Raw genomic sequence first — 57,671 nt, 5'->3', positions numbered from 1 at the left:
CAAGCACTTTATTTAAATTGACTGAAACACTTTTCTTAATATCTGTTAAATTTTTCCCCGTTTGACGGCTATAAATTTGTGCTTGCATAAGATCTTTTTCTACTGTGCGTGTTACTTTTGTCGAAAAATGGAATATAGATTCTTGTTGATTAATAATCTGATCGCTAACTTGATCAGTACGTTGAGCAATGGCTGCGGATGCACTCACCGTTACCAATAGAAATGGCAAAATTGAGAAATATTGATATAATTTCATAGTAAATCCTTTAGGTTAAATTAGGTATTAATTAAATTGACGCTGTTAAATCATACTCATAATAATGTGCAGGCTTGGAGTAATTTAAGCTAAGTTAGTTCAATGGCACAACATCAAGTACTTCTGCTACATTTATCTTTCGTTCACTTATTTTCCACAGAACATTATGATTCGCTAAATGCATACCATACACTCGTAAACTCTGTTTCCCTTGTTGATAAGCAGGTCTAGGATCTTGAGCAATAACCTGACTAATAAACTCTATCGGTTGCTGAATATTAAATTTTGCAAAATGGGGGCTTGAACTCACCGCTTGCAATGCTGATTTTGAAAAAATAACCTCCAATTTTGCTGTTGGTTTGTCTTGAGCGAAACCGGAACTAGCCTCTGGCTCACTATCAGCATAAACAACATAGGGTTTAATATCCAAAATCGGCGTGCCATTCACTAAGTCAACACTCCCTAAATGCAAAAAAACTTCTCCTGAATTAGTCTCCACTTTCTCTAAAGCAACTTTAGATAATCCAATAGGATTAGGACGATGAGTTGCCCTACTTGCAAATACGCCGACCCGTTCATTTCCTCCTAAACGGGGAGGGCGAACAGTTGCATGCCAATTTCTCTCTGGTACTTTATCAAATTGGAAAATCAACCAAATATGACTAAATTGATCCAATCCTCTCACCGCATCAGCATTATTATAAGGAGGAAATAACCGTAAAATACCTTTGCCCTCTGCTACCAGATTAGGTTGTCGAGGCACGGCAAACTTCTCTCCATAAGGCGTTTCAACAATACCAATCGGATTAAAGATAATCGGCTGAATGAGGTTTTGCATAAATTTGAGGTTTTTCCATAAAAGATCAAAAATATTCTGCTTATTGTGTAATAATATGCACAGCTTTAAAAGTAAAACTATATAAAAATGGGTAAATCTATTGATATGAAAAAATCTTCTGCTTGCTCCGTTTGGTTAAGTACAGCTCGCCCAAGAACGCTTCCTCTTGCTTTAGCATCTGTTTTAGTTGGCTCAGCCTTAGCTGGTTGGGTGGGTAAATTTGACGGAATAACAACATTTTTGGCGTTATTAACCACTTTACTACTGCAAATTTTGTCCAATTTTGCAAACGATTATGGTGATCACGTTAAGGGTTCGGATACAGCGCAACGCATTGGACCATTACGAGCAATTCAACAAGGTCAAATTACGGGTAGTCAGTTAAAAACGGCATTGATTGTACTTGCCATATTAAGTTTAATTTCTGGTGCCATTTTGGTTGGCTATGCTTACCAAAGTTGGCAAGATCTGGTTGCTTTCACTATTCTGGGTATTTTAGCTATTGTAGCTGCAATTACTTATACTGTAGGGAAAAAACCTTATGGTTACATGGGGTTGGGTGATGCGTCTGTGCTTATTTTCTTCGGGTTTCTTGCTGTGGGTGGTACATTCTACTTACAAGCACACTCTCTACCTACGCAGATTTTACTACCTGCATTAGGGTGTGGCTTGCTCGCAGTTGCAGTACTCAATATCAACAACTTGAGAGATATCTATCAAGATAAAGCTGCTGGGAAAAATACCTTAATTGTGCGTATTGGTCGAGATAATGGACGCATCTATCACATAATCTTACTCAGTTTGGCTTTACTCTCTTATCTACTATTTGTTGCATTGCACTTTGACCATATTTACAACTATTTGTTTTTATTAACGACACCAATCTTTGTTAAACAAGGAAAAATTGTTTATAAACATAAAGAGCCAACAGAGCTTCGCCCATTCTTGGGACAAATGGCAGCTTTGGCTTTACTGACTAATTTATTCTTTGGATTGGGTATTTCCCTCTAAGCAAATATTGCAAAATAAACAGAAAAAAAGACCGCTTGTATCCCACAATACAAGCGGTCTTTTCCGATATACAACTAATATTTATACACTAAACGAAGAACCACACCCACATGTAGAACTTGCATTAGGATTGTTCACAATAAAACGTGAACCTTCTAAGCCTTCAATATAATCTACAGTACCACCAATTAAATACTGTAAACTCATTGGATCCACTACTAATCCTACATTTTGATTTTCAATCGTTAAATCGCCGTCATTCACTTGCTCATCAAAAGTAAATCCATACTGGAAGCCACTACAGCCTCCCCCCGTAATATACACTCTTAGACGTAAATTGGGGTTATCTTCCCCTTCAATTAGGCTTTTGACCTTATTGGCTGCCGCATCGGTAAAGATAATCGGCACATTTATATCACTCATCATATACACCTATTTATACTAAAAACTAAAGTTAATTTGGCTATTATGTAACAAGTATTACGTTCAAGCAAGAATTTGATGTAGGACAAAATTTGAATCATTTTGTTTTTAATAAAGATTCCTTATTTACTTCTAGAACTTTGCTACAATATTAAAAATTTCTTTTAAGAGGTCTGTTATGCGTACAATTTTTATCACAGGTGGTGCTGGATTTATTGGCTCAGCAGTTATTCGCTATATTTTGCAGAATACCAATGATAATGTAGTAAATATTGATAAATTAACCTATGCAGGAAATTTAGCCTCTTTAGAAAGTATTCAGCGCCATGCAAACTATCATTTTGAACAGGTAGATATCTGCGATCGTAAAAAAATTTCCCAACTGTTTAAGCAATATCAACCTGATGCCATTATGCATCTTGCAGCAGAAAGTCACGTCGATCGCTCTATTGATAAGCCAAGTGACTTTATTCATACCAACATTATTGGCACCTACACATTACTCGAAGTGAGCCGAGAATATTACACTCAACTTCCACCAGAAAAGAAATCACAATTTCGTTTCCATCATATTTCTACCGATGAAGTATTTGGCGATCTCTCGGATTCTGCAAAATTATTCACGGAACAGACCGCTTACTCACCTAGTAGCCCTTACTCTGCATCAAAAGCGGCGAGTGATCATTTAGTTCAAGCATGGGGAAGAACTTACGATCTACCAGTTATTATCAGTAATTGCTCTAATAATTATGGTCCATTTCAATTCCCAGAAAAATTGATTCCATTGATAATGATTAATGCTCTTCATGGCAAGAATTTACCTATTTATGGCAAAGGTGATCAAATTCGGGATTGGTTATTTGTGGAAGATCACGCAAAAGCACTCTATCTTGTTTTAATGCAAGGTAAAATTGGAGAACACTATAATATTGGTGGATGGAATGAAAAAACCAATATAGAGGTGGTACAAACTATTTGTCAGTTACTCAATATTGCAAAAAAAGAGAATAAACTGACCGCTTATTCAGCTTACATCAAAGATATAGAAGATTTTAGTTCATTGATTCAATTTGTAGCTGACCGACCTGGGCATGATAAGCGTTATGCCATTGATGCCTCAAAAATACAAAGAGAATTAGGCTGGCAACCTGAAGAAACCTTTGAAACAGGTTTAGCAAAAACGATAAACTGGTATTTAGAAAATTCACATTGGTGGCAACCAATTTTAGAACAACGTTATGCAGGACAACGCTTGGGAGTAACAACCTTATGAAAGGGATAATATTAGCCGGCGGCTCAGGTTCTCGCCTTTATCCGATAACTCGAGGTACGTCCAAACAGCTATTGCCTGTTTATGATAAACCGATGATCTATTATCCACTTTCTGTGTTAATGCTTGCGGGTATTCGAGATATTCTAATTATCACCACTCCCGAAGATCAGGACAACTTTAGACGTTTATTAGGGGAAGGCGAAGATTTTGGCATTCATATTCAATATGCTGTACAGCCACAACCAACAGGTATTGTTGAAGCTTTTATCATCGGTGAACAATTTATTGCTGGTGATAATGTTTGTTTAGTCTTAGGCGACAATATCTTTTATGGTCAAGCATTTACCCCAATGTTACAAAATGCGGTAACACGAGAAGGTGCGACTATTTTCTGCTATCAAGTCAAAGATCCTGAACGATTTGGAGTGGTAGAATTTGATCAACAATTTAAAGCGCTATCCATTGAAGAAAAACCTCAGATTCCTAAATCTAACTGGGCAGTAACAGGACTTTATTTTTACGATCACCGAGTGGTTGAATTAGCTAAACAGATTACACCATCAGCACGTGGAGAATTAGAAATTACAGCTTTAAATCAAAAATATCTTGAATTAGGTTTACTCAATGTTCAACTGCTTGGGAGAGGATTTGCTTGGCTAGATACAGGTACTCATGAGAGCTTACACGAGGCAGCTTCTTTTGTTAAAGCCATTGAACACGTGCAAAATTTACAAATTGCTTGTTTAGAAGAAATTGCATGGCGAAATGGATGGCTTAATGATGCTCAAATTGAGAAATTAGGGCATGCAATGGCAAAAACGGATTATGGGCAATATTTGCTACGGCTAGTAAATGCGAATAAATAAGCATTCTGCTACTTTACTTGCTCGATTCTCTAGGGTAGAATAACGCACCTTTTTTAGTTCTATGCTGCCGCCGATTGTGCAGCTTAATTTAAACAATATATATCCTGAGGTGATGGCATATGCCAGTAATTAAAGTTCGTGAAAATGAATCATTTGACGTTGCATTACGTCGTTTCAAACGCTCTTGCGAAAAAGCAGGAATCTTAGCTGAAGTTCGTGCTCGTGAATTCTATGAAAAACCAGCAGCTGTTCGTAAACGTGAAAAAGCATCTTTAGCTAAACGTCATGCGAAACGTAATGCTCGTGAAAACGCACGTAATACTCGTTTATACTAATTAACGTTTTTCGTTTTTTAGTCGAAGCCGTGAAACCGAATGGAATCACGGTTTCCTCGTTTATACAGATCTATTATTTTCAAGCGGTCAGTTTGTTTCTTTATTTTGCAAAAATAACGACTTAAGGTTCTTATAATTAAGAGTCTTACAGTAAAGGAGATATCTAATGAAAGGTTCTATACCTCGCTCATTTATTGATGATCTCGTTGCACGTACAGACATCGTTGATTTAATCAATAGTCGAGTCAAATTGAAAAAAGCAGGTAGAGATTATCAAGCCTGTTGTCCATTTCACCATGAAAAAACTCCTTCATTTACCGTAAGCCAGACTAAGCAATTTTACCACTGTTTTGGATGTGGAGCCCATGGTAATGCGATCAGTTTTTTAATGGAATATGACAAATTAGAATTCCCAGAAGCTATCGAAGAACTGGCAGCATTGCATAATTTAGAAATTCCACGTGAAACAAATTCACATAGAGATAGCATACCTAAAGTTAGTCTTAAAACACGTCGAACCCTGTATGAGTTACTTGATGAAATTGCTAGATTCTATCAACAAAATCTACAACGAAGTGAAGAAAGTCAACAATATTTAGCACAACGTGGACTCTCACCAGAAATTATCCAACGCTTTGAAATTGGTTTTGTCCCTAATACGATGGATACTGTGTTACGTAAATTTGGCACAAATAAAGAAGAAATTCAAAAGTTACTCGATACGGGAATGTTATCGCAAAATGACCGAGGAAATACCTATGATCGTTTTCGTAATCGTATTATGTTTCCTATTCGAGATAAACGAGGTCGTGTGATTGCCTTTGGTGGTCGAGTAATGGGTGATGAAAAGCCTAAATATTTAAACTCACCTGAATCAGCAACTTACCATAAAGGTAATGAACTATACGGCTTATACCAAGTGCTACAACATAATGAATCGCCTGACTCTCTACTCGTTGTTGAAGGCTATATGGATGTGGTGGCATTGGCACAATATGATGTCAATAATGCAGTTGCATCTCTAGGTACAGCAACAACAAGTGAACAAATTCAACAAATGTTCCGTTGCACCGAGCAAATTATTTGTTGCTATGATGGCGACAGAGCTGGGAGAGAGGCTGCATGGCGAGCCTTGGAAAACGCACTTCCTCATTTATATGATGGGCGACAATTAAAATTTATTTTCTTACCTGATGGTGAAGATCCTGATTCTTTTGTACGCCAGCAAGGTAAAGCAGGATTTGAGCAATACTTGACTCAAGCGATGACATTAAGTGATTTTCTCTTTCAATCTCTTTTAGCTGAAGTAGATCTCTCCACTAAAGAAGGACAATCAAAATTAGCAACGCTAGCGGTTCCTCTAATCAAACAAATTCCAGGGGAAATGCTTCGGGTTTATTTACGTAATATTTTAGGACAAAAATTAGGATTGGTCGATCCTACCCAAATCGCTAATCTGCTACCAAATCAAATAAGTAATAAAACGAGTAATGTAGTACATACCCCTAAAATAGAACGCACTCCAATGCGTCTATTAATTGCTTTACTACTACAAAATCCAAATTTGGCTACTTTTGTTGATGAAGAAATTAGCCTATTTAAGAGCCTTGATGAAAAAGGGATGCCTCTTTTCTTATCTCTTGTAGAAATTTGCCATCAACATATTGGTATAACAATGGGAGGATTACTTGAGCATTTAAGGGATAATCCTCACTATAAACACCTTGAAATTTTGGCAAGTTGGCACCATCTAGTTTCTTCAGAGAATATAGAAGCAACTTTTAAAGATACCTTAGCTTTTTTCTATAATAAGTGGATTGATAAAAGTATTGAGCAATTACAAGCTAAAGATAGACAAGCAACACTCAGCAGTGAAGAAAAAGCAATATTACAAGATCTTATTAAAAATAAAAAAAGCTAAAGGTTGATTTTAACATTTTGACAAACCTACATATACTAAATAAATAGTGATATAATTCGTCACTATTTGTTCTCACAGAAATGGATAAAAATATGGAACAACAATCTCAGTTAGAAGAAGAACAACAATCTCAGTTAGAGCTTCTTATCGCACAAGGACGAGAGCAGGGCTATTTGACACTTTCAGAAGTCCATGACCATTTACCAGAAGAGCTTGTCGATGCAGATCAAATTGAAGATATCATTCAAATGATCAATGACATGGGTATCAAAGTCCTCGAAGTAGCTCCAGATGCTGATGATCTAATGCTTTCTGAAGACATTCCTGATGAAGATGTTGTAGAAGAAGCAGCGAAAGTGCTTTCTACCGTTGAATCAGAATTAGGGAGAACAACTGATCCTGTTCGCATGTACATGCGTGAAATGGGAACTGTTGATCTATTAACTCGAGAAGGTGAAATTGATATAGCTAAACGTATTGAAGAAGGGATTAACATTGTTCAATGCGCTGTTGCTGAATATCCTGAGGCACTAAGTGGTTTTATCTCACGCTATATTGAAGTCGAAGATGGTACACTCAGATTATCGGATTTGGTCACTGCTTTTGTCGATCCAAATGCTGAAGAAGAAAATGTGACAGAAGATGACATTGATGCCAATTTAGATGATGAAGAAAGTGATACGACTGTTGTAGACGTAGATGATGACGAAGATGAAGACGAAGATGATGATAGTTCCTCCGATTCTTCCGATGATAACTCTATTGATCCTGAATTAGCTCGTATAAAGTTCTATGCATTAAGAGAACAACACGAAAAAGCATTGCTAGCTATTCAAAAATATGGACGTACTCATAAAACATCAAAAGCACATATTCAAGCTTTATCTGATGTTTTCCGTGAATTCCGCCTTGTACCAAAGCAATTTGACTTGCTTGTTGATTTTATGCAACAGATGATGAAACAGGTACGTACAGAAGAAAGAAAAATCCAACGTTATGCCGTTGAGTATGCTCAAATGAAAAAATCAGATTTTATCAAAGCTTTCCAAGGGCATGAAACTTCTGATGCATGGATTGATAAAGCAATTAATGCAAAACGTAATGGCGTACCAAAATTAGCTGATTATGCTGATAATATTCGTCTCAGTATTGCAAATCTAATTAAACTAGAAGAACGTTCTGGATTAACAATTAGCCAAATTCGTGAAATTGGTGGCCGTATTTCCGAAGGTGAATTAAAAGCTCGTCGAGCAAAAAAAGAAATGGTCGAAGCTAACTTACGTTTAGTTATCTCTATTGCGAAAAAATATACGAACCGTGGTTTACAGTTCCTTGATCTTATTCAAGAAGGAAATATCGGCTTGATGAAAGCAGTAGATAAATTTGAATATCGTCGTGGATATAAATTCTCAACTTATGCGACATGGTGGATTCGTCAAGCAATCACACGTTCTATTGCTGACCAAGCAAGAACGATCCGTATTCCTGTACATATGATTGAAACGATTAATAAACTTAATCGTATTTCTCGTCAATGCTTACAAGAAATGGGACGTGATGCAACCCCAGAGGAATTAGCCGAAAAAATGGGAATGCCTGAAGATAAAATTCGTAAGGTATTAAAGATTGCTAAAGAACCAATCTCTATGGAAACCCCAGTGGGTGACGATGATGATTCACATTTAGGTGATTTCATTGAAGATGGCACATTAGAATTACCATTAGATTCTGCAACCGCAGAAAGTTTACGTTTAGCCACTAACGAAGTATTAGAAGGTTTGACTCCTCGCGAAGCAAAAGTCCTTCGTATGCGTTTCGGTATTGATATGAATACTGACCATACCTTAGAGGAAGTAGGTAAACAATTTGATGTAACACGTGAACGTATTCGTCAAATTGAAGCAAAAGCATTACGGAAACTTAGACATCCAAGCCGTTCCGAAACGTTAAGAAGTTTCTTAGATGATTAAGTTATTTCCCTCGTGAATTCACGAGGGATTTTTTTATACAAGGAAAACCCAAATGAAAAAATCATTGTTAGCGATATTAATCGCATCTGGATTCATTCTATCAGCTTGTGATGACCAAGAGTTGACTCAGAAATTAACAGATGCTGAACAAAAAATCACACAATTAGAAACAGAGTTAAAAGCTATTCAAACTGAACAGGCAACAAAAAATAGTGTAGTAGAAAATTCACAAGATGCTTTCCCAACCCTTAACGTTGAAATTACCGAACTATTTAATAAATCAGAAACCTTAAAAGTTAAAGATAATCTTTATGAGGATGAGAATGAATCTGAAGAGCAGTTTTATGACTCTCGTGTTGCCGTTTTTGCCACAACAGCAACAACTAATGTAGATTGGCTAAACAGTTTATTGTTTAAAGAAATTATCAATCATTATTCGGATGAAGAACTCAATATTGGAAATGAAATTATCACTAAAGAAAATGCTACAGAGCTATTCTCAAGTATGTATGATGATTTTGTAAATGAAGTCAAACAAGGTGGTTATTTTATTGGGTTAACTGAAGCAGAAACGACAACTTATGTAAATCAAAGAGGAAATATTGCGACGTTCACTCAACATTATGACAGCTATACGGGTGGTGCTCATGGAATGTATTATACCCGTTACCTGAATATAGATGTGAATAAAAAAGCGGTTATTCAATTAAATGATTTAGTCGAGCCAAGTAAACAACAAGAACTGAAAGACATATTATGGCAAGAGTATATGTCAATGAATGCTGGAGAAGATGGACAGATTAGTGCATTTGTTACAGATAAAAATGAATTTGAATTAAGTCCAGATTTTTATTTTACCGATGATGGCATTACCTTTGTTTACCCTGTTTATGCATTAGGACCATTTGCTGCGGGGGAAACTAAATTACATGCCTATTTTTATGATATAAATGCATTATTAAGTAAAGATTACCAACGCACCGCAAAAGACGGATTTAATGTCTATCCAGATTCAATATTTTATTAATTAATCGCTGTCCAAGAAGAGATGGGGGCAAACCTCATTTCTTCTTTTTAGCCAATCTATCAACTAAATCACCCTTTCCTAGATATTGTACTTCATCAAACTCAAAAATAGGTAAACCGAGTTTAAAGCGAATAGCCAATAACCGAATACCGAAACCTGATAAAAGCGTGGTAATTACTACAATATTTTGAGAAATACCCACTTCCAATAATCCCACATAGATACAAGTTGAGAGACAGGCAATACTTGCGTACAGTTCTTTTTGAAAAACAAGGGGAATCCTATTACATAAGAGGTCTCGCAAGACACCACCAAAAGCCCCTGTAATCACAGCCGCAATAATAGCGATTACTAAACCATATCCCATATCTAACGCAACCTGTGCGCCAATGATAGAAAAGACGATTAAGCCCAACGCATCTAACACTAAAAATATGGTTCGAAAATAACCTAAAAATGGTGCAACAAACATGGTAAAGACTGCTGCAATCGCAACAATGAGAAAATATTCAGGATGAGCCACCCAGCCCAATGGATAATGCCCAAGCAAGACATCACGGATAGATCCGCCACCAATTGCTGTTACCGAAGCAATAATAATGACACCAAACATATCCATTTTTTCTCGACCTGCAGCTAATGCTCCAGTAATGGCTTCCGCAGTAATTCCGATAATGTAGAGAACAAAAAGTAACACTCAATCTTCCTATATAAAAAAGACCGCTTGTCTTATACAAGCGGTCAGATTCTCATATTATTTTACAAATTTACCACGAATTTGCCCACACCTAATTCGTCTTCTTTTCGTGTACGCTCAATCACACTTTGTGGCGATTCTACAATGCGTAATCCCATTTCTTCTTCCGTACGAACAACATCACCACGTAAAGAATTGGTATAAACATCAGTAATTTTCACATCAACGAATTTACCAATCATATCTGGCGACCCTTGGAAATTAACAATACGGTTTGTTTCTGTACGCCCTGTTAATTCCATAATGTCTTTCTTTGAAGGACCTTCAACCAAAATACGTTGCTCAGTGCCTAACATTGCTCGGCTAAATTGCATTGCTTGGTTATTGATGCGTTGTTGTAAACGATAAAGACGTTCTTTTTTCTCATCTTCGCTTACATCATCAGGTAAATCAGATGCTGGTGTACCAGGGCGAGCAGAATAAACAAAGCTAAAGCTCATATCGAAATTAACTTGTTCGATTACTTTCATTGTTTGCTCGAAATCAGCTTCTGTTTCTCCTGGGAATCCGACGATAAAATCTGAACTGATTTGGATATCTGGACGAACTGCTCGTAATTTACGAATAATCGCTTTATATTCTAATGCCGTATGGTTACGTTTCATCATCGTTAATACACGATCTGATCCACTTTGAATTGGTAAGTGTAAGAAGCTAACTAACTCAGGTGTATCACGATAAACTTCAATAATATCATCGGTGAATTCAATCGGATGGCTGGTTGTAAAACGTAAACGGTCAATACCGTCAATCGCTGCCACTAAACGTAATAATTCCGCAAATGAGCAAATTTCTCCGTCAAATGTTTCTCCACGATACGCATTCACATTTTGACCCAATAAATTGACTTCACGTACACCTTGAGCTGCTAATTGAGCAATTTCAAATAGAATATCATCCACTGGGCGACTCACTTCTTCACCACGAGTATAAGGTACAACGCAGAATGAACAGTATTTATTACAACCTTCCATAATAGACACGAAAGCAGTCGGTCCCTCTGCTCTTGGCTCTGGCAAGCGATCGAATTTTTCAATTTCAGGGAAACTAATATCAACAATCGGCGCAGTACGATCACCACGAATACGATTAATCATTTCAGGTAAACGATGAAGTGTTTGAGGTCCAAACACAATATCAACGAATGGCGCACGATGACGAATATGCTCACCTTCTTGAGAGGCAACACAACCACCTACACCAATAACTAAATTAGGTTTATTCTTTTTAAAATTTTTCCAACGCCCAAGCTGATGAAATACTTTTTCTTGTGCTTTTTCACGTATTGAACACGTATTTAATAAAAGGACGTCTGCTTCTTCCGCATTCTCTGTTAATTCAAAGCCATGGGTACTATTCAATAAATCTGCCATCTTTGATGAGTCATACTCATTCATTTGGCAACCCCATGTTTTTATATGTAATTTTTGTGTCATAGTATAAATAGGTAATAAGGAAATCAAAGTTAAAATTAAACGTAAAATGAAATCCTTTACGTTCACAGATACGTTATTCTACTCGTTTGAATACTGGATAGCTATAAAAAACAGAAACCACGACAAAGCGTGGTTCCTTACACAATACAGATTGAATTATTTTAATAAAGTTAAAACAACACTTTCACCTTGGATCACTTCGCCAGATTCTTTATGAAGATTAGAAATTTCATCCATATTAGAAATAACGACAGGTGTAAGAATTGATTTTGCTTTAGTTTCAAGTAAGGCTAAATCAAATTTAATAATTGGATCGCCTACTTTCACTTTTTGACCTTCTTCAGCAACACGCGCAAAACCTTCGCCTTTTAACTCAACAGTATCAATACCAAAGTGAACAAATAATTCAATGCCTTCATCTGATTCAATAGAAAACGCATGATTTGTTTCAAAAATTTTACCGATAGTTCCATTTACTGGAGCTGCAATTGAATCTCCATTTGGGCGAATAGCAATACCATCACCTACAATTTTTTCTGAGAAAACAACATCTGGAACATCTTCAATATTAACAATTTCACCTGAGAGCGGGGCGTAAATTTTTACTTCTTTTGATGCCGCATCTTTTTTGCCACCAAAAAGTTTATCTAAGAAACCCATAATTCAAATCTCCATTATATTAAATGAACAAAATAATCGCATATTTTATACGAGAATTTTGTATTTGTATCTACTTATTAGTTAAGTTTTTGATAGAACTCATCAACTAATTTTTCAATATCAACAGCTGTTGGTTGTTGTAAAGCTTCCTCAGCAAGTTTTTTAGCATCTGCATAGTTGACACTACGAACTAATTTCTTAATATGAGGAACAGAAATTCCACTCATACTAAATTCATCCAAACCCATACCGAGTAGTAAGGCTGTCGCACGGCTATCGCCCGCAAGCTCACCACACATACCAGTCCATTTACCTTCTGCATGAGAAGCATCTATCACTTGTTTAATTAGGTTTAAAACTGATGGCGACATTGGGTTATACATATGCGCAATCATTTCATTACCACGATCCACCGCTAAAGTGTATTGGGTTAAATCGTTTGTACCAATACTGAAGAAATCAACTTCTTTAGCAAGATGACGAGCATTTACCGCAGCTGATGGTGTTTCGACCATCACACCTACTTGGATGTTTTCATCAAAAGCAACACTTTCTGAACGTAATTCTGCTTTTAAGGTATCAATGATGCCTTTTAACTCACGGATTTCTTCCACTGAAATAATCATTGGGAACATCACAGCAAGTTTACCAAAAGCAGATGCCCTTAATACCGCACGTAACTGGGTGTTTAGAATTTCACGGCGAGTTAAACCGATACGAACTGCACGCCATCCTAAGAATGGATTCATTTCTTTCGGGAAATTCATGTACGGTAACTCTTTATCCCCACCAATATCCATTGTTCTGAGGATAACAAGCTTACCTCCCATTGCTTCAACCACTTCTTTATAGGCTTCAAATTGCTCATCTTCACTAGGTAAAGCACTACGATCCATGAAAAGAAACTCTGTACGATACAAACCTACCCCTTCGCCACCATTACGAAGTACACCAGTCACATCACGAATGGTACCGATATTTCCAACAACCTCAATACGATGACCATCAACAGTTTCTGCAGGTAATTCTTTTAGCTTAGCTAATTCAGCTTTTTCACTTGCTTCTTTTTCTTGCTGAGCTTTAAATTTATTAATCTGTTCTTCCGAAGGATTAATATGAATCTGATTATTGGTAGCATCTAAAATGATTAAATCACCCGTTTTAACTTTTTTGGTAATATCATTTGTTCCCACAATCGCAGGCAATTCTAACGAACGAGCCATGATTGAAGTATGAGAAGTTCTACCACCAATATCAGTAATAAATCCAAGTACTTTATCTAAATTAAGCTGTGCTGTTTCTGATGGTGTTAAATCATAAGCAACTAAAATCGACTCTTCCTTGATATTGCCTAGATCAACGATATGCATATTCAATATATTACGAATCAAACGATTACCAATATCACGCATATCACCCGCACGTTCTTTCAAATATTCATCATCAATTTCAGCGAGCATTGAAGCTTGCATATTGATAATTTTATTTGTTGCCACATCCGCAGTAACAAGGTGCTCTTCAAGATAGGTTAAGATCTCTTCCTCAAGCTCTTCATCTTCTAAGATCATCAAATGACCTTCAAAAATAGCTTCTTTTTCTTCACCTAAAGTGCGTCTTGCTTTTTCTTTAATTTTGGTTAATTGTTCAACAGCCTTTTCTCTTCCTGAGAAAAATCTTGCTTTTTCTGCTTCAACTTGGTCTGGAGTGATCTTTTGAGTGTTTAAAACGATAGGCTCATCTTTCAATACAAGTGCTTTACCAAACACTACACCAGGAGAAGCTGCGATACCAGTAATCATAATTGAATCCTTGGTTGAAAATAATACATTCGTGCGAAAAGCACAAAACGACCTCATTGTAAAATAGATGAATTTTTACATTCATCTACATAACAATAAAGTCGAAAATTGGAAAAATAAAACTATTCTAATGTTGGGATAAGATCGACCAAAAAGTCCACTGCTTTTTGCTCATCTTCACCTTCAGCAGAAATTGAAATCACTGTTCCTTGAGTTAATCCCAATGTTTGTAATTTAAACAAACTTTTTGCACTCGCACTTTTACCGCCAGAAGTTACTGTAATATCTGAAGCAAACCCTTTCGCTGCTTTAACAAATTCTGCTGCTGGACGAGTATGTAAACCATTTGGAGCAACGATTGTGACATCTTTTGAGTACATAGAAAATTCCTCTTTTTAAATTATATAAATTAAATAAATGTATAGTTATACAGTACAATAGCGCCATATAAAACAAAGTAACTTTACTACAAAATGCCTTTAAATACACGATAAAAAAAATCTAACACATGATAATTTGCCCTCAAAATGGAGTTATTTTAGGCAAAACAACATAATTTTTGATTTAGATTGAAACAACAGCATAATAATTTCACCAGTTTACCCATTTCCAATACCCTATAAATTTTCATTTGCATTTATTTTTAAAATCTTGTATTTATCAACTCTTTACTACTTTCAAACACAACTTAATTTTTTCAGGAGAATAAAATGCAAAACGTCGGTTTCGTTGGATGGCGAGGAATGGTGGGTTCAGTTTTAATGGATCGTATGGTTCAAGAAAATGATTTTGCTAACATCAATCCCGTCTTTTTCACGACTTCACAAGCGGGTCAAAAAGCCCCAACATTTGCAGGTAAAGACGCAGGTGATCTTAAAAATGCCTTTGATATCGAAGAACTAAAAAAATTAGATATTATCGTTACTTGCCAAGGTGGTGATTATACCAACGAAGTTTATCCAAAATTAAAAGAAACAGGTTGGAACGGTTATTGGGTTGATGCTGCCTCTGCATTACGAATGAAAGATGATGCAATTATCGTACTCGATCCAGTAAACCAAAACGTAATTGATGAAGGATTGAAAAACGGAATCAAAACTTTCGTTGGTGGTAACTGTACAGTGAGCCTCATGTTAATGGCAATCGGCGGGTTATTCGAACGTGATTTAGTGGAATGGGTATCCGTTGCCACTTACCAAGCTGCATCAGGTGCGGGCGCGAAAAATATGCGTGAATTAGTGTCACAAATGGGATTATTAGAAAACGCAGTATCTGCTGAATTAGCGGATCCCGCATCATCTATTCTTGATATCGAACGTAAAGTGACTGCTGAAATGCGTAGCGATAACTTCCCTACTGATAATTTTGGCGCGCCACTTGCAGGTAGCTTAATCCCTTGGATTGATAAACTTTTACCAGAAACTGGACAAACCAAAGAAGAATGGAAAGGTTATGCAGAAACCAATAAGATTCTCGGCTTAAGTGATAATCCAATCGCCGTTGATGGCTTATGTGTGCGTATCGGCGCTTTACGTTGCCACAGTCAAGCCTTTACGATCAAATTGAAAAAAGATTTACCACTAGAAGAAATCGAACAAATTCTTGCAAGCCACAATGAATGGGTAAAAGTGATTCCAAATGATAAAGAAACCACATTACGTGAGCTTACACCAGCTAAAGTAACAGGCACATTAAGCGTACCAGTTGGACGTTTACGTAAATTGGCAATGGGACCTGAATATTTAGCCGCATTCACTGTAGGTGACCAATTATTATGGGGAGCAGCAGAGCCTGTTCGTCGTATTTTAGTTCAATTAGTCAAATAATAAATAATTGCCCCTATCAAGCGGTCAGAACCTTGCAAAATTTTGTAAAAATCTGACCGCTTGTTTTTTGTTCTTCTTGTTAATCCTTAATTTAATCACTAAACAGGTTATAATAGACCATTATTCTATACTCTAATTGAAGGGATTTATGACAAATCAAGAACAAACAACGTCTTCTCAAAATATTCCAACTATTGCCATTGTAGCAGGCGAAATCTCTGGAGATATTTTGGGTGAAGGTCTAATCAATGCTCTCAAAGTCCACTACCCTCATGCCAAATTTATCGGTGTTGCTGGGCCCAAAATGCTTGCTGCTGGTTGTGAATCACTATTTGATATGGAAGATATTGCAGTAATGGGTTTAGCCGAAGTGGTTAAACATCTTCCTCGCTTATTACAACGTCGCAAGCAAGTTATCAACACAATGCTCGAATTAAAGCCAGATATTTTTATCGGTATTGATGCGCCCGATTTCAATATCAGTATTGAAGAAAAATTAAAAGCCAATGGGATCAAAACAATTCATTATGTTAGCCCGTCTGTGTGGGCATGGCGGCAAAATCGAGTCCACAAAATTGCACGAGCAACGAATTTAGTCCTTGCGTTTCTTCCGTTTGAAAAAGCCTTTTATGATAAGTTTAATGTGCCTTGTCGTTTTATCGGACACACTATGGCAGATGCAATTGCATTAAAACCTAATCGTGCCGAAGCTTGTCAATTACTACAACTTGAAGAAACGCAACGCTATATGGCAATTTTAGTTGGTAGTCGCACCAGTGAAGTGGAATTTTTAGCGGAACCCTTCTTACAAACAGCACTGTTACTTAAACAACGTTATCCAGACTTACAGTTCCTAGTCCCCCTCGTCAATGATAAGCGAATTGCTCAATTTCAAGCGATTAAACAAAAAATTGCCCCTGAGCTGGAAATGATTATTTTGAAAGGGCAGGCTCGCGCCGCAATGACTATCGCTGAAGCGACGCTATTAGCCTCGGGTACTGCTGCCTTAGAAGCAATGCTATGTAAATCACCGATGGTAGTGGGCTATAAAATGAAAAATACAACCCATTGGCTCGCGAAGAAATTAGTCAAAACAGATTATATTTCTTTGCCAAATCTATTAGCAAACTCACCGCTTGTCCCTGAGTTAATTCAAGACGAATGTACACCTGAAAATTTAGCTGAAAAACTGGATGTGTATCTTTCTGACAAACCTGAGAATGTATTATTGAAAAATGAATTAAAACAATCTTTTGTTCAATTACATCAACAAATTCAATGTAATGCAGATGCTCAAGCTGCACAAGCAGTTATCGATTTATTGAGTGAATCTGAAAATCAAATTTCAGAATCGTAGAAATAAAAAAGCACCCTACAAAAACAACCTCGTAGGGTGCTACACGCCTTAGCAAACTCTCTGATTATCGAGAAACGTGATCTAATTCAACTTCTGCATCTGGCTCATGAGAAATACGATTACGTAAATCGCGACGAATAACCTCAATCGTCCAGAACCAGAAAATATGTCCAACTAATTCTGAAATATGTTCATATAAAGGCCAATCTACCACTGGTGGAGTTAAGCCCATTAAAGGGAAAGTAATGTAATGCACACACACATCAGCGATTAAACCTGCACCAATACCTTGCCAGAATTTCACTTTAGGGAAACGCTCTGCAACCACACAGTACGCAATCGCAAACACTAATGAGAATGTAATATGAGTTACACCAATCCAATCAAAACCATGATCAGCAAATGTAAACACCGCTTGTGTAGGATCAATTCCAATGTAATCACGTAAGAAAACATGAGGAGGATTTAAAAATGCACGTGAACACACTTCTAACGCTTGTGATGGATCTTGACAAGCAGCAGTAAATAAATCAAAAGGGCTACGTGGAGGGAATGGGTGTTCAGCACCCCATTTAACAAATGCCGAGATAAGACCAGCGATAATTCCAACAAACACAGCTAAACCATAACGACGACGCGCAGGGTTAGTTTGTTCAAATATATTCATACAACATCCTTAAAATAATAAATTACAACAAATTATTTAGTCTTATTTGATAACCAAAACTAGCTAACAATAAAACGATTGTATTTTGGATTCTTTGTACAAAAAATTCAAGTGGTTTTTAATAAATTTTTCCTTTAAAAACAAAATGTTATACAAAAATTACACTTGTTATTCTAGTGTGTAAAGCATGTTAAAAATGTATAAAAAAAGCTCATTCAATTTTACATATTAAAACTGAATGAGCTTGTTCAAATGAAGTATTAATTACAAATAATGACTGAGTATTATTGTTTCGTTCCACCAAAACCAATAAATGAATCTTTCAGCTCTTCTTCTGGATAAGAAGAATTCGGTGTCTGATGTAAATCACTTTCAACAAATCCAGTTATCTCTTCCGCATTCGGACCAAAAAATAATAATGAATAACTTGAAACAACGTCATCATCCACATTTTTTTCACTTCTAGCATTTGCTTTTATGCCTAGCTCACTACCACTAAAGCGATAACCATCTATGTATGCGGGGTCATTTTCATATACCGTATCTCGAATATTATCAATTTTTCCTTCAGACAAAGTTATTTTTCCATAATCTGTTAACCCAGAAATAGAGCCACTACCTAATTTAGTAGAAAAATCAACAGAATAGTCTAACATCCCTTCATCTTTCATATCAAAGGCTACGCCTGTATAACGAAAAATACCACTAGTAGGTAATTGCTTAGTATTAATCCCCGAAATGTTCAAAATCTCATAGTTATTCTCAGGGGAATTTTCATTTTTTTCCTCGCCAATAATATGTTCTTCATATTCAGCAAAACCTGATACACCTGAATATAACTGGTTATACACTCGTAGAAAACCATGACTTTCATAAGACTGCCCTTCATAGGTATAGTGTTCCAAAGTCTCCTCTTGCACTAATTTATAACGGGGAAAAAGCTCTAAAGGAATATGCTCTCTTCCAAAATCCTGATTTAAAACAATGAATTCTGTATTAGAAGTAGGTATCTCATCTGAACTTTTCCACAATGTATAAGGTGTATCAATGAACTTCTCTTTTTGAAATCTTGAAGCTAAATCCTTTGATAAATTTTTATTAGATGTATTAGGACTTTCTGAAGTACTAACATTTGAGGTTGAATTAGAAGAAGATGGAACTGTAGTTGAATCACTTGTAGTCTTTTCTTCTTTTGGCTGAGATTCTTGGGTTGTTTTATTCTTAGAAGCTGTTTGATCTGATGGCATTGTACTATTATTAATAACCTGCGACGTATCTGATGCCTGAGAACCTGAACTACCGCCACCAGAAGAACCGCAAGCAACTACACCCATTATAGCCATTGTCATTAACGATAAATGAATATTTTTCATACTATAAAACCTTTTAAGTTGGATAAAAACAGAACTTTCTGATGTTATTACTTTTTTTATCTTATTACCATTCTTTTTATTAATAATAAGCTCACCAAATAAACCCTAAAATCAACCTGTTATTTTGAATGCAAACGTTTGCTTGATACGTTATAATTAGCACCAAATTTTCTTTATTTCTTTTATGGAACAAACAATGACAGTAAAAACTTTCCGTGGATCGCCTGCTTTATCAGAATTCCGTTTAAATCAACTTACACAAAAATTTCAGCAGCACAAATTACCCGTAAAATCGGTATATGCTGAATATTTGCATTTTGCTGACTTAAACTCACCGCTTGCAACGGCACAAGAAGAAAAATTAAATGCGCTATTGCATTATGGTCCAACTCTTGCAGAACACGATCCTGTTGGTTTTTGCTTAATTGTCACCCCTCGTGTTGGTACGATTTCATCATGGTCATCAAAAGCGACTGATATTGCTCATAATTGCGGATTAAATGAAGTAAACCGTATTGAACGTGGTTTAGCTTACTATTTTGAATTTACTGCAAAACCAACGGAAGATCAGCTAGAAACATTGAAAGGCTTATTACACGACAGAATGCTTGAAACTGTGTTAGATAGCGTAGAACAAGGTAATTATTTATTTGCTCAACACGAGCCAAAACCTTTCACAACGGTTGATGTATTAAAAGGCGGACGTGAAGCCTTAGCCACTGCTAATGTGGAATTAGGTTTAGCCTTAGCAGAAGATGAAATTGATTATTTAGTTGAAAACTTTACTGCGCTAGGACGCAATCCAAACGATATCGAACTCTATATGTTCGCTCAAGCAAACTCTGAACATTGCCGCCATAAAATCTTTAATGCAGACTGGACAATCGATGGTAAACAACAAGATAAATCATTATTTAAGATGATTAAAAATACCTTCGAAAAAACACCTGATCACGTTTTATCTGCTTATAAAGATAATGCTGCCGTCATGGAAGGCTCAACTGTCGGTCGTTTCTTCCCTGATGAAGATGGACAATATCGCTATCATCAAGAAGATGCCCATATCTTAATGAAAGTTGAAACACACAACCACCCTACCGCTATTTCACCATTTCCAGGTGCTGCAACTGGTTCGGGTGGTGAAATTCGTGACGAAGGTGCAACAGGTCGTGGTGCAAAACCAAAAGCAGGTTTAACAGGTTTCTCTGTGTCTAACTTAGTGATCCCGAATTTTGAACAACCTTGGGAAAATCCACTTTCTAAACCAAATCGTATTGCCTCTGCTTTAGATATTATGATCGAAGGCCCTCTTGGTGGTGCGGCATTCAATAATGAATTTGGTCGCCCTGCGTTACTTGGTTACTTCCGTACCTATGAAGAAAAAGTGAATAGCTTTGCGGGCGAAGAAGTGCGTGGTTACCACAAACCAATTATGTTAGCGGGTGGTATTGGGAATATCCGTGCGGAACACGTGCAAAAAGGCGAGATCCCAGTCGGTGCGAAATTAATCGTACTGGGCGGTCCTGCAATGAATATCGGTTTAGGCGGTGGTGCAGCCTCTTCTATGGCATCAGGTAAATCGAAAGAAGACTTAGACTTCGCCTCTGTGCAACGTGAAAATCCAGAAATGGAACGTCGCTGTCAAGAAGTGATCGACCGTTGTTGGCAATTAGGCGATGATAACCCAATCCTCTTTATTCACGATGTGGGTGCAGGTGGTCTATCTAACGCAATGCCAGAGTTAGTACACGATGGCGATCGTGGTGGTAAATTCGATTTACGTAAAATCTTATCTGATGAAAAAGGCATGTCACCATTAGAAATTTGGTGTAATGAATCACAAGAACGCTATGTATTAGCCGTTTCACCAGAAAAATTAGATCTCTTTACGGCATTATGTGAACGTGAACGGGCGCCATTTGCTGTGATCGGTGAAGCAACAGAAGAAAAACATTTAACCTTAGCGGACGATCATTTCCACAATAACCCGATCGATTTACCGATGAATGTGTTACTTGGTAAAACGCCAAAAATGCACCGTGATGTTTCGTCAAAAACTGTCACGAACTCACCGCTTGCACAAGATGGTATTCAATTAAAAGATGCCCTTCACCGTGTATTACGTTTACCAGTTGTGGCAGAAAAAACCTTCTTAATTACTATCGGTGACCGCTCTGTTACCGCAATGGTAGCGCGTGACCAAATGGTCGGCCCTTGGCAAATTCCAGTGGCAGACTGTGCTGTAACCACAGCAAGTTTAGATACTTACCACGGTGAAGCAATGTCAATGGGCGAACGTGCTCCAGTCGCATTACTCGACTTCGGCGCCTCTGCTCGTTTAGCGGTGGCTGAATCGATCACCAATATTGCTGCAACAGATATTGGCGATATCAAACGTATTAAACTTTCTGCAAACTGGATGTCAGCGGCAGGACACGAGGGCGAAGATGCTGGCTTATATGAAGCAGTAAAAGCGGTGGGTGAAGAACTTTGCCCGACACTTGGCATTACTATTCCAGTAGGTAAAGACTCAATGTCAATGCGTACCACTTGGGAAGAAAATGGCGAACAAAAAGCGGTAACTGCACCACTTTCATTAGTTATCACCGCTTTCGCGCGTGTAGAAGATGTGCGTAAAACCGTTACTCCACAACTTCGTACAGACAAAGGAGCAACACGCTTATTATTAATCGACTTAGGCGAAGGTAAAAACCGCTTAGGTGCGACCGCATTGGCACAAGTTTACAAACAATTAGGTGATAAACCAGCGGATGTGGTGAATGTTGAAACCTTGAAAAACTTCTTTAATGCAATGCAAGCATTAGTCGCACAACAAAAATTACTCGCTTACCACGACCGTTCTGATGGTGGTTTAATCACTACCCTTGCGGAAATGGCATTTGCAGGAAATTGTGGTGTCGAAGTGGATATCAGTGCATTAGGCGATAATGATCTTGCGGTATTATTCAATGAAGAATTGGGTGCGGTAATCCAAATTGCCGACAGCGAATTTAATAATGTGCGTGAAATTCTACAAGCTCATAACTTACTTTCAGTGACTAAAGAATTAGGTGCAGTGATTGATGAAGATCGCTTTGAAATTACTCGTGGCACTCGCAAACTCTTAACAGAAAAACGTTCTGAATTGCGTGGAATTTGGGCGGAATTAACTCACCAAATGCAACGTTTACGTGATAACCCAGAATGTGCCGACCAAGAATTTGCAACTAAGAAAGATCCAAACAACAAAGGATTATCTGCACACTTAACCTACGATATTAACGAAGATATTACCGCCCCTTATATCAATAAAGGTGTAAAACCAACAGTTGCAATCTTGCGTGAACAAGGGGTAAACAGCCATTACGAAATGGCAGCCGCTTTCGACCGTGCAGGCTTTAATGCGATTGACGTGCATATGAGCGACTTAATGGCAGGCAGACAACACTTAAAAGACTTTAATGCGTTAGTGGCTTGTGGTGGATTCTCTTACGGAGATGTACTCGGTGCAGGTGGTGGCTGGGCAAAATCCATTTTATTCAACCCAATGCTACGTGATCAATTCAGCCAATTCTTCGCTAATCCAAATACATTGGCGCTTGGTGTGTGTAATGGTTGTCAAATGGTATCTAACCTTGCTGAAATTATTCCGGGTACAGAGAACTGGCCTCGTTTTGTTCGCAATAAATCAGAGCGTTTTGAAGCCCGTGTTGGTTTAGTGCGTATCAACGAAACTAACTCACATTGGTTTAAAGGTATGGCAGGCTCGCATATGCCAATCGCTGTTTCTCACGGAGAAGGTCGAGCAGAATTCAAGCGGGCAGATCAGCTTGATAATTTGCAAAAACAAAACCTCGTGATTGCACAATATATTGATAACAATCTACAACCAACGGAAGTTTACCCTGCTAACCCGAACGGTTCAGCACAAGGGATTACCGCTATCAGCAATGCTGACGGACGTGTCGCAGTCATGATGCCTCACCCAGAACGTGTATTCCGCACAGTCAGCAATTCTTGGCACCCAGAAGACTGGAGCGAAGATGGTGCTTGGATGAGATTGTTTAGAAATGCGAGAGTGGTTTTAAGATAAAATTAAATGCTATCCTAGCATAACTAAACACTAGGATAGCTATACTCAACAATGAAGCTTTCTTGAAAATTTATCATCTAGAATAGTTAACTCGATTTTTAACTATCCAAATAAATAAAGATAAGTATATAGATATTAATTAAATATGAATAATGTAATCCCTGATGAAATAACCTCACTTATAATAAATAAAGCTATTGACTCTATTTCTTATTTTCGTCAAGCACATAAAGTAAAATCTATTTTCAGTAGTTATCTAAACTCAAGATATGAAAAGCTTTCTATTATGAAAACATTACTTTATAGAAATGAGCCTGTTAAATTATCAGAATGTTATGTAAGAAACTCTGTAACATTTATAGATAATGATCGTACAGAAAATGTATTTAAAGATCATAATATAAAGGACTTCATATTAAAAAATAAAAGAGTAATATTATCTGGAACAGCTGGCATAGGGAAGTCTGTATTTTGCAAAAGCATATTTCTTGAAATGGTTAATAATGCAAATGGTATATATCCAATATTCATCGAACTAAGAGAATTAAAAAACAATGCATCTGCCACTCTTATAGAATACATATGCAATGAAATATCTTATATAAATGAAAAAATATCTAGTAGCAATTTAGAATCACTAATAAAAAAAGGAAATATATTATTTATTCTGGATGGGTTTGATGAAATAGACTTTGACATTAGAGAAAAGTATACTAGAGAAATACTAGAAATATCAAAAAAATATAGTGATATTAGAATATTAATTTCTAGTAGACCAGAAGAAATATTTCAATCATGGGAGCAATTCTATGTACTTAACATGAACGAATTAAGTAAAAAACAAGCAAAAGAACTAATTAAAAAATTAAGATATGATGAAAATTTAAAAAATAAATTTATACAAGAAATAGATAAAAAACTTTATAAAACACATAAAAGCTTTGTAGGAAATCCTTTACTATTAACTATGATGCTAATGTCATTTGAAGAATTTGCCGAAATACCACGAAAAATACATTTGTTTTATGAGCAGGCATTTCTAACATTATTTCGCAAACATGATGCGTTAAAAAGCTCATACTATAGAAAGTCAAGATCTGGCATGGATATTAATGATTTTAGAAAAGTATTAGCTTACTTTTCTATTAATACTCATATTAAAAATGAAATTACCATTCCCAAAGATAAAGCAAAAGAAATACTACATAAAGGACTTAAAAGTTTGGGAAAAGAAAATATAAAAGCGGGAGATGTATTACAAGATATAATGAGTAACTTATGCCTATTACATAATGATGGTATTAATGTTACTTTTTCTCATAGGTCATTTCAAGAATATTTTTCTGCTTTATACTTAAAAGAATTAAACAACCCTGAGAAAATATATAAGTTAATAGATAAAACTATATTATCTAATAATAGTAACATACATCGTATGCTTTATGACATGAACAGTGAATTTCTAGAGAAAAACTGGATAATACCTAAAATAAAAGAAAACAAAGCTAATATTAAAATAAATTTAAATCTATCCGAAAAGGAGTTAAAAATATTTGACATAATGACCTCCTTTTTCATAATAGAAACAAAAAGTGAAAATAAAAACATTAATCAAACCATACTATTTAACTATAAAATAACAAATATATCTCATTATAATCATACCGATTTTTACAAAGATTTATGGATGTTCCTATTTGAAAAAATAGAATTCACTAATGAAGAATCCCAATCCATTATGCTATCAGAAACCCAAATACCAAAAGAGATAAAAAAAATCACTAAAAAAATTATAGAAACATACAATATAATTAATAATAGTTATGACAAATTATCATCTAGAGTATTGCATGTCAAACTTGAATCTATAAAATCAAGACTAGACTATAATGAATATTCATTGATATTAAATTTTATTTACAAACAACTATTTATCAATAGAATAAATACTTTAGACAAGATAAAAGATTATTTAGAAATAAAACATAAAGATAAGGAAGATAATATAGATGAATTGCTAGATTATTAAATAATAATATAATTTTAGTCTTTTACTCTCTATATTTTTATAAGACATGACAAACACTCTACTCACAATACTATACTGCTTACCCGTGGTAGCAACTTTGCTACCACTGTTGCCGATTAACCATTGGACAGTTCGGATCTTTGATTTTCCGCGTTTACAAATCGCATTTCTGAATCTGATCTGCTTGGTGCTTAGCTACTTCTTTTATGTTGAGCCAACATGGTTATCTGTCATACTGCACTTACTCAATATTGGCTGTTTTGCTTATCAGCTTTGGGAGATTTCTGCTTATACTCGCTTAGCGAAAAAGCAGGTAATTCAATATCATGGTAAGCAAGATGAACGCAGTATTTCACTATTGACGACCAATGTATTAACGCCTAATCGAGAAGCCCATAAATTGTTGGCATTAATTGAAAAATGGCAACCTGATGTGGTACTCACCCTAGAAAGTGATAAATGGTGGGAAGAGCAACTGGCTCCAATCGAAAAAAGCTATACTTATACGGTAAAAATTCCATTGGATAATTTATATGGAATGCATTTATATAGCCGCTTACCATTACGCAACACCGAAGTTCGCCATTGGGTGCAAGAAGATATTCCCTCCATCTATACGGAGGCTTGTTTACCTTCTGGTGAGTGGATTCATTTCTATTGTTTGCACCCCATGCCGCCAACCCCAACTGAAAGTGCTACTTCGACCAATCGAGATGCAGAATTGCTGTTAGTGGGGCAAGAGATCAAAAACAACAATAAAGAAGTGTTAGTTTTCGGCGATTTGAATGACGTGGCATGGTCATCTACTTCTCGTTTATTCCAACGGACTAGTGGATTGCTTGATCCTCGTATCGGACGTGGCTTATTCAGTACCTTCCATGCGAAATATCCTTTTTTACGTTGGCCACTGGATCATATTTTCCATAGTAACGATTTTATGATGCGTGAAATTCGAGTATTGCCTGAAATTGGTTCCGATCACTTCCCTGTTTATGGTAGTTTCCAATTCAAGCCTGAAGCTGAAAATATTCAAGATACGCCAGATGTTGATAAGGAAGATCACAAAGAGGCAAAAGAAAGAATTGATATGGCAGATCCTGAAAAGAAAGTGATTTTTGAGAAATATTAATTTCACAAGAAAATAGCATAAAAAAATCCTCTGACAGAAAACTATCAGAGGATTTTTATTACCGTGAATTAGGGTGAATTAGGATAAATTAAGGTCGATAAATAAATTCAACACCTTCATCATCTTCTTCTGTCCATCCATCGTCATCAAGGTCATCCCAATCGTCTTCAGTAATTGGATTTTTCATCGCTTGTTGGTGATAATCATCCCACTTAAATTCGACTTCTTCGACTGGTTTATCTTCTTCCTCAATACGTGGATGGGCTTCGATAAAGTCCATAATATTGTGTAATAACTCTTGAACATTATCTCCCGTAGCAGCAGAAATAATATAGTATTCGCCTTCCCAGCCAATTTGCTCTGCAATTTCAGCAGCTCGTTTTTCTGCCTCTTCTTCGCCAATCACATCTAATTTGTTGAAAACAAGCCATTGTGGTTTATCTGCTAATTTTTCACTGTATTGATAAAGTTCAGATTCAATAATTGAAATATTATCCGCTGGGTCACTTTCATCAATCGGCATAATATCGACTAGATGAATCAATACTCGGCAACGCTCTAAATGTTTTAAGAAACGAATACCTAAGCCAGCCCCATCTGCTGCACCTTCGATTAGCCCTGGAATATCTGCAATCACAAAACTGCGATCAGAACCTGCACGAGCCACACCCAAGCTTGGTACTAACGTGGTAAATGGATAATCAGCAACTTTTGGCTTCGCTGCTGATACAGCACGAATGAAGGTCGATTTTCCTGCATTTGGTAAGCCCAACATTCCAACGTCGGCTAAAAGCATAAGCTCTAACATCAGATCACGTTTTTCACCTTGTGTCCCATTTGTTTTTTGACGTGGCGCGCGATTGACTGAGGATTTAAAGCGCGTATTGCCTAAACCATGGAATCCGCCTTTTGCAACGAGCATTTTCATGCCATGCTTGGTTAAATCGCCGATAATCTCTTGCGTATCGTTATCTATTGCTCTTGTTCCAACAGGAACACGCAATGTGATATCTTTGCCACGATGCCCTGTACAATTTGAACCACGTCCATTTTCCCCACGACCTGCCGCAAAACGTTTTTCGAAACGGTAGTCAATTAAGGTATTTAAGTTTTCATCTGCGATTAAATAAACATCACCGCCATCACCGCCATCACCACCATCAGGCCCGCCTTTTGGGATAAATTTTTCACGGCGGAAACTCACACATCCATTTCCACCATCGCCTGCTTCAATTCGAATCAGAGCTTCATCTATAAATTTCATTTTTTCTCCTGTCTGCTCAAAATATTAGATAAGCGGTAAGATCACGCTTATCTTTTGCAATTTTCGAGCAATCTATTAAATCCGTCGCATCTGACGACGGTAAATTATTTTGTGTCCTGCGGCAGCCGATAATGCACCGAGTACAACTAACCCTGCACCAATATAGCTCAACATATTTAAATCTGGCTCAGTAAAATGCTCAGGATCAATCAAATACGCTAACTCAGTAAAAATAATCGTTAAAATCGGCATTTGAGGCATTATCATACTGACTTTCGCTACTTCCCAACGATTTAACGCTTCTGCGTAACATCCATAAGCAATGATGGTATTTAAACAACAAAAAATTAAGCATCCCCATGTAAACGGCGTAAGGTTGCTCACTTGCTCCACCTCTTTAAAAGGGGTGAAAACGACGGCACACCCAATATAAATAAAGAGTAAAATTTGTTGTGAGCTAAACTCTTTTAGCATCAATTTTTGAGCGATACCATAACCTACCCAAATAAAGCTTGCTCCAAGACCCAGCAAGATCCCAAGGGCATAGCTATTCATTTCACCAAAATCACCAAAGCGATCGTTAAAGAATAGTGCTAATCCAATAAGTAGTAGGACTAATCCTAATTTTTGATGTAACCCTAAGCGTTCATTAAACAAAAAGATCCCACTTAGGATCATTGAAAAAGAGGAAAGTGGACTTAATACTTGACCTGCCGCTGCGGGAATATAATTTAACGAAAAGTTAAATAAATAAAAATTTCCCGAAAGCCCAACTATCCCTAAAATAATAAGCCAACGATAATTCTTGGTTAAAGCGGTCAGTTTAGGCAATTTTTTTGTAAAAAGTAAAATGAGGAAAATACCAATCGCGGCTGTCACAAATCGGAACCACACTATCGTTTGTGCATTCATTGCAGTCAATAAAGGCTGCAATACAACAGGCAGCGTACTCCATAGAATTACGGTTATTAATGCAAGAAAAAAACCAAGAATGGGTTGTTGTTTCATATTTTTTTACTTCTTCCAATACAAAAAACCCCGCCAATTTAGCGAGGTTTTCTTATTCTTAATTTGAAGATTACTCAGCAATGATGCTTACGTATTTACGGCTTTTTTCGCCTTTAACTTCAAATTTTACTTTACCGTCTGCAGTTGCAAATAAAGTATGATCTCTACCCATTCCTACATTTGTACCCGCGTGGAATTTAGTACCACGTTGACGAACGATAATGCTACCTGCTAAAACAGACTCGCCACCGAAACGTTTAACACCAAGGCGTTTAGCTTCAGAATCGCGACCGTTACGAGTTGAACCACCAGCTTTTTTAGTTGCCATCTACTTGATCTCCTCTGAAATTATGCTTGAATCCCAGTGATTTTCACTTCTGTGAACCACTGACGATGACCTTGTTGTTTACGGCTGTGTTTACGACGACGGAACTTAACAATCTTAACTTTATCGCCACGACCGTGAGAAACAACTTCTGCTACTACTTTACCGCCAGCAACAACTGGGGTACCAATTTTAACATCTTCACCATTAACGACCATTAACACTGAGTCAAACTCAACTTTCTCACCAGTCGCTACTTCAAGTTTCTCTAAACGAACAACTTGACCTTCGCTTACTCGGTGTTGTTTGCCGCCACTTTGGAAAACTGCGTACATATTTACTCCGCTAATCTGTGCTTTTCGCTACGCGTTTCAGCACTTTTAAATTCACATAAAATAGGTGTGCGATTTTACGCAAAAACTGCTCATAGAGCAAGTAACATTTTGAGAAAAATGAAAATTTCTCGCATTATTATAAAAGTCACACTGTATATAAAAAAGGTTGTCCGAATAAATCCATTCAGACAACCTTTATTAAACCTAAGATTACTTATTTATCGTGATGATTTTTAGTTAGCCCATTTAAATTCGCCATTAACGGCTGTGCCTAGCACTTTGAAATGGTGATCAAACACGGCTAAATTTGCGATCTTACCTGCTTTAATGGATCCTAAATGATCGTCAACATGGATCGCTTTTGCAGGATAAATCGTACACATACGAATTGCTTCTTCAAGGGAGATTCCCACATGTTGAACCACATTTTCAATAGATTCAATGATTGTTGCAGCGGATCCACCTAAGCTACCAAATTCATCAATACATTTTCCATCTTTGAATAATACTTTCTTACCTACAAAGATAAAGGAATCAATATTTGCCCCAGCTGGCGCAACAGCATCAGTCACTAGCACTAATTTTTCACCTTTTACTTTTTTCGCAAGGCGGATATTACTCCATGCAATGTGATGACCATCAGCAATAATACCTGTATATACGTCACTATCTAATACCGCACCGACTACACCCGGATCACGTCCTGAGCTGACTGGTGACATTGCATTATGTAAATGCGTTGCAAAACTTGCACCTTCTTTAAAGCGTTGCATTGCTTCTTCATAAGTCGCATTGGTGTGTCCAATAGAAACTATAATACCTGCATCAACAAATTTACTAATATGATCTGCTGTTTTATTTTCTGCGGCTAAGGTTAATTTAGTGATCACATCGCCATTTTTGCAAAGATAATCGATCATCTCATCGCTTGCTTCACGAATAAACTCTGGGCGATGTACCCCTTTTTTCTTAACGCTTAAGTAAGGTCCTTCTAAGTGTAATCCTAATGCTTGATTTTTATATTTCGCCAAATAATCACGCATTACTTGAATTGCTTGTTTCATATCTTCATCTGGTGAAGTAATAAAAGTAGGCAAATAACTTGTTGTACCTGACTTCAAGTTAGTTTCTTGCATAATTTCAAGAGTGCGTACACTGATGTCTTCATTAAACATCACGCCACCACAACCATTTAGCTGTAAATCAATAAATCCAGCAGTAAGATTTGCTCCTTTTAAATCCACAGTTGGAAGTGAAGAATCTAAGTCTTTTTCAAGTACTATTGCTTCAATTTTATCATCTTTAACAATAACAGCGTGTTGGTAAAGGACGTCATCTTCTGTATAAATAACACTGTTAGTTAACGCATAATGATTCATAATTTTCTCCTACTCCTAACGAGTCCTAACGAGCTACATTTTGCTCTAACTGTTTAAAGTATTTCACTGTTTTTACTTTAAGCTCTTGTGTAGCAGGTTCATCACATACAACTACTGCTCTTCTATGCATTTGTAACGCACTAATTGTCCACATATGATTTACTGGACCTTCAACACAAGCTTGTAGAGCTAATGCTTTGTTATAACCTGTTACTAAAATAAGCACTTCTTCCGCATCTAATAATGTACCCACACCGACTGTTAATGCGAATTTTGGCACTTGATTAACATCATTATTGAAGAAACGGGAATTTGCGATTAGCGTATCTTCCGTTAATGTTTTGATACGTGTACGTGAGCTAAGTGAAGAGGCGGGCTCATTAAATGCGATATGTCCATCAACACCTACTCCACCCATAAATAAATGAATTTTGCCATAAGAGCGAATTTTTGCTTCATAACGTTCGCATTCAGCATCAACATCATCGGTCATTCCATCAAGTAAATTAATATTCTCCGCTGGAATATCAATGTGATTAAATAAATTTTCATGCATAAATGTATGATAACTTTCAGGATGCTCTTTCGGTAAACCTAAATATTCATCCATATTGAAAGTCACAACGTGTTTAAAACTGACTTCGCCCGCTTTATGCAATCTAATTAATTCTTGATAAGTCTTTTGAGGTGTACCACCTGTTGGTAATCCTAATACAAAAGGTTTATCTGCAGTTGGTTTAAAAGCATTGATTTTATCAACAATATAACGAGCAGACCATTGACTTACTTGCTCGGCAGAATCTAAAGGAACTAAACGCATATAACCTCCTTGATAGTTATAATTTGGAATAAAACTTCAATCTTAAAATTATATAAGAAAATTCACTTCATTTGTAATGCTATTTGTCTAATTTTTGAAAAAGATCACATTTTTGTCTTATTCAACTAAAATCAATCGCGATAAAACTTGCCCTGTTACCTTTTCTTTAATAATTCGCCAATTATTAGGTAAACTCAAAGGAGGATGTTCCTTTTCTGTTTCCACATAGATCAACGCATTTTCTGCAAGCCAATTATACTTTTCTAAGCGATCCAATACTTGTGGAACAAATCCAAAATGAAACGGGGGATCCACAAAAATGATATCAAAAGGATCTTCACTATTTTTTTGTGCAAGAAATTGTAGGCTATCGGTGTGAATTACTCGCCCATTCTCTGTTTTTAGACTCACTAGATTCTTTTTTAATTGATTCGCAGCACCTACAAATTTTTCTAAGAAAGTGACCGCTTGCGCCTGACGAGACAAGGCTTCAATACCAAGTGAACCACTGCCAGCAAAGCAATCTAAACAACGAGAGTGAGGAATATCGCTCATTAACCAATTAAATAAGGTTTCTTTCATTCTATCTGTGGTTGGGCGTAATCCTTCTGCATTTAATACAGGTAATTTACGACCTCGCCATAACCCTGCAATCACACGCACTTCACCCATTGATGAATTTTGTTTAGAAATCCTTACTTTTTTCATATCAAACCACAAAAACCATTGCTAAAAAATGATAAACTATGGGGAATAGTGTATTCCATTTTTGAGTAAAATGGATTTTTAATTTAGGAGAAAAGAGCAAATGGCAGAAAATAAAAAGAAAAAAGGATTTTGGTCTTGGTTGGGCTTGGGGGAAAAAGAAGAAAAAGTAGAGGAATCAACCACTACAACAGCAGAGGAGGAACAACAAGTTCCAACCTCTCAACGAGATACAGAATTAGTTACCGAAACTGCCGAAGAATTGGCTCCTATTGATGAAAAAGATGAAAATCAAAGTAGTGCAATTACAGAAAATCAATCTGTAGAGCATATTGAATCATCCACGTCACAGCAACCTGCTGAAGAACAGATTGAAATTCTTACAGAGGAAACTACCGAATTAACTACTATTACTACACCAGAAAATGATGATGTTCACGAAGAACAAAATGAAGTGGTCGATATTCAACCTTCTGTCGAAATAGAACAATCCTCGACTGAATCTATAGAATCAACCACAGATGATGAATACCAAGAAAAACCAACCAGTGAAGGTGGATTTTTCAGCCGATTAATCAAAGGATTAATCAAAACCAAAGAAAATATTGGTTCAGGATTCCGTAATTTCTTCCGTGGTAAGAAAATTGATGATGAATTATTTGAAGAATTAGAAGAACAACTTTTAATTGCTGATTTAGGTATGCCGACAACCACAAAAATTATTAATAACCTCACTCAACATGCCTCTAAAAAGCAATTACAAGATGCTGAATTATTATATCAACAATTAAAAATTGAACTAGCAAATGTGCTTACTCCTGTTGCAGAACCATTAGTCATTACCGATAAAAAACCTTATGTCATTTTGATGGTTGGGGTAAATGGCGTAGGTAAAACAACCACGATTGGTAAGCTCGCACGTAAATTCCAAGCAGAAGGAAAATCAGTCATGTTAGCAGCTGGTGATACTTTCCGAGCTGCTGCGGTGGAACAGTTACAAGTATGGGGTGAGCGTAATCACATTCCTGTCGTGGCACAAAGCACGGGGTCAGATTCTGCCTCAGTGATTTTCGATGCAATGCAATCTGCCGCGGCAAAAGGGATTGATGTGCTAATTGCTGATACCGCAGGACGTTTACAAAATAAAAATAATTTAATGGATGAATTGAAGAAAATTGTCCGTGTTATGAAAAAATACGATGAAACTGCTCCCCATGAAATTATGTTAACCTTGGATGCAGGAACAGGACAAAATGCGATTAGCCAAGCGAAACTCTTTAATGAAGCCGTTGGACTGACTGGGATTACCCTAACTAAATTAGATGGTACAGCCAAAGGTGGTGTTATTTTTGCTATCGCTGATCAATTTAAACTCCCAATTCGTTTTATTGGTGTCGGTGAAAAAATTGAAGATTTACGTCAATTTGATGCCAATGAATTTATCGAAGCACTATTTAGTCATGAGGATGAAAAATAATGATCACATTTACCGATGTAAGTAAAGCCTATAAAGGCGGAGGAAAACCCGCATTACAAGGGATCAGCTTTCACTTACCAAAAGGTGAAATGGCATATATTACGGGACATTCAGGAGCAGGCAAAACGACTCTACTCAAACTGATTATGGGGATAGAACGTGCCAATGGTGGACAAGTTATCTTTAATGGACATGACATTACTCGTTTAGCTGAACATGAATTACCCTTCCTACGCCGTCATATTGGGATGGTACATCAAAATTATAGCTTACTCACGGATCGTTCTATTTTAGACAATGTCGCATTACCGCTAATCATCATGGGCCTAAACCGAACTACCGTAGAAAGAGAAGCAAGAATGGCTTTGGCTCGAGTAGGTCTAGAGAATAAAGCAAATTTCCGCCCTCTGCATCTATCTGGTGGAGAACAACAACGAGTAGATATTGCTCGAGCCATTGTTCATCGCCCACAGCTATTACTTGCTGATGAACCTACTGGAAATTTAGATGATAAACTTTCCTTTGAAATTTTCCGTTTATTTGAAGAATTTAATCAAACAGGTACAACTGTTTTAGTTGCTACCCATGATACGAATATTATCGCACAACGCCCTAAACCTTGTTTAGTCTTAGAAGAAGGTCACTTAAAAGGTTAAAAAATAATGCTTGATTCAATAAACACACAAACCCGTTATATTTTACGTTCGGTATGGTCAGATCTGAAACAACGTAAACTAGGCACATTTCTAACTGTTCTCGTTATTGCTGTTTCCTTAACTATTCCAACTATTAGTTATCTCCTTTGGAAAAATACCAAACAAGCTGCTGATGAATTTTATCCTGAGCCAGAATTAACGGTTTATCTCCATAAAAATTTATCAGATCATGATATAGATACGGTAGTCGATAATATTCGCCAATTTGATACGGATAAAATCGAATCTCTTGATTATATTTCACGTCAGCAAAGTCTCGAAGACTTTCAAACTTGGTCTGGCTTTGGCGAGGCATTAGAAGTATTGGATAATAACCCTCTTCCAGCAGTCGTTATTTTAAAACCCAAAAAGGGATTTACTTCCACTGACGATATGCTCACATTCCGTAATGAATTACAGCAAATAAAAGGCGTTCAAGAAGTCAGATTAGATAATGGTTGGCTGGAAAAATTAACCTCATTAACTCAACTTATTGCTCGAATTTCGATAACTTGCACCTTACTCATGTTTGTAGCGGTTTTCTTAGTGATTAGTAATAGTGTCCGTTCCGATGTCTCGAATAGTCGAGTATCTATTAATGTAATGCAGTTACTTGGAGCAACGGACTATTTTATCTCCCGCCCATTTATCTACACAGGTATGATTTATGGATTATTAGGCAGTATCTTAGCCATCATTTTCAGTTTAATGACCATAAGCTATTTCACCAGTGTCGTACGCTATGTCACTGATATGTTTACCGTCAAATTTGAATTACATGCCTTTGATTTCAGTGAAGTAGTCTTGATTATTGTTTCCACCATTTTCCTCGGTTGGTTGTCAGCACAAATTGCAACTAATCGTCATATTCAGAAAATTGGCTCAAAATACTAATGTAAAACAAGCGGTAAGATCAGGTAAAACTTTTGCATAATCTTACCGCTTTATTGTCCTTTCTTACTTAAAATCATTTCTAGCATTAGGTTTCTTTGACTGAATACTTTCATTTTTAAGCGGTAATCTTTCATCCATCTGCCAAGCATTCCAACTACCATCGTACACCGCTGTCTTTTCCCATCCTGCTAACTGAGTGATAAACCAAGCAATACTCGCTCGCCAACCTGTGCCACAATAAAAAGCTAAAAAATCATCCTTTTGAATTCCTTGCTCTTCCCACAACTGAAATATTTCATCAGGATTACGTAACGTACCATCTGGTGAAAAATAATCATTCATATTCGATGCATCCGTTCCAGCAAATCCCCAAATAGCATCCATCGGTTCACCTTTTCTTTGAATATAAGCATAGCCACTTGTTTGACCAATATACTCACGCCAAGATCGATTACTGACTAATTTAAGCCCTTGTTGTTGGAGGTAAAGAATATCTGCTGGAGTAGAAATATTGAAATGTGGATTTAAAGGTATCATCCCACCAAAATCATTCTCTTTCATTGGATAATTTACTTTTCCTTCAATCTCAAAACCTAAGGATAGCCAAGCAGAGAAATTACCATCTAATACACGAACATCCTTTACTCCTGCCCACAGCAAAACCCAAAATATGCGATAAGCCGCTAATTGATTTGTTGAATAGAGGATAATGCTTTTATCTTGCGTAATACCATTATCTAGTAGATTTTTCCTAATTTCTTCTGCCGCTAACAAATTCCATATCGGTCCAGACTCAATCCAATCTGTATTAAAATAATAAGCTGTGGGGATATGGCTTTTATAATCTTCAGAATCCTCTCGTTTTCCCCAAGATACGTGGAATAACATAAAATCTTGGTGATCATTCGTTTTGAAAATTTTATCGGTAAGTAGATGATTTAACCATTCTGCGGAAACGCTATATTGAAAATTAGGGAAACTGGCAAGCGGTTGGTTACTCTGTATATATTGTAAAAAATGGGGAAAAATTAAAACACGATACCCATATAGTAAAAGACTCTTACCTAGATCTGTTGCTCTAAATAAATCTATATCGTAAATAATTAATATTTTAGATTTATCTAAACCTTTATCATCAGCAAAAGTGACAAATTTTGATGGAGTAATATGAGGAAGCCAATCGACATTAAATTGTATCGCATTGGGAATATGTCCACCTCTCGTCACATTTTTATGTGCAAAGCCGTTATAAAATTGATTATTACGACTATCAACGAGAATATAGTTGGGATCATTTAATACCTCGAAAAAGGTATCGTAAGATATCGTTTTCATTAACATTGATTAAACCTTAATACGAATGTTGTGAAACTCAAATTTGAAAAACAAAAGGCGTACCTTACGATACGCCTATCTATGCTTAATCCATCAATGATTATTTGATGATTTTCGCTACAACGCCCGCACCTACTGTACGACCACCTTCACGAATCGCAAAACGTAAACCTTCGTCCATCGCGATCGGGTGAATTAAGCTTACTTTCATTTTGATGTTATCGCCTGGCATTACCATTTCTACACCTTCAGGTAATTCGATTGTACCTGTTACGTCTGTTGTACGGAAATAGAATTGTGGACGGTAACCTTTGAAGAATGGAGTGTGACGTCCACCTTCTTCTTTTGATAATACGTAAACTTCTGATTCAAAGTCTGTATGTGGTGTGATTGAACCTGGTTTCGCTAATACTTGACCACGTTCGATTTCTTCACGTTTTGTACCACGTAATAATGCACCTACGTTCTCACCTGCACGACCTTCGTCAAGTAATTTACGGAACATTTCCACACCTGTTACTGTTGTTTTTGTTGTATCTTTGATACCAACAATTTCAACTTCTTCACCAGTACGGATGATTCCACGTTCAACACGACCTGTTACTACTGTACCACGACCTGAAATTGAGAATACGTCTTCAATTGGTAATAAGAATGGTTTGTCGATTGCACGTTGTGGTTCTGGGATATATGAATCTAAGTAACCCGCTAATTCAACAATTTTTTCTTCCCACTCAGGCACACCGTTTAATGCTTGTAACGCTGAACCACGTACGATTGGTGTATCGTCACCTGGGAAATCATATTGAGATAGAAGTTCACGAACTTCCATTTCAACTAATTCTAATAATTCTTCATCATCAACCATATCACATTTGTTTAAGAATACGATGATGTATGGTACACCTACTTGACGTCCTAAAAGAATGTGTTCACGAGTTTGTGGCATTGGACCATCTGTTGCTGCTACTACTAAGATAGCACCATCCATTTGTGCCGCACCTGTGATCATGTTTTTAACATAGTCCGCGTGTCCCGGGCAGTCAACGTGAGCATAGTGACGAGTTTCTGTATCGTACTCAACGTGTGAAGTGTTGATGGTGATACCACGCGCTTTTTCTTCTGGCGCGTTATCAATTTGGTCGAATGCACGTGCTGCACCACCGAATTTTTTCGCTAATACAGTTGTGATTGCTGCTGTTAAAGTTGTTTTACCATGGTCAACGTGGCCGATTGTACCCACGTTAACGTGCGGTTTTGTACGTTCAAATTTTTCTTTAGACATTTTATAAAGTCCCTCTAAACAAACACGGTTACGATGGTACGTTACCACATTAACCAAATGTAGAAATAAATACTATTATGTTTACTAAAGAGAAATGAAAATAGAATAGTTACTGGTGCTGATAGGCGGATTTGAACCGCCGACCTCACCCTTACCAAGGGTGCGCTCTACCAACTGAGCTATATCAGCGCTGGAGCGGGCAGCGGGAATCGAACCCGCATCTTTAGCTTGGAAGGCTAAGGTAATAGCCATTATACGATGCCCGCTTGTTCTAAATTCGTCTTTCCCATTTAGGATTCAATTATGAGATGGTGGAGGGAGAAGGATTCGAACCTTCGAAGGCTGAGCCAACAGATTTACAGTCTGCCCCCTTTGGCCGCTCGGGAATCCCTCCACATTAATTGAATACCTGCTGACTTTGCGTTGTTAATGGTGCCGACTACCGGAATCGAACTGGTGACCTACTGATTACAAGTCAGTTGCTCTACCTACTGAGCTAAGTCGGCATTATTGCGTTGTCATAAGCAAGTGGTGCGCATTATAGGGCTTTCAGAAAAGCTTGCAAGTCTTTTTTTAAAAAAAGTTAAATTTTTAGTTTCTTTCGATTGCAAAATACGCAGAATGTTTGTTTTTTAAATATTTTTAATACTGGTAATCTGATAAAGAAGTTTATTTGGTGATTTGTACTGTATATTTGATGACATAAAAGATAAACTATTGCTATCCTTATCAAGATATTTATCGCGATGAATTTGCAAAAAACAAAAAAACTGACGCCTTTTCTTACTTTTGATCGTCAACAATGGGCTGCATTACGAAAATCTGTGCCATTAAAGCTCACTGAGCAAGATTTAAAACCACTACTCGGTTTTAATGAAGACTTATCTTTAGATGAAGTCAGCACAATTTATCTTCCCCTTGCCCGTTTAATTAATTATTACATTGATGAAAATATTAAACGTCAGCAGGTCCTACATAAATTTTTAGATATAAAGGCGCCTAAAGTGCCTTTTATCATCAGTATTGCAGGAAGCGTATCCGTTGGAAAAAGTACTTCCGCACGTATTTTACAAGCGCTTCTATCTCACTGGCCTCAAGATCGTAAAGTATCTCTGATTACAACAGATGGTTTTCTATATCCATTAAATATTTTAGAACAAAAAAACTTATTACATAAAAAAGGGTTTCCTGAGTCCTATGATATTCATCAATTAATTGCTTTTGTTTCGGACATCAAAGCAGGTAAACGACATGTAAAAGCCCCTATTTACTCTCACTTAACCTACGATATTATTCCTAATCAATTTAATGAGGTCGATCAACCAGATATCGTTATCTTAGAGGGATTAAACGTACTACAAAGTGGCATGAATAATCCGTCTAATCCTCATAATATTTTTGTTTCTGACTTTGTCGATTTTTCAATTTATGTTGATGCCGATGAATCATTATTGAAAACATGGTATATAAACCGCTTCTTAAAGTTTCGCCGAAGTGCCTTTTCAGATCCTAATTCTTATTTTAACCATTACTCAAAATTATCTGAAGAAGAGGCCATTGCTACTGCCTCTAAAATTTGGGACGAAATTAATGGGTTAAATCTTCGCAAAAATATTTTACCAAGTAGAGAAAGAGCGAATTTAATCTTAGTCAAAGGGCAACACCACGCCATTGAAACCGTAAAATTAAGAAAGAAATAATCATTAAAACAAATAATATGGCGTCAAAAGGTTTTCAATTTAAGCAATTCTTCATTGCACACGACCAATGTGCAATGAAAGTAAACACTGATAGTATTTTACTTGGGGCGATTGCAGAGATAAACAATGTTCATTCTATTTTAGATATGGGGACAGGTTCAGGATTACTTGCAATAATGCTGGCACAACGTACCGCTTGTGTTGAATTATTCCCCTCTATTACGGCCATTGAACTTGAACAAGATGCTTACTCACAAGCAACAGATAACTCAAAATTAACACCATGGCACAATAGAATATCAATCATTCATGGTGATGTAACTCAAATAGAGTTTACCCAACAATTTGATCTTATTGTGTCGAATCCGCCTTATTTTTCTGACAGTTTACCCAGTAAAACAAAAGCTCGAGGACTTGCCAGAAACATTACCCAAAACCATATTACTTGGTTATCTCAAGCAAAAAAATGGCTATCATCCAAAGGGAGAATTACATTTATTCTGCCACTTGATGCTGGACTTAAATTAATTGAGCAAGCCAAAGAAATTGGCTTATATTGTATTGAACGCTATACGATACAATCTACACCAAACAAACTTGCTAAACGGATCATTTTGACTTTCTCAAGGGTAGATAAAGTATGTGCTGATAAGCAACTCGTGATCTACCAAGAAAATCATCAATATAGCGAAGAATTTAAAGAACTTACTCAAGATTTTTATGTGAATTTTTAATCGTTCACATCACGACGATAAAATTCATAGGAGTTTAAATGGATACACAAAATATTATTCAACATTACTTAGCCGACCTTAATATCACTAAAAATATCACCACACTAGAAGATATTTCTGACTTAGCCTTAGCGCATTTAAAACGTTATTTTTTTGGTAATCCCAAAGTGTTGCTTGCCGAAGATGTTCCGATTGATCTTGAATCGGCATATAACAATATCGTTGTAAATAAAAGAGGAGGTTATTGCTTTGAACACAATAAATTGATGTATGAAGTATTAAAACACTTTGGCTTTAAAGTAACGCAACACCTAGCTCGTATATTAAATAACGATATTCCCAAAATACCAATGACCCATCGAGTCACAATCTTACATTATCAAGGTGAGAAATATTTGGTAGATGTTGGCGTTGGGTTTCGTAGTCCAAGTGTTATCATTAAATTTGATGAAAAGAATCCCTCTTCGATCGGTCACTTAAATACAGAATATCAGCTATCATACGATAATCAGGGACTATACACTCTGCAAAGAAAGGAAAAAGATCAGTACTTCAATATCTACCAATTTAATCTAATTGAAAACGTTGATGCCGATTTTGAAATGGGGAATTTTTACTGCTATAAGAATCCTAAAAGCATTTGGCGAAATCATCTGATTATGTCATGTTTCACGAATGACGCTATTCATTCATTACATAACAATGTGTATTACAGAATGTATAGCAAACACTCAGAACAAATTACAATCACAGAGGTTAATCAATTTATTGAGATTATCCAAAACGAACTGAAAGCGAATTACAGCCGAGAAGAATTAATAGAAATCTTTGAAAAGTATATTAAGCAGAAATAAAGCGAAAAATTGAATCAGCTGCCAACAATTGTTGGCAGTTTTCACTATAGAATGGGATAAGAAATATTACTCTTCTTCCTCATCTTCATCTGAGAAATCAAGTAATTCAGGAGAGAGAATGATCCCTGTGAGATCGGCATAAACATAATCTTCAGGTAAGAAACTGACACCACCAAAATTCACTGGCGTATCCACTTCACCCACCATGCTATCATCTGCACCCACTGGAATTGGTGCTAGGGCTTGAATACCGATATCTAATGTTTCTAGTACATCTAACTGACGTACGGCACCATTAACGATAATCCCTTCCCATCCATTATCTACGGCTAATTGGGCTAATTCCGCATCAATCAATGCTCGACGAACTGCACCACCGCCATCAATAAGCAGCACTCGTTCTTGACCGTCTTCTTCCAACACTTCAGCAATCAATCCATTGCTTTCAAAGCATTTTACTGTTGTGATTTTTCCATAGAAAGAAGGTCTGCCCCCAAAGCTAGAAAAAATGGGTTCGACGACATCGACTTGATCTGAATAAATATCACAAAGTTCTGAAGTATCAACACGCATCATAATGTGCTCCTATTTTTAAATTATTATAAATTAAGTTTGCCAGTATAAACTGTTGCAAAAGTTTGTTCAAATCTAACCGCTTGCTTCAGACTCCTCTTTTTTATGCCCATAATGAATATCCCATAACATTTTGGCATCAAGATTAGAAGAAGAAATCATAGTTAAAAATACCGCCGCCCCAAAATAAAAAGCCGCATCTCCTACTGAGAAGCTAATAATTTGTCCACGTTCTACTAAAGACATCATCAATGCTAATACAAATAAATCAAGCATTGACCAACGTCCAACAAAGTGAACATAGTGCAGTAGTTTCATTTGCCAGTGGATCGAATGTTTCCAGCGGAAATGAATCGCTAATAAAAGATATAAAATCACTGCAACTTTACTAAATGGCACAACAATACTTGCCACAAATACAATGCCCGCAACGGCATAACTACCCATAGAAATAAATAACAGTACACCACTCATCAATGAATCTGCGGAAGTTGAGCCCGCAAATTCCGTGGAAGAAATCGGTAAAAGGTTAGCTGGAATCATCATCACAACACCAGCCAGTAAGGTCGCCCAAACCCGTTGTAATTTAACCTTTTCTGGTACATCTAAATTACTTTCGCAACGAGGACAGCGGTGTTGCCCCTTCATATCAATAATATTGGCATCAAAGGTATAATCACATACGTGACACAACGTATAGTGAGTAGAATGGGTACAATGCTCCGGCTCTAACGCATAATATTCTGGGTAAAAATCATTCCATAACTGCTTCGGATCAATTTTAGTAAATAATAATGTTGTGAGTAATGTCACTAATAAAAATGGAATTAAATACAAGTCAAAAGAGAGCGGTGCATACTCCCTCACTTTAAAAGCCGCTACACCTAATGCGACCAAATACACATCCAACATTACCCATTGTTTTGCTTTTGTTAGGAATATAAGCGTATAGCGAGGGCGATATTCAATCCATTTTTGAAAACGTAAAGCCAATATCAGCAACACAAACGCCAACGGCATAATGACTGAACAAAATAAGATCATAAAAGCGGTATAAGGGAAACCGGAGGTTGCCATTTTCCAAGTTCCTCCCCACACCGATGCATATAAATTCACACCCAATAAATCAATGTGCATTAATGGAAAATATAAGGCGAGAGGTAAAAGGATAAGAATCGCAAATGCAATAATACTACAACGACCTAAACTCCAACGTCCACCAGAGTGTAAAACGTGATGACAATTCGGGCAACAAGCGGTCTGATTATTCAACTCTTTTGTAATACTCACTAACGTATCGCATTCAGGACAACTTTGTAGATAAATATCCGATTCTTTCATGCTATTCCTATTTACTATTGATTTAAGAGTCTCGCTACTGGAGCAAAACTTTTACGATGATAAGGTGTGACACCAAATTCCGCTAATTTCTCAAAATGTAATTTTGTCGGGTATCCTTTATGTTTGGCAAAACCATATTCAGGATAAATTTTATCTAATTCTGCCATTTCCTGATCACGTGTGACTTTTGCAATGATTGACGCCGCACTGATCTCTGCCACTAAGCTATCGCCTTTTACTACCGCTTGCGCTGGAATAGAAAATTTTGGGATACGATTACCATCAACCAATACAAAATCAGGTTGAATGTGTAATCCCGCTACCGCGCGTTCCATGGCTAACATTGTAGCGTGTAAAATATTGAGCTGATCGATTTCTTCTGGCTCTGCTCGACCTAACGACCAACTCAATGCTTTTTTCTTAATCTCTTCCGCTAAAGCGATTCGGCGTTTTTCTGATAATTTTTTGGAATCTGCCAAGCCTTCAATCGGATTATTTGGATCTAAAATTACCGCAGCAGTAACAACCGCTCCAACCAAAGGACCTCGCCCCACTTCATCAACACCTGCAATCAAATTTGCTTGGGGATAAATAAATTCCATCATTAATTTTCATCCAAAGCATAAGGAAGTGAGTAAATGCTCAGTTTTGTATCACCAATACGGAAAAGGCTATCTGGTTCAATATCACGATTTAATACAACCTGCACCCATAAGGTAGTTTCATCTTTTACAGAAGCTAAAATCGTGCCTGTGCTTTTCCAGTTTTCGCCTAGTCGCATTTCAACACTTGATGCCACTTCGGGTAAGGCAATCTCGCTCTCAATTTTACCGACAAGGGTAAACATCGCACGTTTATTTGCCCCACGATATTTCGCACGAGCAATGGTTTCTTGCCCGATATAACAGCCTTTTGTAAAAGAAATACTTTGCTCAAGGTATTGCACATTGGCCGCTTGAGGTAATAATTCAAATTGATTCGCTTTATAAAGTAACGGTACACCTTGTTGAATATCAATTAAATCCCAACGTGTCGCCTCGCCATTTGTTTCAGGGGAAACATCGCCCCAAAATATCGCACGTTTCTGCTCATCTAGGATAATGCAAGCGGTCACTTTATTGCTAAAGTTTGCAATCATCTCACCGCTTGTTGTGCCATATAATGGCGTATCCAATTCAGTAAAGGTGACTTTAGAAAATACCGCATATTTTTTTAATTGAGCCAAGGCTTCGGGTAATAAATCTTGCAGAATAATCATAAAGAATTGATCGGCAGATTGGCGATATAAACGGAATAATGCACTCATTTTACCTTTTGGGTCACAATGAGATGTGAGTGTATGCTCACCTTCTGCAAGCTTTGTTACATCACAGGTTAATTGCCCTTGCAAAAATTTCTCGGCATCTACACCCGCCACTTCAATTAAACGATATTGTGTTAGAGCCACACATAAATCAGGATTTTTGTGAGTCACTAATTGGCATTCACATCTCATTTTTACCTCTTTGATTCAAACTTAATACACAAATCATACAATGATTATGCGATAAAACCTATAAACTAACTTAAACGTTCTCTCAAATATGTTTCATAATCAGGAATCTCAATATCTACTTCTTGCCCAAATAATGTTGATGCCAATAAAAAGTTAGCCGAAGTTTGATTAATTGCCACAGGGATATTCCACACTGTCGCAATACGCATTAACGCCTTTACATCAGGATCATGTGGTGCAGCATTCATTGGATCCCAAAAGAAAATCAACATATCAATTTTTTTATCGGCAATTAATGCTCCCAACTGCTGATCGCCTCCCATTGGACCACTTAGCAAAGACTTAATTTCTAATCCCGTTTCTTTAGAGAGCAAATTACCCGTAGTCCCCGTTGCATATAACTTATGTGGTTTTAAATATTCCGCATGCTTTTGAGTCCATTCCAATAAGCTCTGTTTACAACTATCGTGAGCCACTAAAGCAATGTGTTTATGAATAGCCAGTGTGCGTTGTGTGTTTCTCATTGTTTGCCCCTTAATTTGCAAAAAATTGCTCAAATGATACCGCTTTTACATTGACTAACAAAGGGGAACAGATAAAATCAAAACAATTTCTTTATTTTTATAACAAAAAGGATTGCTGAATGAATTTATACAATATCAAACACCCAGAAGAACAGGTGAATTTTGCCCAAGCCGTACGCCAAGGGCTAGGTAAGGATCAAGGATTATTCTTCCCTGAAACGATTCCAACTTTAACCAATATTGACGAATTACTTGATTTACCACTTGTTGAACGTAGCCAAAAAATTCTTTCAGCATTAATTGGAGACGAGCTCCCAACCGAAACCTTAAACGCAATGGTAAAAAATGCGTTTACCTTCCCTGCTCCACTAGCCAAAGTAAATGATCATATCTACGCATTAGAACTTTTCCACGGACCAACATTAGCATTTAAAGACTTTGGTGGTCGCTTTATGGCACAAGCCCTTGCAGCAGTGCGTGGCGATGGAAAAATCACGATTCTAACTGCAACCTCTGGCGATACAGGTGCAGCAGTGGCTCACGCTTTTTATGGTTTAGAAAATATCAACGTCGTTATTCTTTATCCAAAAGGTAAAATCAGCCCACTTCAAGAAAAATTATTCTGTACCCTTGGTGGCAATATTCGCACAGTGGCGATCGAGTCTGATTTTGATGCTTGCCAAGCCCTTGTGAAACAAGCCTTTGATGATGAAGAATTACGCCAAGCAATCGGGCTAAACTCTGCAAATTCGATTAACATCAGCCGTTTACTTGCACAAGTTTGCTACTACTTCGAAGCAGTCGCACAATTACCAAAAGAAAAACGCAATAACGTCGTGGTTTCTGTGCCAAGTGGTAACTTCGGTAATTTAACTGCAGGATTGATTGCCAAAACTTTAGGATTACCAATCAAACGTTTTATTGCCTCAACTAATGCTAACGACACCGTGCCTCGTTACTTACGTTCTGGAAAATGGGAACCGAATGCAACCGTTGCCACCCTTTCTAACGCAATGGACGTAAGCCGACCAAACAACTGGCCTCGTGTGGAAGAGTTATTTAAACGTAATAACTGGGACTTAGCCGATCTTGGCTCTCTTGCATTAAATGATGACGAAACAGAAACTGCGCTTAAAGCGGAATATGCGGAAGGCTACTTATGTGAACCGCATGGTGCAATCGCTTACCAAGCGTTAAAAGATCAGTTACAAGCCGATGAAACAGGCATCTTCCTCTGCACCGCCCACCCAGCGAAATTTAAAGAATCGGTAGAACGTATTTTAAATATCGAGCTACCACTACCAGAGGCATTGGATAAGCACAATAAACTCCCATTACTTTCCGACACAATGGTAAATGATTTTGAGAAGTTAAGAGCGTATTTATTAGCGAAGTAATATAGGAATAAGCGGTAAGATCTTACTGATAATTTGCAGAATTTAGATCTTACCGCTACTTACATAATGACGCTTAGTAAAAATTATCGTAATATTAACTAAGACTCTAGGAATTTATTTAATCTCATATTAGGATCTAAATAAATATTATAAATTTCATCAACAATATCCGTTGTTGATTCTCTACTACCATCTACCTCAGCTAAATCATCATCACTAGCTAGATCTTTATATTTCTTATATAAGTCAGATTTAGTTTTTCCTTCTGGGATTGTTAATGGAATTAAAGAGCCATGACCTGAAAAATTTAAAGGAATAATATCTAAATTTTCCTGAGCATTTATTCTATCTGCTTCAAAAGCATCCATTCTAAATTTTTGACCATAAAATACAGTCAATCTATTATTTTTTTTAATTTTAATTTCATTAATAAAATTAAGAGACATAAATTCACGAAGCAAAAATTTATTACATGAAATATATTCAGAAAATTTTCTATAACTAGGAATTATTAAATTTTTATTAAGTGGGTAAAGAGAGATTTGAGGTGAACATGCAACAGCCTTAATTTGAACATTAGGACAATACTTTTGCAATAAATCAATTAACAAAATCACACCCACAGCACCTTTAGAACTACCTACTAGAAAAACTTTTGAATAGTTATATTTGCTTACTAAACTTCTAATATAACTTGCTATGGATTTTATAGACAAAATATAATAAGAAGCTGTTTTATCTACTAGATTTAATTTGTCACAATATGATATATCATGCTTTCTAAGGGTAAAACTATTATTTGGAGATAGGGTAATAAATAAATTTTTATGATTTTTTGGCTCAAAATTACTACTAAATAATACTTCATTATCTATTTTATTTAAGGGAAAATATTTACTATTACAGCCCTGTGTCTTTACAATATCAAATAATGTCAAATAATCAATAGCTATATAATTTTTACCAAGTATACTTTCTAAATTAACTCTTGCTTGCTCAAAATATCCTAAAGAGTATTGTATATAAGAAACTAATCTTATCTTATTAAGATCTTTATTAGCTAAAGCTATTTTTTCTATTTGAATAATTTCATCTAATGAAAGAAAAGAATATATTCTATATTTCAACAAAAGATACATAAATTTAGCTAATATTAATTCATTATTTAAATCAATGGCATCTTTATAAGAAGAAAAAGCTTTTTCTATTTCATTTTGTTCCAAGTATGATTTTGCTAGTATCTCATGTATATAATGATCATCATTTTTTAAATATAAATATTTTTTAGACAAATCAATGCATAATGAAAAAACATTTAGTTTATATGCAGAGACAGCCATCATTCTCACAACATCTTTATCTAAAATATAGTTAATATCTATTATTCTGCTCAATCTTATAATTTCTTTATAATTTCCTTTATTAAAAAGATCTCTAACAAAATCTTCTACAGTATTAATATTATTAACCATAACACCCACCATTTTTAAAATTTAAATTTATTAAAAAAAACCATACCAATCTTAGAAAAGAATTTAAAAATCATATTATCCGATTTTTTCTTACTAACTTTTAATTCTTTATTATATTCATCTCTAAATGCACCACAAAACAAAGGTTCTGAGGATATTGACATATTTTCATTCTGTTTATTCTTCAAAGAAGAATCAATCAATTCTTGAAGCACCTTATCTCTATCATGATCAAAAACAACATAATTATCAAACCAATTTATATCAACTTTTCTTCTTATTCCTGCTTTTATCTCAGAAAAACTCATTAATAATCCGCTATCTAAAAAATATTTATTAGAAAAATCCTCTCTAATTCCTAAATCTTTAATAACACCGCAAGGAATACCATAATATAACGCTTCAAAGATTACCGTAGATGAAAACGAAATACAGAAATCCATCTTATGGTAAAGACTGTCTATAGATTCGGAAGATATATACAAATTACTCGGTACAACTTTATGTTTTAAAATATCAAAATATGGATATTTATCAATATGAACAGTTATTTCTTTTGCATTAACTCTTGTTTTTATGATTATATTTTTTTCAGGATTACTTTTTGCCAATTCAATTAAATTATCTACAACATACTCTCTTTCATGATATAAATTAGGTATTCTAACCTGATCAATGAATACAATATTTTCTTCTTTATTTCTATTTCTTTCTCTCAAAAAATTTTGGTTAATATTAACTATACCATAATTTAACACTTTCAAATTATTATTATATGTTCTAGCCATTTTTTCGATTAGCTCTACATCAGCTTGATTATTTGCTATTACAATATCTGAATTTATTCTAGAAATAATGCTGTCAACTTGTCCAAATATTACACCAGGAAAAATAGAAATAAGAAGGGGTCTATGCAAATCGGTATTAGAAAAAAAATCATAATATTGAACAATAAATTTCCTAAATGAACTATTGCCCATTGATAGCATTACTATATTATATTGATCTAAAGTAGAGAAATTCAGTTCAACAATATTAAAATTAGCTATTTTCGACTCATTTAATTGGCGAAGAGATAATTGATTTTTCTTAACATTTTGAATTGCCACATCAATGCTAAAGCCTTTTAATCGACTAGCAATATTAATACCAGCCTTTAAAAAAGAATCATATGTTACAATAATTAGTATTTTTTTCATACAATATCATATTGTCTTATATATCGACTATACTACCAATAGCACTGATATTTTTAAATTTTCTCAGTATAGAAAAATGTTCATCAGCTTCTAAAAAGTACTGTGCTAAAGTTTCTTTTTTATCATTAAATAACATATCTCTTACTAGAGGATAAATTGTTATAGATTCAGTATCTGGTAAAATCTTTTTACCATAAATTAAAGTTGTTGATGTTAATGACACTATCTTTTTAGGTTTTGATACAAAAATCAATCTTTCAACTAAAAAACCATATTCATCAATAATTATTATATTATTAGATAGCCCCGCTTTCTCAACTTCAGATACTAAAGCAATTTTAAGTGATTCAGGATCTTTAGGATGCAATTTTATAAAAACCTTACCACCATATTTATTAATATAGTTCATTAATATAAAGATAAGAATATTAGCATAGGAATCTTGAGGAAATGGATATCTTTGATTTAAAAATAAAATATCTTCATTCGTCATATTATAATGAGACTGAATACTCCTTGTAAATTTATCTCCTGATATATCTTTATATATAAAAAATTCCTTACTTTCTTTAAATTTAAAAGTATTTTCTAACATATCAGGAAATGATGAATATACCTTATCAAAAATATAATTAACTCTTAACACTGGTCTGAGGCAAGATAACATAGGTAAATGTCTAATAAAAAATGCAGATCTTCTATCTAACTTTGTTAATGAATCTTTAATCATTAAATTAGCTTCTTCTCTACTACTGTATTTGTAAGTTGCTGTCCCCTCTTCTATTAGATTTACTTCAATTTTCATTTCTCTAGCTTTCTTAATAAGTAAACAATAATGCTTTTCGAAACTTAAAACAAACAATCTATGTGGTCTTATTGAGGATAACATACTACGATATGAGTTCATTATTCTAAATAAACTCTTTATATGTATTTTATTTGGAAATGAAGGTAGTTGAAGAAATGTAATTCGATTAAATAATGCTTTATTAACTTTTTTGGCAATCAGTTCGGGCATAGATCTATTTCTAACCGTATACAAAATAACCAAAACACAATTTAAGAAATTCTCTTCCTTAATTAAAGCCTCAACCTGAGCTAACTGCCCTAGATGAGATATAACAAATAAATTTTTTGTTTTTTTAAAATCTTCTAAATATTGGACTGTGAAAAATGGACTATTTTGAATAGAATTAACAGGGTTAACCCAATATGACTTTATTTTATTAAATAAACCTTTCTTCTTCATAATTGATTAATGCTCATTATTAAAACTTACTCATTCCCTTTTACAAGTTGCTCAGCCAACTGTAAATCTAACTCATTATCAATATCTATTGAGCGATGTGATGACATCAGATAAAATTTGACGTCTGGAATGAAAAAGCTTCCTATATCTAATAAACTTTTAATGTCATTAATATAAATTGCTCCATTCGCACGAAACATTTTTGGCAATTCCTGACGAGGTTTTTCAAAATCATTTAATTGATTAACAGGAACAATACGATTGCCATCTATAGAAAATGATTTATACGGATGGTGCTCACATTCACAAGCAGAAATGACAGATTTAAATAGACCTTCATTATATAAATCCATAGCAGACACTATATCTGAACTGGTACGTAGAGGACTAGTTGGTTGAAGTAACGTAGAGATCCCATCCTTAATATTCAGGGTAGTAATACAATGAACTACAGCATCTATGGTTTTGGTGTCACTCTGAGACAACTCAACAGGGCGTAATAAAGGGGTTGCCCCAAAGTTTTCAGCTTCTTCTAATATTTTTTTACCATCAGAAGTGACAATAATTTCATCAAAACAACCTGATTCTTTTGCTGCTATTACGGCTCTACCTACAAGAGATATGCCACTAACTGATCGTAAATTTTTATCCTTTATCCCTCTAGACCCCTCTCTTGCAGGAATAATTGCTATACGTTTCATTCTAAAAAGTCTCCCTCACCTCTAAATAAAAATAAAAAAATTATCACTCCAAAATATAATGGAGTAATTCTAAACTTAATTAGTAATATATACAAGGTGTCATTTTTTGATGTAGAATAGAATTATATTATATGCATCCTATATATTAATATAGGGTTTAAAACATAAACAAACCTTTCGATACTTGATTATGATGAAGAAATCTATACTTTTACTTCTTTCTACTAGCGTTTTAATATCTTGCTCTACCTTACCAACAAGTGGTCCTAGTTATAGCGAGGTTCTTAAAATAGGTGAAACTCAAAATACGCCTGAAGTTGATCTGATTAATTTGGATTTACCAACAGCCCAAAAACTCTTTCAAGAAAAATCAGAACAAAGTCTAACAGAGCTGAGTAGAACCGCACCATATACTGGAACAGTAAATGTCGGGGATGTACTTGATATTTCAATTTGGGAAGCGCCTCCTGCCATTCTCTTTGGGAGCACTCTTTCAGCTAACTCAGGTGGTAGCTCAGAGTTAACAAAATTACCAGAACAAATGGTCAATCAAAAAGGCAGAATAACTATTCCTTTTGTGGGAGATCTGTATGTTAAAGGGAAAACACCAGAAACAATTCAAAATGAGTTAACAAATCGTTTAAGCACTCTAGCCAATGAACCACAAGTTGTTGTTAGGGTTATCAAAAATAATTCAGCAAATGTATCGGTAATACGTGAAGGAAATAGCATTAGAATGCCACTGACTCCATATGGAGAACGAGTTCTAGATGCTGTTGCATCTGTTGGAGGTGTTCAAGCAGACTTACAAGATGTCACAGTACAGGTTATGAGAGGTTCCCAAGTCAAATCAGTTGCATTTGAAAAATTACTCAGTGATCCATTGCAGAATATCCCATTATACCCAGGAGATGTGATTAGTTTACTAAACAGCCCTCTAAGTTTTACTGGATTGGGTGCTTTAGGAACTAATAAAGTTGTCAGATTTTCAACTAAAGGTCTAAGTTTGGCTGAAGCAATTGGACAATTGGGTGGTCTAGTAGATAGAAGATCTGATCCAAGAAGTGTGTTTGTTTTCCGCTATATTCCTTTTAATAACTTGAGTAAATTAGATCAAAGCATATGGCGTAATCGTGGATATACAAATGGGATGAACGTTCCTACAGTCTATAATGTAAATTTACTTCAACCAACCTCATTATTTGTGCTTCAACATTTTCCAATAAAAGATAAAGATGTTGTTTATGTGTCTAATGCACCGTTAGCTGAATTCCAAAAATTTATTAGTTTAATTTTTTCGATCTCATCTCCAGTTACTAGTACAATTAACTCAGCAAATGGATTATAGGATTCTAACATGTCAAATAAAAAATCTTTTGGGTGGAAAAAGTTTAATATCTTATTTTGGATAATGGTGGTTATTCCAACCACTTTTTCCACTATTTACTTTAGTTTATTTGCTTCAGATGTTTATATCTCAGAGTCTACTTTTATCGTTAGATCGCCTAGTAATCAATCATCTCTAAGTGGTATGGGTGCCATATTGCAAAGTGTGGGATTTTCTCGCTCACAAGATGATACTTACACACTTCAGGAATATATGCGTTCTCGTAATGCTTTAGAAACACTAAAAGAAAAAATAGCGGTCAGAAGCTTTTATGAAGAAAAGGGTGACTTGTTAAGCCGATTTAATGCCTTTGGGTTCAATGGTGAAAATGAGGCATTTTACCAATATTTCATAAAACATGTCGCTGTAAACTTTGATTCAACATCGGGTATTGTTTCATTAAATATTCGTGCATTTGATGCTACGGAAGCACAACAAATCAATAGTGAATTATTAAGTCAAGGTGAAAAATTAATTAACCTCTTAAACACTCGAGCTCGGAAAGATACAATAAATTTTGCAGAGATCGCTGTCCAAGATGCAGAAAAACGAGTAAATGAATCTGCGCTTGCTTTAAGTAAATATCGAATTGAGCATAATATCTTTGATTTATCTGCACAATCTGAAATCCAATTAGCCCTAATATCTAGATTAAAAAGTGAATTAATTGGTATTCAGGGTCAAATTGTGCAACTTAGAGATCTTTCTCCTAAAAATCCTCAACTGAATACATTAAAAACTCATGAGGAAAATCTACTGAAAGAAATTGATCAGCAGGTAAATTCATTATCTGGTGGAAATAACTCTATTACCACTCAAACTGCTGAATATCAACATTTAATATTAAATAATACATTAGCTCAACAGCAACTCACTGCGGCAATGACATCATTACAAAATGCAAGAAGTGAAGCTGACCGCCAGCAGTTGTATCTTGAGGTTATAGATAAACCAAGCAGACCTGATTTAGCATTAGAGCCATACAGAATCTACAATATTATCGCAACATTAATTATAGGCTTGATGCTGTATGGTATTTTTAGTCTATTGATAGCAAGTATTAGAGAGCATAAAAATTAATGCAGTACGGAGATCAAACTAGCTTTCGTCAGTCACTAGTTATTCAAATAAGAGTTATTGGTGCATTATTGATGAGAGAAATTATTACAAGATATGGACGTAATAATATTGGTTTTTTGTGGTTGTTTGTTGAACCACTCATGCTAACGCTAATCGTATCTATGGTTTGGTCATTTCTCAGAGTTGATAAATTTTCCACTTTAAATATCATTGCCTTCATTATTACAGGCTATCCAATAGCAATGATGTGGAGAAACGCTTCTCGTAGAACGATTGGTGCAATATCAGGAAATATTAGCTTACTTTACCATAGAAATGTACGCGTACTTGATACTATTTTTGCAAGGATCTTACTCGAAATTTCTGGTGCAACTGTTGCTCAAATCATTATCTCTGCATTATTCGTACTTACTGGCTTGATCGACTTTCCTCACGATATTTTTTATATGTTATTAGCTTGGCTTTTGATGTCTCTATTTGCTACAGGATTAGGATTAATTATTTGCTCTATTGCCTTCTATTTTGAACCATTTGGTAAAATTTGGGGTACCATGAGTTTTATGATGTTGCCTCTCTCTGGTGCTTTTTTCTTTGTTAATTCATTACCTCCTCAAGTAAGGGAATACCTAATATGGGTTCCTATGATCAATGGAACAGAAATGTTTCGTCATGGTTATTTTGGAGATTCGGTCATAACCTATGAAAATGTCAATTTTTTAATTCTAAGCGATATTGTACTCCTATTTGTAGGGCTAATTCTGGTAAGAAATTTTAGTAAAGGAATTGAACCAAGATGATTAATGTACAGAATGTTAGTAAAAAATATCATACACGTAATGGTTGGAAAACAGTTCTACACGATATTAATTTTAAACTCAATAAAGGCGAAAAAATTGGGATTTTAGGACGTAATGGTGCGGGAAAATCTACGTTAATACGCTTAATTAGCGGCGTAGAGCCACCAACCACTGGTAGAATTGAAAGAAGTATGAGTATATCTTGGCCTTTAGCCTTCTCTGGCGCATTTCAAGGTAGCCTGACAGGTATGGATAATTTGCGTTTTATATGTCGCCTATATAATGCAGATATCGACTATGTTAAATCTTTTACTGAAGATTTCTCTGAATTAGGAGACTACTTGTATGAACCGATCAAAAAATACTCTTCGGGGATGAAAGCTCGTTTAGCCTTTGCTCTCTCTCTATCTGTAGAATTTGATTGTTATCTGATTGATGAGGTTATTGCGGTAGGCGATTCGCGTTTCTCAAAGAAATGTAAGTATGAATTATTTGAGAAGCGCAAAGACCGCTCTATTATTTTAGTATCTCATAGTCCAGCTTCAGTAAAAGAATATTGTGATAACGCTATGGTTCTTGATAATGGATATATGCATCAATTTGATACTATTGATGATGCATATACATATTACAATAACCAAAAATAAAAAATCTTCTCATTTATACTTCGTTATTATATGGATAACGTAAGATAACCTTACTATAGAAATTTCCATTTAAATGTGTTTTATGTAAGTGATAATTTCTATAAGCTAAAAAAAGATCATTATCTGGTCTTTGTGAGTTATTCCAAAATGTATTTAGTGTGCCTTGATAAGTCAATCCATCAAAATCATAATTAGCTCTTCCCAATACTTTTACAGGTAAATTATGGACTAATGCAGACAAACCACTTGTGCTATTAATACATACCATTCCTTTTCCTTGTCTTAACAAAACAGGTAATGGAAGATCGTGCACATAGAATACTCGACCCTTTAAATTAGGATATGTATTAATATTTTCCTGAATTACCGTACCATAATCAGTAAATCCTCTATCCATTGGATGATGTTTAATAATTAAATTCATATCATGAGGTGCATATCGGCTAAAAGAGGCTAATACTTCATTAATGAATTCTGATACGCCATTATAGTCACAATGAACCATTACTTGGCTATCATCATAAACCTGAAGAGGTACAATAAAAAACTCACCAAATTTTCCTCGCTGAATTTTTTTAGAAAAGCAATTGTCTTTAAAGTAATAATATACTCTACGAATTGCAGAAAGCATCCACAGTTTTAGATAATATCTACCAGACAAATAGCGATGGTGTTTATAATGAGGATATTTATCTCTATTTCTAATACACTTCCAATAATATTGAATCGCAACCTTAGCAACAGGTATAAACCCTTGTTTCACTTTTTGAGGCTCACCAATTGGCGGTAGGTTATAAAATTGCTGAAAAAATGCTTTTTCTTTTGGTATTTTAGAGAAAGCATTCACTCCAAATTTTTCTAAAGTCACATAATCAGGACGAAAATAACCTTCTTCAAAAACCCAAAAGAACATATTAAGTTCTTTAGTCAGTGATTTGGCAATTTTATGATAAGGACGATTATCACCAAAGCATATTATTGTATCTATCTTATTATCATTAACAAATTTAACAAGATAATCCTTAAAATTTTCAAATTTATCATGATAACTATAAGTATTACTTAAGTTATTAGGATAAAAATACTCATCACCCACATTAAAATTAATTTTAAAAACTTGTTTATTATATTCAGTAAGCCATTTAGATAATTGAGTAAAAAAATCACCCACTGGTCCTTGTAATAATAGAATACGTTCTGAATATTCAACAATCTCATCTAAATTATGACTAATCATATATTAACTATAATACCTTTATAAGCTGTTTTAACTTTCCATATTGTTTAGCAAACCAATTACGGTATAAGCCATTGGTTAACAACATCCTTTTTTGTTTTTGTAAGATATCAATTGCCTGTAGTACGCCTATTAGTTGACCATTTTTAGGATCAACATAATAAGGATAATGTATCATCACACCGGCAATCAGCTCCAATAAAGTTAATTGTCTATTTCTTCTTGGTAGATTTATTGTATCTTTCGTTAAACCCCAATTAGAGTAAAATGGCAGCCCATAGCAATGGACTTCTTTACCTCTAAGTAATGCTTCAAAGCCCGCTAAGGATGTCATTGTATGTACTTCATCTACCTGATTGATACAGTCTAAAATATTAACCGTTTCTATTACTGTATCTGCATAATTAATAGCATCTTTATATTCTACTTTACCTTTTCTGTTGCCACTTACAACGTCAGGGTGGGGTTTATAAATAATATAAGCATCAGGATTTCTTTTTCTTACAATCTTCAATAAATCTAGATTCTTTTTAATACTAGGTGAACCAAAACGAATTGAAGCATCATCTTCTACTTGCCCTGGTACTAATATAGTTCTTTTATCATTAATATCCAGTGTGAAATTAGAGTCTCCAACATTATATTTCCCTATATTCTTTTCTATTAAATAGGAGCGTAACGTATCAGCCATTTGTAGAACTTGCTTAGAAAATATT

Annotated in this window: 53 protein-coding genes and 4 tRNA genes (2 of these 57 only partly in view); 23 read left to right on the top strand and 34 right to left on the bottom strand. The window is 35.7% G+C overall.

Annotated features, from left to right (window positions below):
- Both A6A10_RS01380 and tsaA read right to left on the bottom strand, forming a co-directional pair.
- On the bottom strand, positions 1 to 256 hold the 5' end (the start) of the coding sequence (locus A6A10_RS01380; protein ID WP_121124385.1) for an SIMPL domain-containing protein. It extends 491 nt beyond the left edge of the window; 256 of the gene's 747 nt are visible here — the first part of the coding sequence; it begins with the start codon at positions 254 to 256; the stop codon falls past the left edge of the window.
- 94 nt (positions 257 to 350) lie between these two features.
- On the bottom strand, positions 351 to 1,094 hold the full coding sequence (gene tsaA, locus A6A10_RS01375) for a tRNA (N6-threonylcarbamoyladenosine(37)-N6)-methyltransferase TrmO (RefSeq protein ID WP_121124382.1): 744 nt from the start codon (positions 1,092 to 1,094) through the stop codon (positions 351 to 353).
- A 105-nt stretch (positions 1,095 to 1,199) separates the two neighbouring features.
- Here tsaA and A6A10_RS01370 point away from each other — a divergent pair, with 105 nt between their 5' ends.
- On the top strand, positions 1,200 to 2,105 hold the full coding sequence (locus A6A10_RS01370; RefSeq protein WP_121124415.1) for a 1,4-dihydroxy-2-naphthoate polyprenyltransferase: 906 nt from the start codon (positions 1,200 to 1,202) through the stop codon (positions 2,103 to 2,105).
- A gap of 81 nt (positions 2,106 to 2,186) precedes the next feature.
- On the opposite strand, the gene erpA is transcribed toward A6A10_RS01370, so the two are convergent.
- The gene (gene erpA / locus A6A10_RS01365) at positions 2,187 to 2,528 is read right to left on the bottom strand and encodes an iron-sulfur cluster insertion protein ErpA (protein WP_418789097.1); all 342 of its coding nucleotides are present in this window, start codon (positions 2,526 to 2,528) and stop codon (positions 2,187 to 2,189) included.
- Between the two features lie 178 nt (positions 2,529 to 2,706).
- Between erpA and rfbB the strand changes: the two genes are divergently transcribed.
- The 6 genes from rfbB to A6A10_RS01335 all read left to right on the top strand — a co-directional run bounded on the left by rfbB (position 2,707) and on the right by A6A10_RS01335 (position 9,920).
- Positions 2,707 to 3,801: a dTDP-glucose 4,6-dehydratase gene (gene rfbB, locus A6A10_RS01360; RefSeq protein ID WP_121124378.1), complete on the top strand. Its 1,095-nt coding sequence runs from the start codon at positions 2,707 to 2,709 to the stop codon at positions 3,799 to 3,801.
- Entirely contained in the window at positions 3,798 to 4,667 is an 870-nt protein-coding gene (gene rfbA, locus A6A10_RS01355) for a glucose-1-phosphate thymidylyltransferase RfbA (protein WP_121124376.1), read from the top strand. Before rfbB ends, rfbA begins: the two co-directional genes overlap by 4 nt.
- Positions 4,668 to 4,786: 119 nt before the next feature.
- A complete protein-coding gene (gene rpsU, locus A6A10_RS01350; protein WP_121124374.1) occupies positions 4,787 to 5,002 on the top strand; it encodes a 30S ribosomal protein S21 in 216 nt (71 codons plus the stop codon).
- Between the two features lie 166 nt (positions 5,003 to 5,168).
- On the top strand, positions 5,169 to 6,923 hold the full coding sequence (gene dnaG / locus A6A10_RS01345) for a DNA primase (RefSeq protein ID WP_121124372.1): 1,755 nt from the start codon (positions 5,169 to 5,171) through the stop codon (positions 6,921 to 6,923).
- Between the two features lie 92 nt (positions 6,924 to 7,015).
- Complete coding sequence (gene rpoD, locus A6A10_RS01340; RefSeq protein WP_121124370.1) at positions 7,016 to 8,893, top strand: RNA polymerase sigma factor RpoD; 1,878 nt, start codon at positions 7,016 to 7,018, stop codon at positions 8,891 to 8,893.
- 52 nt (positions 8,894 to 8,945) lie between these two features.
- The gene (locus A6A10_RS01335) at positions 8,946 to 9,920 is read left to right on the top strand and encodes a DUF3298 domain-containing protein (protein ID WP_121124368.1); all 975 of its coding nucleotides are present in this window, start codon (positions 8,946 to 8,948) and stop codon (positions 9,918 to 9,920) included.
- A 34-nt stretch (positions 9,921 to 9,954) separates the two neighbouring features.
- Here the strand turns inward: A6A10_RS01335 and A6A10_RS01330 are convergent, their stop codons facing one another.
- From A6A10_RS01330 to ptsH, 5 genes are all read right to left on the bottom strand, one after another.
- The gene (locus A6A10_RS01330) at positions 9,955 to 10,617 is read right to left on the bottom strand and encodes a trimeric intracellular cation channel family protein (protein ID WP_121124366.1); all 663 of its coding nucleotides are present in this window, start codon (positions 10,615 to 10,617) and stop codon (positions 9,955 to 9,957) included.
- 62 nt (positions 10,618 to 10,679) lie between these two features.
- A complete protein-coding gene (gene miaB / locus A6A10_RS01325; protein WP_121124413.1) occupies positions 10,680 to 12,113 on the bottom strand; it encodes a tRNA (N6-isopentenyl adenosine(37)-C2)-methylthiotransferase MiaB in 1,434 nt (477 codons plus the stop codon).
- 156 nt (positions 12,114 to 12,269) lie between these two features.
- Positions 12,270 to 12,773, bottom strand: coding sequence for a PTS glucose transporter subunit IIA (gene crr, locus A6A10_RS01320; protein WP_121124364.1), 504 nt, complete (start codon positions 12,771 to 12,773; stop codon positions 12,270 to 12,272).
- A 77-nt stretch (positions 12,774 to 12,850) separates the two neighbouring features.
- The gene (gene ptsI / locus A6A10_RS01315) at positions 12,851 to 14,572 is read right to left on the bottom strand and encodes a phosphoenolpyruvate-protein phosphotransferase PtsI (RefSeq protein ID WP_121124362.1); all 1,722 of its coding nucleotides are present in this window, start codon (positions 14,570 to 14,572) and stop codon (positions 12,851 to 12,853) included.
- Between the two features lie 122 nt (positions 14,573 to 14,694).
- On the bottom strand, positions 14,695 to 14,952 hold the full coding sequence (ptsH, locus tag A6A10_RS01310; protein WP_121124360.1) for a phosphocarrier protein Hpr: 258 nt from the start codon (positions 14,950 to 14,952) through the stop codon (positions 14,695 to 14,697).
- Positions 14,953 to 15,282: 330 nt separating this feature from the next.
- Here ptsH and asd point away from each other — a divergent pair, with 330 nt between their 5' ends.
- Together asd and lpxB are read left to right on the top strand one after the other, a co-directional pair.
- Complete coding sequence (asd, locus tag A6A10_RS01305; protein ID WP_121124358.1) at positions 15,283 to 16,398, top strand: aspartate-semialdehyde dehydrogenase; 1,116 nt, start codon at positions 15,283 to 15,285, stop codon at positions 16,396 to 16,398.
- Between the two features lie 148 nt (positions 16,399 to 16,546).
- Positions 16,547 to 17,755 (top strand): lipid-A-disaccharide synthase, encoded by a 1,209-nt coding sequence (gene lpxB / locus A6A10_RS01300; RefSeq protein WP_121124357.1) that lies wholly within the window; start codon positions 16,547 to 16,549, stop codon positions 17,753 to 17,755.
- Between the two features lie 64 nt (positions 17,756 to 17,819).
- Here lpxB and A6A10_RS01295 read toward each other — a convergent pair whose 3' ends face one another.
- Together A6A10_RS01295 and A6A10_RS01290 are read right to left on the bottom strand one after the other, a co-directional pair.
- The gene (locus A6A10_RS01295) at positions 17,820 to 18,422 is read right to left on the bottom strand and encodes a YagU family protein (protein WP_121124355.1); all 603 of its coding nucleotides are present in this window, start codon (positions 18,420 to 18,422) and stop codon (positions 17,820 to 17,822) included.
- A 284-nt stretch (positions 18,423 to 18,706) separates the two neighbouring features.
- Complete coding sequence (locus A6A10_RS01290; RefSeq protein WP_121124353.1) at positions 18,707 to 19,795, bottom strand: factor H binding protein domain-containing protein; 1,089 nt, start codon at positions 19,793 to 19,795, stop codon at positions 18,707 to 18,709.
- A gap of 196 nt (positions 19,796 to 19,991) precedes the next feature.
- Here A6A10_RS01290 and purL point away from each other — a divergent pair, with 196 nt between their 5' ends.
- From purL to A6A10_RS01275, 3 genes are all read left to right on the top strand, one after another.
- Positions 19,992 to 23,888, top strand: a complete 3,897-nt coding sequence (gene purL / locus A6A10_RS01285) for a phosphoribosylformylglycinamidine synthase (RefSeq protein WP_121124351.1) — start codon at positions 19,992 to 19,994, stop codon at positions 23,886 to 23,888.
- 145 nt (positions 23,889 to 24,033) lie between these two features.
- Entirely contained in the window at positions 24,034 to 25,917 is a 1,884-nt protein-coding gene (locus A6A10_RS01280) for an NACHT domain-containing protein (RefSeq protein WP_121124349.1), read from the top strand.
- Between the two features lie 46 nt (positions 25,918 to 25,963).
- Entirely contained in the window at positions 25,964 to 27,046 is a 1,083-nt protein-coding gene (locus A6A10_RS01275; protein WP_121124347.1) for an endonuclease/exonuclease/phosphatase family protein, read from the top strand.
- An 88-nt stretch (positions 27,047 to 27,134) separates the two neighbouring features.
- Here the strand turns inward: A6A10_RS01275 and cgtA are convergent, their stop codons facing one another.
- The 7 genes from cgtA to rsmD form a co-directional block, all read right to left on the bottom strand.
- Complete coding sequence (gene cgtA, locus A6A10_RS01270) at positions 27,135 to 28,310, bottom strand: Obg family GTPase CgtA (RefSeq protein WP_121124345.1); 1,176 nt, start codon at positions 28,308 to 28,310, stop codon at positions 27,135 to 27,137.
- 75 nt (positions 28,311 to 28,385) lie between these two features.
- Positions 28,386 to 29,318 carry a DMT family transporter gene (locus A6A10_RS01265; RefSeq protein WP_121124343.1) on the bottom strand — a complete coding sequence of 311 codons (933 nt, stop codon included), beginning with the start codon at positions 29,316 to 29,318 and terminating at the stop codon, positions 28,386 to 28,388.
- Between the two features lie 70 nt (positions 29,319 to 29,388).
- Complete coding sequence (gene rpmA / locus A6A10_RS01260; protein WP_121124341.1) at positions 29,389 to 29,646, bottom strand: 50S ribosomal protein L27; 258 nt, start codon at positions 29,644 to 29,646, stop codon at positions 29,389 to 29,391.
- 20 nt (positions 29,647 to 29,666) lie between these two features.
- Complete coding sequence (rplU, locus tag A6A10_RS01255) at positions 29,667 to 29,978, bottom strand: 50S ribosomal protein L21 (RefSeq protein ID WP_121124339.1); 312 nt, start codon at positions 29,976 to 29,978, stop codon at positions 29,667 to 29,669.
- A 233-nt stretch (positions 29,979 to 30,211) separates the two neighbouring features.
- On the bottom strand, positions 30,212 to 31,357 hold the full coding sequence (gene nagA / locus A6A10_RS01250) for an N-acetylglucosamine-6-phosphate deacetylase (RefSeq protein ID WP_121124337.1): 1,146 nt from the start codon (positions 31,355 to 31,357) through the stop codon (positions 30,212 to 30,214).
- A 25-nt stretch (positions 31,358 to 31,382) separates the two neighbouring features.
- Positions 31,383 to 32,177: a glucosamine-6-phosphate deaminase gene (gene nagB / locus A6A10_RS01245; protein ID WP_121124335.1), complete on the bottom strand. Its 795-nt coding sequence runs from the start codon at positions 32,175 to 32,177 to the stop codon at positions 31,383 to 31,385.
- A 117-nt stretch (positions 32,178 to 32,294) separates the two neighbouring features.
- A complete protein-coding gene (gene rsmD, locus A6A10_RS01240; RefSeq protein ID WP_121124333.1) occupies positions 32,295 to 32,885 on the bottom strand; it encodes a 16S rRNA (guanine(966)-N(2))-methyltransferase RsmD in 591 nt (196 codons plus the stop codon).
- 100 nt (positions 32,886 to 32,985) lie between these two features.
- Here rsmD and ftsY point away from each other — a divergent pair, with 100 nt between their 5' ends.
- Genes ftsY through ftsX form a run of 3 tightly spaced genes read left to right on the top strand, consistent with a single transcriptional unit; the run spans position 32,986 to position 35,948 of the window.
- Positions 32,986 to 34,359, top strand: coding sequence for a signal recognition particle-docking protein FtsY (gene ftsY, locus A6A10_RS01235; RefSeq protein ID WP_121124331.1), 1,374 nt, complete (start codon positions 32,986 to 32,988; stop codon positions 34,357 to 34,359).
- Positions 34,359 to 35,015 carry a cell division ATP-binding protein FtsE gene (gene ftsE / locus A6A10_RS01230; RefSeq protein WP_121124329.1) on the top strand — a complete coding sequence of 219 codons (657 nt, stop codon included), beginning with the start codon at positions 34,359 to 34,361 and terminating at the stop codon, positions 35,013 to 35,015. The genes ftsY and ftsE overlap by 1 nt, the downstream gene beginning before the upstream one ends.
- Positions 35,016 to 35,021: 6 nt before the next feature.
- Positions 35,022 to 35,948 (top strand): permease-like cell division protein FtsX, encoded by a 927-nt coding sequence (gene ftsX, locus A6A10_RS01225; RefSeq protein ID WP_121124327.1) that lies wholly within the window; start codon positions 35,022 to 35,024, stop codon positions 35,946 to 35,948.
- 63 nt (positions 35,949 to 36,011) lie between these two features.
- On the opposite strand, the gene A6A10_RS01220 is transcribed toward ftsX, so the two are convergent.
- The 6 genes from A6A10_RS01220 to A6A10_RS01195 all read right to left on the bottom strand — a co-directional run bounded on the left by A6A10_RS01220 (position 36,012) and on the right by A6A10_RS01195 (position 39,074).
- Positions 36,012 to 37,289, bottom strand: a complete 1,278-nt coding sequence (locus tag A6A10_RS01220) for a rhodanese-like domain-containing protein (RefSeq protein WP_229583606.1) — start codon at positions 37,287 to 37,289, stop codon at positions 36,012 to 36,014.
- 94 nt (positions 37,290 to 37,383) lie between these two features.
- Complete coding sequence (gene tuf / locus A6A10_RS01215) at positions 37,384 to 38,568, bottom strand: elongation factor Tu (RefSeq protein ID WP_121120754.1); 1,185 nt, start codon at positions 38,566 to 38,568, stop codon at positions 37,384 to 37,386.
- Between the two features lie 113 nt (positions 38,569 to 38,681).
- Positions 38,682 to 38,757, bottom strand: a tRNA-Thr gene (locus A6A10_RS01210).
- Positions 38,758 to 38,759: 2 nt separating this feature from the next.
- Positions 38,760 to 38,834, bottom strand: a tRNA-Gly gene (locus A6A10_RS01205).
- A gap of 43 nt (positions 38,835 to 38,877) precedes the next feature.
- Positions 38,878 to 38,962 (bottom strand) — tRNA-Tyr (locus A6A10_RS01200).
- Between the two features lie 36 nt (positions 38,963 to 38,998).
- Positions 38,999 to 39,074: transfer RNA gene (locus A6A10_RS01195), tRNA-Thr, on the bottom strand.
- A gap of 240 nt (positions 39,075 to 39,314) precedes the next feature.
- On the opposite strand from A6A10_RS01195, the gene coaA reads away from it, so the two are divergent.
- Genes coaA through A6A10_RS01180 form a run of 3 tightly spaced genes read left to right on the top strand, consistent with a single transcriptional unit; the run spans position 39,315 to position 41,856 of the window.
- Positions 39,315 to 40,268 carry a type I pantothenate kinase gene (gene coaA, locus A6A10_RS01190; RefSeq protein ID WP_121123232.1) on the top strand — a complete coding sequence of 318 codons (954 nt, stop codon included), beginning with the start codon at positions 39,315 to 39,317 and terminating at the stop codon, positions 40,266 to 40,268.
- 17 nt (positions 40,269 to 40,285) lie between these two features.
- On the top strand, positions 40,286 to 41,002 hold the full coding sequence (locus A6A10_RS01185) for a tRNA1(Val) (adenine(37)-N6)-methyltransferase (RefSeq protein WP_121123230.1): 717 nt from the start codon (positions 40,286 to 40,288) through the stop codon (positions 41,000 to 41,002).
- A gap of 38 nt (positions 41,003 to 41,040) precedes the next feature.
- The gene (locus A6A10_RS01180) at positions 41,041 to 41,856 is read left to right on the top strand and encodes an arylamine N-acetyltransferase family protein (protein WP_121123228.1); all 816 of its coding nucleotides are present in this window, start codon (positions 41,041 to 41,043) and stop codon (positions 41,854 to 41,856) included.
- 66 nt (positions 41,857 to 41,922) lie between these two features.
- Here A6A10_RS01180 and rraA read toward each other — a convergent pair whose 3' ends face one another.
- From rraA to mgsA, 5 genes are all read right to left on the bottom strand, one after another.
- Positions 41,923 to 42,429: a ribonuclease E activity regulator RraA gene (rraA, locus tag A6A10_RS01175; RefSeq protein ID WP_121123245.1), complete on the bottom strand. Its 507-nt coding sequence runs from the start codon at positions 42,427 to 42,429 to the stop codon at positions 41,923 to 41,925.
- Positions 42,430 to 42,504: 75 nt separating this feature from the next.
- On the bottom strand, positions 42,505 to 43,770 hold the full coding sequence (locus A6A10_RS01170; protein ID WP_121123226.1) for a paraquat-inducible protein A: 1,266 nt from the start codon (positions 43,768 to 43,770) through the stop codon (positions 42,505 to 42,507).
- 14 nt (positions 43,771 to 43,784) lie between these two features.
- Positions 43,785 to 44,375, bottom strand: coding sequence for a ribonuclease HII (gene rnhB / locus A6A10_RS01165; protein WP_121123224.1), 591 nt, complete (start codon positions 44,373 to 44,375; stop codon positions 43,785 to 43,787).
- Positions 44,375 to 45,265, bottom strand: coding sequence for a CAF17-like 4Fe-4S cluster assembly/insertion protein YgfZ (ygfZ, locus tag A6A10_RS01160; protein WP_121123223.1), 891 nt, complete (start codon positions 45,263 to 45,265; stop codon positions 44,375 to 44,377). Before ygfZ ends, rnhB begins: the two co-directional genes overlap by 1 nt.
- A gap of 65 nt (positions 45,266 to 45,330) precedes the next feature.
- Complete coding sequence (gene mgsA / locus A6A10_RS01155) at positions 45,331 to 45,789, bottom strand: methylglyoxal synthase (protein WP_121123220.1); 459 nt, start codon at positions 45,787 to 45,789, stop codon at positions 45,331 to 45,333.
- 119 nt (positions 45,790 to 45,908) lie between these two features.
- Here mgsA and thrC point away from each other — a divergent pair, with 119 nt between their 5' ends.
- Complete coding sequence (gene thrC, locus A6A10_RS01150) at positions 45,909 to 47,186, top strand: threonine synthase (RefSeq protein WP_121123218.1); 1,278 nt, start codon at positions 45,909 to 45,911, stop codon at positions 47,184 to 47,186.
- Positions 47,187 to 47,284: 98 nt separating this feature from the next.
- Here the strand turns inward: thrC and A6A10_RS09595 are convergent, their stop codons facing one another.
- From A6A10_RS09595 to A6A10_RS01130, 4 genes are read right to left on the bottom strand one after another with little or no spacing between them, the layout of a single operon-like run.
- A complete protein-coding gene (locus A6A10_RS09595) occupies positions 47,285 to 48,658 on the bottom strand; it encodes a tetratricopeptide repeat protein (protein WP_211327980.1) in 1,374 nt (457 codons plus the stop codon).
- Positions 48,659 to 48,672: 14 nt separating this feature from the next.
- Positions 48,673 to 49,857 (bottom strand): DUF6716 putative glycosyltransferase, encoded by a 1,185-nt coding sequence (locus A6A10_RS01140; protein WP_121123216.1) that lies wholly within the window; start codon positions 49,855 to 49,857, stop codon positions 48,673 to 48,675.
- Between the two features lie 16 nt (positions 49,858 to 49,873).
- Entirely contained in the window at positions 49,874 to 51,106 is a 1,233-nt protein-coding gene (locus A6A10_RS01135; protein ID WP_121123214.1) for an alpha-2,8-polysialyltransferase family protein, read from the bottom strand.
- Positions 51,107 to 51,132: 26 nt separating this feature from the next.
- Positions 51,133 to 51,807 (bottom strand): acylneuraminate cytidylyltransferase family protein, encoded by a 675-nt coding sequence (locus tag A6A10_RS01130; protein ID WP_121123212.1) that lies wholly within the window; start codon positions 51,805 to 51,807, stop codon positions 51,133 to 51,135.
- A gap of 190 nt (positions 51,808 to 51,997) precedes the next feature.
- Here A6A10_RS01130 and A6A10_RS01125 point away from each other — a divergent pair, with 190 nt between their 5' ends.
- Genes A6A10_RS01125 through A6A10_RS01110 form a run of 4 tightly spaced genes read left to right on the top strand, consistent with a single transcriptional unit; the run spans position 51,998 to position 55,718 of the window.
- Positions 51,998 to 53,155: a polysaccharide biosynthesis/export family protein gene (locus tag A6A10_RS01125; protein WP_121123210.1), complete on the top strand. Its 1,158-nt coding sequence runs from the start codon at positions 51,998 to 52,000 to the stop codon at positions 53,153 to 53,155.
- 9 nt (positions 53,156 to 53,164) lie between these two features.
- Complete coding sequence (locus A6A10_RS01120) at positions 53,165 to 54,274, top strand: capsule biosynthesis protein (protein WP_121123208.1); 1,110 nt, start codon at positions 53,165 to 53,167, stop codon at positions 54,272 to 54,274.
- Entirely contained in the window at positions 54,274 to 55,071 is a 798-nt protein-coding gene (locus A6A10_RS01115) for an ABC transporter permease (protein WP_121123206.1), read from the top strand. Before A6A10_RS01120 ends, A6A10_RS01115 begins: the two co-directional genes overlap by 1 nt.
- Positions 55,068 to 55,718, top strand: coding sequence for an ABC transporter ATP-binding protein (locus tag A6A10_RS01110; RefSeq protein ID WP_121123204.1), 651 nt, complete (start codon positions 55,068 to 55,070; stop codon positions 55,716 to 55,718). The genes A6A10_RS01115 and A6A10_RS01110 overlap by 4 nt, the downstream gene beginning before the upstream one ends.
- 13 nt (positions 55,719 to 55,731) lie before the next feature.
- On the opposite strand, the gene A6A10_RS01105 is transcribed toward A6A10_RS01110, so the two are convergent.
- Positions 55,732 to 56,955: a capsule biosynthesis protein gene (locus A6A10_RS01105; protein ID WP_121123202.1), complete on the bottom strand. Its 1,224-nt coding sequence runs from the start codon at positions 56,953 to 56,955 to the stop codon at positions 55,732 to 55,734.
- A gap of 7 nt (positions 56,956 to 56,962) precedes the next feature.
- Positions 56,963 to 57,671: the end of a capsular polysaccharide biosynthesis protein gene (locus A6A10_RS01100; RefSeq protein WP_121123200.1), read on the bottom strand. Its footprint extends 1,355 nt past the window's final position; the window shows 709 of its 2,064 coding nt (coding positions 1,356–2,064); its start codon lies off the right edge, out of view; it ends in the stop codon at positions 56,963 to 56,965.

It is taken from the genome of Otariodibacter oris (assembly GCF_009684715.1).
Taxonomy (GTDB): domain Bacteria; phylum Pseudomonadota; class Gammaproteobacteria; order Enterobacterales; family Pasteurellaceae; genus Otariodibacter; species Otariodibacter oris.
This window is presented reverse-complemented; position numbering and strand designations above follow the sequence as displayed.

Bases quoted from the DNA above. Each gene is read 5' to 3' on its own strand.
- rfbB (WP_121124378.1), top strand. From the start codon at position 2,707: ATGCGTACAATTTTTATCACAGGTGGTGCTGGATTTATTGGCTCAGCA.
- ftsE (WP_121124329.1), top strand. From the start codon at position 34,359: ATGATCACATTTACCGATGTAAGTAAAGCCTATAAAGGCGGAGGAAAA.
- A6A10_RS01180 (WP_121123228.1), top strand. From the start codon at position 41,041: ATGGATACACAAAATATTATTCAACATTACTTAGCCGACCTTAATATC.
- rplU (WP_121124339.1), bottom strand. From the start codon at position 29,978: ATGTACGCAGTTTTCCAAAGTGGCGGCAAACAACACCGAGTAAGCGAA.
- ptsH (WP_121124360.1), bottom strand. From the start codon at position 14,952: ATGTACTCAAAAGATGTCACAATCGTTGCTCCAAATGGTTTACATACT.
- tuf (WP_121120754.1), bottom strand. From the start codon at position 38,568: ATGTCTAAAGAAAAATTTGAACGTACAAAACCGCACGTTAACGTGGGT.
- coaA (WP_121123232.1), top strand. From the start codon at position 39,315: ATGAATTTGCAAAAAACAAAAAAACTGACGCCTTTTCTTACTTTTGAT.
- A6A10_RS09595 (WP_211327980.1), bottom strand. From the start codon at position 48,658: ATGGTTAATAATATTAATACTGTAGAAGATTTTGTTAGAGATCTTTTT.
- A6A10_RS01290 (WP_121124353.1), bottom strand. From the start codon at position 19,795: ATGAAAAATATTCATTTATCGTTAATGACAATGGCTATAATGGGTGTA.
- A6A10_RS01110 (WP_121123204.1), top strand. From the start codon at position 55,068: ATGATTAATGTACAGAATGTTAGTAAAAAATATCATACACGTAATGGT.
- A6A10_RS01335 (WP_121124368.1), top strand. From the start codon at position 8,946: ATGAAAAAATCATTGTTAGCGATATTAATCGCATCTGGATTCATTCTA.
- nagA (WP_121124337.1), bottom strand. From the start codon at position 31,357: ATGAATCATTATGCGTTAACTAACAGTGTTATTTATACAGAAGATGAC.
- mgsA (WP_121123220.1), bottom strand. From the start codon at position 45,789: ATGAGAAACACACAACGCACACTGGCTATTCATAAACACATTGCTTTA.
- A6A10_RS01275 (WP_121124347.1), top strand. From the start codon at position 25,964: ATGACAAACACTCTACTCACAATACTATACTGCTTACCCGTGGTAGCA.
- rsmD (WP_121124333.1), bottom strand. From the start codon at position 32,885: ATGAAAAAAGTAAGGATTTCTAAACAAAATTCATCAATGGGTGAAGTG.
- ygfZ (WP_121123223.1), bottom strand. From the start codon at position 45,265: ATGAGATGTGAATGCCAATTAGTGACTCACAAAAATCCTGATTTATGT.
- A6A10_RS01105 (WP_121123202.1), bottom strand. From the start codon at position 56,955: ATGATTAGTCATAATTTAGATGAGATTGTTGAATATTCAGAACGTATT.
- erpA (WP_418789097.1), bottom strand. From the start codon at position 2,528: ATGAGTGATATAAATGTGCCGATTATCTTTACCGATGCGGCAGCCAAT.
- A6A10_RS01370 (WP_121124415.1), top strand. From the start codon at position 1,200: ATGAAAAAATCTTCTGCTTGCTCCGTTTGGTTAAGTACAGCTCGCCCA.
- A6A10_RS01220 (WP_229583606.1), bottom strand. From the start codon at position 37,289: ATGTTAATGAAAACGATATCTTACGATACCTTTTTCGAGGTATTAAAT.
- ptsI (WP_121124362.1), bottom strand. From the start codon at position 14,572: ATGATTACTGGTATCGCAGCTTCTCCTGGTGTAGTGTTTGGTAAAGCA.
- lpxB (WP_121124357.1), top strand. From the start codon at position 16,547: ATGACAAATCAAGAACAAACAACGTCTTCTCAAAATATTCCAACTATT.
- rpoD (WP_121124370.1), top strand. From the start codon at position 7,016: ATGGAACAACAATCTCAGTTAGAAGAAGAACAACAATCTCAGTTAGAG.
- purL (WP_121124351.1), top strand. From the start codon at position 19,992: ATGACAGTAAAAACTTTCCGTGGATCGCCTGCTTTATCAGAATTCCGT.
- A6A10_RS01125 (WP_121123210.1), top strand. From the start codon at position 51,998: ATGATGAAGAAATCTATACTTTTACTTCTTTCTACTAGCGTTTTAATA.
- rraA (WP_121123245.1), bottom strand. From the start codon at position 42,429: ATGCGTGTTGATACTTCAGAACTTTGTGATATTTATTCAGATCAAGTC.
- A6A10_RS01120 (WP_121123208.1), top strand. From the start codon at position 53,165: ATGTCAAATAAAAAATCTTTTGGGTGGAAAAAGTTTAATATCTTATTT.
- A6A10_RS01170 (WP_121123226.1), bottom strand. From the start codon at position 43,770: ATGAAAGAATCGGATATTTATCTACAAAGTTGTCCTGAATGCGATACG.
- tsaA (WP_121124382.1), bottom strand. From the start codon at position 1,094: ATGCAAAACCTCATTCAGCCGATTATCTTTAATCCGATTGGTATTGTT.
- A6A10_RS01295 (WP_121124355.1), bottom strand. From the start codon at position 18,422: ATGAATATATTTGAACAAACTAACCCTGCGCGTCGTCGTTATGGTTTA.
- A6A10_RS01265 (WP_121124343.1), bottom strand. From the start codon at position 29,318: ATGAAACAACAACCCATTCTTGGTTTTTTTCTTGCATTAATAACCGTA.
- miaB (WP_121124413.1), bottom strand. From the start codon at position 12,113: ATGACACAAAAATTACATATAAAAACATGGGGTTGCCAAATGAATGAG.
- A6A10_RS01140 (WP_121123216.1), bottom strand. From the start codon at position 49,857: ATGAAAAAAATACTAATTATTGTAACATATGATTCTTTTTTAAAGGCT.
- ftsX (WP_121124327.1), top strand. From the start codon at position 35,022: ATGCTTGATTCAATAAACACACAAACCCGTTATATTTTACGTTCGGTA.
- rpsU (WP_121124374.1), top strand. From the start codon at position 4,787: ATGCCAGTAATTAAAGTTCGTGAAAATGAATCATTTGACGTTGCATTA.
- A6A10_RS01135 (WP_121123214.1), bottom strand. From the start codon at position 51,106: ATGAAGAAGAAAGGTTTATTTAATAAAATAAAGTCATATTGGGTTAAC.
- A6A10_RS01280 (WP_121124349.1), top strand. From the start codon at position 24,034: ATGAATAATGTAATCCCTGATGAAATAACCTCACTTATAATAAATAAA.
- rpmA (WP_121124341.1), bottom strand. From the start codon at position 29,646: ATGGCAACTAAAAAAGCTGGTGGTTCAACTCGTAACGGTCGCGATTCT.
- A6A10_RS01185 (WP_121123230.1), top strand. From the start codon at position 40,286: ATGGCGTCAAAAGGTTTTCAATTTAAGCAATTCTTCATTGCACACGAC.
- A6A10_RS01130 (WP_121123212.1), bottom strand. From the start codon at position 51,807: ATGAAACGTATAGCAATTATTCCTGCAAGAGAGGGGTCTAGAGGGATA.
- nagB (WP_121124335.1), bottom strand. From the start codon at position 32,177: ATGCGTTTAGTTCCTTTAGATTCTGCCGAGCAAGTAAGTCAATGGTCT.
- asd (WP_121124358.1), top strand. From the start codon at position 15,283: ATGCAAAACGTCGGTTTCGTTGGATGGCGAGGAATGGTGGGTTCAGTT.
- ftsY (WP_121124331.1), top strand. From the start codon at position 32,986: ATGGCAGAAAATAAAAAGAAAAAAGGATTTTGGTCTTGGTTGGGCTTG.
- crr (WP_121124364.1), bottom strand. From the start codon at position 12,773: ATGGGTTTCTTAGATAAACTTTTTGGTGGCAAAAAAGATGCGGCATCA.
- A6A10_RS01115 (WP_121123206.1), top strand. From the start codon at position 54,274: ATGCAGTACGGAGATCAAACTAGCTTTCGTCAGTCACTAGTTATTCAA.
- cgtA (WP_121124345.1), bottom strand. From the start codon at position 28,310: ATGAAATTTATAGATGAAGCTCTGATTCGAATTGAAGCAGGCGATGGT.
- rnhB (WP_121123224.1), bottom strand. From the start codon at position 44,375: ATGATGGAATTTATTTATCCCCAAGCAAATTTGATTGCAGGTGTTGAT.
- dnaG (WP_121124372.1), top strand. From the start codon at position 5,169: ATGAAAGGTTCTATACCTCGCTCATTTATTGATGATCTCGTTGCACGT.
- rfbA (WP_121124376.1), top strand. From the start codon at position 3,798: ATGAAAGGGATAATATTAGCCGGCGGCTCAGGTTCTCGCCTTTATCCG.
- thrC (WP_121123218.1), top strand. From the start codon at position 45,909: ATGAATTTATACAATATCAAACACCCAGAAGAACAGGTGAATTTTGCC.